The following is a 57409-nucleotide window of genomic DNA, read 5'->3' as shown; positions in this document are numbered from 1 at the left end:
GGCCTTGGAGTACATGTAACACACGTAACCGCTGCAAAAACCGCAGAAGTTGCACGGGCCCATCTGCGCGCCGTAGGGGTTGGTGTATGGCCCCGAGGTATTGGCCGACGGCAGGTTGTAGGGCTTGTAACCAACGTCGGCAGCCGCCTTCTGAAACAGCTGTGCGGAGACGGTGTTTTTCTGCGATTCCAACGGGAACGGGTTGGAGCGATCCGGCGCATACGGGTTGCCGCCACGGCCTTCGCCCACCAACTGACCTTTAACCGTCCAGGCCTGGCCGGAGGTGCCGAAGACTTTTTCCGCGTAGTCGAAAAACGGCTCCAGTTCTTCGTAACTCACGCCGAAGTCCTGGATGGTCATGTCTTTGGGAATGAAGTTCTTGCCGTAGCGCTCCTCGTAATGGCTGCGCATGCGCAGCTCAATAGGGTCTACGCGAAAATGCACGCCCGACCAGTGCAGGCCCGCGCCACCCACGCCATTGCCCGGCAGGAACGCACCCAACTGCCGGTTGGGCAAGGCGACGTCGTTCACGCTATGGCGAATGGTCACCGTCTCCTTGGAAATGTCCTGGAAGAGTTTTTTACGCACGCTGTAGGTCAGTTCGTCGATGACCTGCGGATAGTTGCCGTCCGGGTAAGTGTCCTGCATCGGGCCGCGCTCCAGCGCTACCACGTTGAGGCCAGCTTCCGTCAGCTCCTTGGCCATGATCGCGCCGGTCCAGCCGAAACCCACGATCACCGCATCGACTTTCTTCATGATGGTCGCCACGTTTATGCCCTCTCGCCGCGAATGGAAACAGCCGGAAAGGGGTATTGCTCGTTGCGTTCCACCCAATCCATAAAGTCGGCGCGGGCGCCGGGGAAGCCGATCATGGTCCAGCCAACCATGCCTTTGTTGCCGCCGTGGATCGGGTCACAGAAGAACCCTTCCTTGGTGTTTTGCAGCAGCAAGTTGAAAAACATCTTCGCCGGCACCGCCTCGAAATGTGCAGTCATTTCGCTGCCGCCCGCCTCCATGCGCCGCAACATGTCGTCCTGGGTAGCGCTGTCTTGCGCAGCAAAAGGCTTCCCGTTGAACGCCTTCGACCAAGCATCCGTCGCAGCAATGCCCAAGCGATAGATGTCCTTGGGCACCAATTTGCTCTGCCAGCCCATCTCCGACGGTGCATCGGCGTTGAACGGGCCTTGCATGAACCACAGCGCGCCGGCGGCATACGGCGTGTTCATCTGGCGGTCGATGTATTCCGGCGCGCCGGCTTCCAGAGCACCAGGGCCTTGGGCGTCAGCGGGAATCAAGCGTGCGACGGCGGCGTTGATAAACGCCCACTCTTCGGCGCTGAAGTAGCTCGGCTCGTAGGCCTTGTCGCTCGCGGGCGGTTTAGCCTCGGCGGCCTGGGCCGATTCCGGTGTGGCCATCAGCATCGAGCCACCAAAGCCGGTGCTGGCAACCGTGACCACCGGGATCAAGGTCAAGGATTTGCGCAAAAAGTCACGCCGGGGGTTGTCTTGATCTTGATCAGACATGGGTGCACCTCATCATGTGGTCACGGGTTCATCAGCCGCTTCTGGGAGCAGCGTGAAGGCTTGCCGAGGAAATGGGATCCAAAGGGATAGAACACACTGGCAAACAATAGTTACAAATGATAGCAGGCTAAGAATTAGAAGAACCGATTCAGCGATAAAAACACCGGATCAGGCCGAATATTCACGATCCTTTGACGAGCACCTCACGCGGCGTTGACTCCCGGCAAGCGAATCTGTGACCCATCAGCCAACTCCCTATTCGGTCACCCAACGCATGTTCGAGATTCGATTGCTGCCTGCCCTCGGCATGGCGTTCCTGGCCTTGTTCGCCACCGCTCACGCCCAAGCCGACGGCGCCTCTTCGCTGCGCTCACCGGAATGGGCCCAGCCGGTGGGCGACCAATTCAACCTGCACCAGATGACGCCCACGCTGTATCGCAGCGCACTGCCCGACAGCAGTGCGGTGCCTGTGCTGGAGAATCTCAAGATCGGTACGGTGATCAACTTCCTGCCGGAATCTGATGCGGCGTGGTTGAAAACATCTGATATCAAACAGGTACAGCTGACTTATCGCACCAACCATGTCGACGATTCCGACGTGCTGGCAGCACTAAGAGCTATTCAGGAAGCGCAAGCGAACGGTCCGGTGTTGATGCACTGCAAACACGGCTCTGACCGCACCGGCCTGATGGCGGCGATGTACCGCGTGGTGATCCAGGGTTGGAGTAAAGAAGACGCGCTGAACGAGATGACCTTAGGCGGTTTCGGCACCAGTAATGGCTTCAAGGACGGCGTTCGCTACATGATGAAGGCCGATGTCGACAAGTTGCGTAAAGCGCTGGCGAATGGCGATTGCAGCACCAGCGCGTTTGCGCTGTGCTCGATGAACAGTTGGCTCAACACGACCAGCAGTAGCCGTGTTGAACCAAAGAAAGAGACTGAGCTGGTACTGACGCCCTAACAGGGCCTCAGTCTTTTTTCAGCTTGGGATTGGGGAAAAACTGCACCGGCTGCACCTTCGGGTTCGGCGCTTTCAACGCCGATGTATTAACCCGGGTGCCCAATTCCTTGGGCACCGACAGACCTTGGTCATTCAACGTGTCGGTATAACCGCAGGCCACACACTCACGGTGTGGCACGCTGTCTTCGGTCCACATCTTTAACTTGTCCGGCTCGCTGCACGCCGGGCAAACCGCCCCGGCGATAAATTGCTTTTTGGTGATCACAGGCCCTTCGCTCATGCTGCCGCGTCCTCACTCAGGCCGCTGTGGCGCAAGAGTGCGTCAATCGACGGCGCACGTCCGCGGAAGTCGACGAACAGCACCATCGGCGCCTGGGAACCACCGCGGGCCAGGATCGCCTCGCGGAATGCGCGGCCAGTCTCGGCATTCAGCACGCCGTCTTCTTCAAACTTGGAAAAGGCATCCGCCGACAACACTTCAGCCCACTTGTAGCTGTAGTAACCCGCCGCGTAACCGCCAGCAAAGATGTGCGCAAAGCTGTTAGGGAAGCGGTTGTACGCCGGTGGGCGCATCACCGAGACTTCATCACGCACGCCTTCAAGCACCTGCGCCACGCTGCGGCCATCGCCGTGGGTGGCGTGCAGTTCGAAGTCAAACAGCGAGAATTCCAGCTGGCGCACCATCATCAGGCCGGACTGGAAGTTTTTCGCCGCGAGCATTTTTTCCAGCAGGTCCTGCGGCAGCGGCTCACCGGTCTCATAGTGGCCGGAGATCAGCGCCAGGCCTTCCGGCTCCCAGCACCAGTTCTCCATGAACTGGCTCGGCAACTCCACCGCATCCCAAGCCACGCCGTTGATGCCAGAAACGCCGGCATGCTCGACGCGGGTCAGCAGGTGATGCAGGCCGTGGCCGAATTCGTGGAACAGGGTGGTCACTTCATCGTGGGTCAGTAGGGCAGGTTTGCCGCTGTCGGCCGGGGTGAAGTTGCACACCAGGTTAGCCACTGGGCTTTGCAGCACGCCGTCGACCGTGCGACGACGGTCGCGAGCGCCGTCCATCCAGGCACCGCCACGCTTGTTGGCGCGGGCGTACAGGTCAAAGAAGAAGCGGCCGACGTGCTGGCCGTTTTCCTTGATTTCAAACAGGCGAACGTCCGGGTGCCAAGTGTCGAAGCCTTTTTGCTCGGCGATCTCAATGCCATACAGGCGTTGCACGATGGCAAACAGGCCGCCCAGCACTTTGTCGATTGGGAAGTAGGCGCGCAGCGCTTCCTGAGACACGCTGTAACGTTGCTCACGGAGCTTCTCGCCGTAGAAACCGCTGTCCCAGCTTTGCAGATCAGCACAGCCTTGCTCGGCAGCGTAAGCCTTGAGCTGTTGCAGGTCTTGGGCAGCAAACGGCTTGCTGCGCGTGGCCAGGTCGCGCAGGAAGCTCAGCACCTGGTCGCTGGACTCGGCCATCTTGGTGGCCAGGCTCAGTTCGGAGAACGAGGCGTAGCCCAGCAGTTTGGCCAGCTCCTGACGCAGGTCGAGGATTTGTTCCATTACCGGGCCGTTATCATTCTTACCGGCATTCGGGCCTTGGTCCGACGCACGGGTGCAGTAGGCCGCGTAGACTTCTTCACGCAGGGCACGGTCGTGGGCGTAGGTCATCACCGCGTAGTAGCTGGGGAATTCCAGGGTAATCAGCCAGCCGTCGAGGCTTTTGGCCTGGGCGGCGGCGGCCATTTGTGCCTTGGCCGAGTCGGTCAGGCCGGCGAGGGTGGCTTCGTCGGTGACGTGTTTGGTCCAGGCTTGGGTGGCATCCAACAGTTGGTTGGAAAATTTGCTGCCCAGCTCGGAGAGCTTGCTCTGCACTTCGGCGTAACGCTTTTGCTGCTCAGGCGGCAAATCGATACCCGACAGGCGGAAGTCGCGCAGGGAATGTTCCAGGATGGTTTTTTGCGCCACGTCGAAACCAGCCGCTTGCGGGCTGTTGGCCAGGGCTTCAAAGGCCTGGAACAGTGCGCGGTTCTGGCCCATCTCAGTGGAGTAGGCGCTCAATGCCGGCAGGCACGACTCGTAGGCTTCACGCAGTTCGGCGCTGTTGCACACGGCATTCAAGTGGCTGACCGGGCTCCAGGCGGCGCCCAGGCGGTCATTCAGTTCGTCCATGGCCAGCACCAGGCCGGCCCATGTCGGATTTTTGCCCTGGCTTTGCAGGATGCCTTCGATGGCAACACGGTTGTCGGCGAGGATCTGTTCGATGGCCGGCTGCACGTGCTCGGCACGGATCGCCGAGAACGGCGGCAGGTCGTAGGACTGCAGAAGAGGGTTGTTCGCGCTCACGGTTGGCACCTTGGCTGAAGAAACATGTAAGAACAAAGATGGGGCCATCTTAATTACAATCAACGCCCACCGCAGCTATCAGCACATAAGAGAGAGGCTATCGTGACCCTTCGCACTTATCAGAACCACACGCCAACCCTGGGCGCCGGGGCTTTTGTCGATATTTCGGCGGTGGTGATCGGCGATGTCGAAATCGGCGCCGACAGCTCGGTTTGGCCGCTGACGGTGATTCGCGGCGACATGCACCGCATCCGCATCGGGGCACGCACCAGCGTGCAGGACGGCTGCGTGCTGCACATTACCCACGCAGGTCCCTTTAATCCTGACGGTTTCCCGCTGCTGATCGGCGATGACGTGACCATCGCCCACAAAGTCATGCTGCATGGCTGCACGGTGGGGAACCGCATCCTGATCGGCATGGGCAGCATTGTGATGGACGGCGCCGTGGTCGAAGACGACGTGATCATCGGCGCCGGCAGCCTGGTGCCACCGGGCAAAAAACTCGACAGCGGCTTTTTGTACGTGGGCAGCCCGGTTAAACAAATCCGTGCGCTGACTGACAAGGAGCGTGCCTTTTTCACCTACAGCGCGGCGAACTACGTGAAGCTCAAAGACCTGCACCTGGCTGAAGGATTCGACCAATGACCCAGCGTTACCAAACCGTCCTGTTTGACCTGGATGGCACCCTGACCGACCCGCGTGAGGGCATCACCCGCTCGATCCAGTACGCGCTTGGCAAGCTCGGTATCGACGAACCGGACCTGACCAAACTGGAACACTTCATCGGCCCACCGTTGCTGCAAGCCTTCATGCAGTTCTACAGCTTCGACGAGGCCAAGGCGTGGGACGCGGTGAATTTCTATCGCGAGCGCTTCAAGGTCACCGGGCTGTACGAAAACCGCGTGTTCGACGGCGTGATGCCGCTGCTTGAAGCGCTGAATGGCCAGGGTCGCCAGCTGTATGTGGCCACGTCCAAGCCGTGGGTGTTTGCCCGCGAGATTGCGCGGCATTTCGATTTTGCCAAGCACTTCAAGGTGATTTACGGCAGCGAGCTCGATGGCACACGCACCAATAAGGTTGAGTTGATTGCGCACTTGATGAGCGAGGAAGGCCTAGACCCGGCGACCACCTTGATGATTGGCGATCGCAAGCATGACCTGATCGGCGCGCGCAGCAATGGGCTGGATTCGGCGGCGGTGGGGTATGGGTTTGGCAGTTTTGAAGAGCTGAGTGCTGAGGCGCCGACTTGGCATTTTGAGACGTTGGAGGAGATGCATCAGGCGTTTTTGCAGCGCGCTTGAGACCGCTATCGCAGCGATGCGGCGACCCGACAAACCAGCTCCCACATTGGATCGGCGTACACAGATCAAGTGTGGGGGCTGGCTTGCCTGCGATGAAGCCCTAACGGCCCCCACCCTCCAACTGCCTCAACGCCGCCTTACGCTGCTCCACCGGCAACCCACCCAACTTCTCAACCGCCGTATAGAACTTCACCCAATCCCCACTTTCCTGCGCAAACAACGCCGCAAACGCCGGCACCCATTGGTCATACAGCCCAAACGGCAACAACCGCGCATTGTTCATCGGCTGGTTGATCCACACGTCGTAACGTTTATCCCCAGCCCATTGGCTGTCACGCAGGTGCTGATATTCAGTGCGCAAGCGCTCGAACTCGGCGGCTTTGGCTAAGCGCATCACCTCAGCCGACAACGGTTGCGCGTAGAGTTTTTCCAAGCGCTTACGGGTATCGAGCACCAACCGGATAAATTGGTCACGTTGCTGCAACGCCGCATTGTTCAAAGGCGCCAAGCCACGCGCCGCGCGCCATTGGCGGGTGCCTTCCTGCTCAACAAAGTTGGCATACGATTCGTTGAACTCGGTGTCGTCCTGCACATAAAAACGCTGGTGCGCCAGCTCATGGAAGATCAGCGTGGCCAGGCGTTCATCGCCCCAGTTCATCATCGAATTCATGATCGGGTCGTTGAACCAACCTAAGGTCGAATAGGCCTCGACACCGCCAATCGACACATCCATGCCTTTTTGCTGCAACAACGCCGCCTCACCGCGGGCTGCGCCCTGATTGTAATAACCGCGATAAGCGACGCAACCGGCGATTGGGAAGCAATGGGTCTGGGGAGACAGGGAAAATTCCGTAGTAGCGAACACGTTCCAGACGACATAGGGCCGGCCAATGTCGGCGTACAGCCGGTAACTCTGGTTGTCGGGCAAATACAGGTGCTCGCTGGCAAAGGCACGCGCCTTCTGCGCTTGCACCAAGTGATCGCGCAATACCTGTGGGCGGGAAGGGTCGGCGATAACCTCGGCAACCGGCTCGCGCGCCCGCAACAATTGCCACTGGCCGCCGGCCAACTGGCTGTAATAACTGACACTGGAACAGCCGCTGAGCAGCACAACCATTAACCCTGGAAGAAAACCCCTCAACATGCTCCGACTGCTCCTGGGTGATTGGCTCGCCAGACTATCCTGCCTGCACGGAATGTTTCCATGCTCAGCATGTTTATACTCATCACGAGTCTGCTGCCATCGGCGCCGGGCTCAACTCCTTCTTACCGTTGAGTACCTGCCATGCGTCAGCTCTTGCTACTCGTCACCGCCCTGTTTCTAAGCGCTTGTGCTTTGACGCCGATACCGCCGGCCGACCCGCACCAGGCCTGGGTCGATTTCAGCACCCCGACACCGGGGGCCAAACTGGTGATGGCGCAACGTCTGGATGGGAAAAACCTCAACGATGGGCGCTTCTTCCAGGTCCCGCCGGGCAGTCACGAGCTGATGGTGCGCTTTGATTTCGAAGTACCGACCGGCGGCAGTTTGGGCGGGTTGTCGCAGACCCAGGACCGGACCTGCTTCATGACCTTGCAGTACGACAACTTCCAGGCGGGCCAGCGCTACGTACTGGAAGGTCGCTCGCTGGCCTTCACGCCCAACATCCGGCTCTACAACGCCGCGCGGCAGTTGTTGGCGGAGGAACGCAGCGTGAACTGCATCTGATCAGTCGTTGTTCTTCTGGTAGACGATGGCTTTAGTACCGTTCTCACAGCTGCCGACGACCATGGCGCTGTCGTGCTTGTCGGCTTCTTCCTTGCTGACCACTTCCAAGGTGTAGGACGGAACGGCGTTAGCCTGGATCTTGACCTCGATCTCTTTCCTGAGCTCTTCACAATCTTTTGGCGCGGCCACAGCCGACGTGGCCAAAACACCGCAGATGATTGCCAAGGCAAAACGTTTCATGTGTGTAGCTCCCTGAATGCACTGCGCACGGGTGTGCGCCTAGGCTGCATAGCCTATAGGACCACACTTGGGAAACACGAGTTCTGATTTAACGCAGAACTAAATATGGGAGCGGGCTTGTGTGGGAGCTGGCTTGCCTGCGATGGCAGCGCCTCGGTGCAACTGCAAAGCCGAGGTGTACCTATCGCGGGCAAGCCCGGCTCCCACACAAACCCGCTCCCACAGCGATCTACGGTGTTACGCAGTCCGCATTAGCTGACGAGCGTGGCATCCAGGCTGATTTTCGCATTCAGCACCTTGGACACCGGGCACCCTTCCTTGGCCTTTTTGCTCAGTTCATCGAACTGCGCCTGGCTCGCGCCTGGGATCTTGGCTTTCAGAACCAAGTGCACGGCCGTAATCGCAAAACCACCGTCGACTTGGTCCAGCGTCACTTCGGCCTGGGTGTCGATGCTGTCAGCCTTGAGGCCGGCGTCGCCCAAAATCATAGAAAACGCCATGGAGAAGCAGCCGGCGTGCGCCGCACCAATCAACTCCTCAGGGTTTGTGCCCTTGCCGCCCTCGAAACGGGCCTTGAAGCCGTAGGGCGCTTCGCGCAGAACGCCGGTTTCCGTGGAAATGGAACCCAGGCCAGTCTTCAGCTCACCTTCCCAATGCGCGGATGCCTTTTTAACGATACTCATAGCTTTCTCCTCGAACGGTGGTTTTGCTTCAGTAAGGGTTCTGAGGATAGACGGCCCGCCAAAGTTCATCTTGTCGGAGAAACCTAGCGATATAGTAGGAAATATTCCTAACCGCTATTGAATCTCGGGTATATGCCCTCATTGCATAGAACATGCACATGAAGCGGCAGGTTTTGGTTCGTCTATAAGCCTGCGCACCTATTGGAGAAGCAGGCTTATGAAATCGCTGTCCGACGTGAAGTTCTCGACCCTGGACCTGGTGCCCGTGCGCGCCAATGGCAGCCCGGCGCAGTCGCTGCGCAACTCGCTGGACCTGGCCCAGCACGTGGAAAAATTTGGCTACAACCGTTTCTGGGTGGCCGAACACCACAACATGGACGGTATCGCCAGCTCGGCCACCTCGGTGTTGCTGGGCTATCTGGCGGGCGGCACTTCGACCATTCGCGTCGGCTCCGGCGGCGTGATGCTGCCCAACCACGCACCGTTGGTGATCGCCGAACAGTTCGGCACCCTGGAAAGCCTGTACCCCGGCCGTATCGACCTGGGCCTGGGCCGCGCGCCCGGTTCCGACCAGATGACCGCCCGCGCCCTGCGCCGTGAGCGTTCGGGCAGCGCCGATGACTTCCCCGAAGATGTGGCCGAGCTGATGGCGTACCTAGGCCCGCGCACGCCCGACCAACGGGTGATCGCCGTACCGGGCACCGGCACCAACGTGCCGGTGTGGTTGCTGGGTTCCAGCCTGTTCAGCGCACAGCTTGCCGGGGAGCGCGGTTTGCCCTACGCCTTCGCCTCGCATTTCGCACCGCGCTTGATGCATGAGGCGGTTCGCGTGTACCGCAATCACTTCAAGCCTTCGGCTGTACTGGACAAACCCTACGTGATGCTCGGCATCCCGCTGGTAGCCGCCGACACCGACGAGCAGGCCGACTACCTGGCAACCTCCGTGTACCAGCGCATCCTCGCACTGATGCGCGGGCAAAGCCTGGTGCAGCGCCCACCAGTGAAAACCATGGACGGCCTATGGCTGCCCCATGAAAAAGACGCGGTCGGCAGCTTTCTCGGCCTGGCGATGGTCGGCAGCCCGGCGAAGATCCGCGCCAAACTGGAAGTACTGATCGAGCAGACCGGCGCCGATGAGCTGATCTTTACCTGCGACCTCTACGAGCATGCCGACCGGATTCATTCCTACGAGCTGTTGGCGCAGTTGATGAAGGGCTGATAACCCACAGGCGAAAAAAAACCGACGCACTCGCGTCGGTTTTTTATGTCTGGAACACAGGGTTAACCGCGCTTGTAGGCGATTTCCTTGGTGCCACCTTCGCAACTGCCGACAACTGTGTGGTCGGTGGGTGCCGCACCTTTGTCTACCACTTCCAGCGAATAACCCGAGGCACCTTTGGCGTCGATTTTCGCCGCGATTTCGCTTTTCAGCTCATCACAAGGCTTGCCCGCAGCTATTGCTGTCCCCGCAATGCTCAACAAACCTACCGCTAACAGAAGCTTCTTCATCCGATACTTTCCTTGCGCTGATCCAAAAGAGCGTGCCGACGCATCGCATCGGCACCCCAAGGTTGTAGCGCAGGTTATGGCAATCGGCCAGTCCTCAAAGTTCAACCAGCGTGATCAACTACTGGCAATTCGGAACCCCACCTTAAGCGTGACTTGGAAGTGTGCGGCCTTGCCGTCCTTGATGTGGCCACGGGTTTCAGTCACCTCGAACCACTCCAAGTGCTTGATGCTCTTGTGCGCTTCAGCGATGGCGTTGTTGATCGCGTCTTCGATGCTGGTCGTCGACGAACCCACCAGTTCGACTTTCTTGTACGTGTGATGATCAGACATAGCGTTTTCTCCTGAGGTCTCTAGTGAGCGTAGCAGTCAATGTTCGTACTGCTTCTGGCGGCCGTTCCTACACGAAAGTTCAGAATTACTGCACTTTCTGAAAACGCTGGAGTCGGTATCTACACATGCCACTCAATCACTTCAGGAGATGTCCACATGGCCAACACTTCGTTACGCAAAGCGTCGCTGGAAAGCATGGAAGCCGAGATTTCGAGCCTGCTCAAATCCCTTGAGAGCCTCAAGGACGATGCGTCCGACGAGTCGCGCAAAACGCTGAAGGCCCTGAAAAGCAATGCCGAGAATGCCCTCAAGCACTCCCGCCATCTGATCAGCGATGCCTACGAAGAAAGCAAAGTCAAAATCCGCGAAACCGGTGTTGCAACCCGGGACTACGCACAAGAGCACCCATGGACTACCGCCGGCGTCGCCGTTGGTGCACTGGGCCTGCTGGCGGCTTACCTGCTGTGCAAACGCGGTGACTGATTGACCGACCGGCTATAGCGGCTGGCGCAACAGCTCAGCTTTGAGCCACTGCGCCAGCTGCCCCGCGCGCCCGTCTGCGGCGCGCTTGGGTAGCCACAACGCCAGGTGCGCCGGGGTTTCGCTGAAACCCCACGGCGCCACCAGGCGGCCCGCGCGCAGGTCCTCTGCTACCAGCGGTTCTGGCGCAATCGCCACGCCTAAACCGGCTACGGCCGCCTCCAACAAATAATACAAATGCTCAAACCCCTGGCCGTGTTTCAACGCGCCGGGCGCGATGCCGTGTTGCTGCGCCCAACTGGGCCAGGCTTGCGGGCGGGATGTGGTGTGCAACAAGGCTTCGCTGCACAGAGCCTGTGCCGGGGCTTGGCGCAGGCGTTCATAACCGACGAAGCGCGGGCTCATCACCGGCCCGATGCGTTCGCTGGCAAGCGTGTACACCTGCATATCCGCCGGCCACGGCGGCTCGGCGAACACCAATAGGGCGTCAAGGCCGGGGCGCCGGGGGTCGAGATCGCCGTCACCCGCCGACAGGTGCAGGCGCAAGTCCGGCAGGTCGGCGTTCAAGCGACCCAGGCGCGGAATCAGCCAACGCGCCAACAAACTGCCCGAGCAGCCCAGCACGAACGGCGCGTCGGCGCTGGCCTGGGTCAGTTCGGCGCACACATCCCTTAAACGTTCGAAGGCTTCCGCACTGGCATCCCGCAGCCGAACCCCGGCATCTGTGAGTTTAAGGCCGCGACCGTCCTTGGCGAACAGGCTGACACCCAAATGCTCTTCGAGCACCTTCAACTGGCGGCTGACGGCGCCGTGGGTCACATGCAGTTGCTCGGCAGCCTGGCTGACGCTGTTGAGCCGGGCTGTGGCTTCAAACGCGCGCAAGGCATTGAGAGGGGGAAGGTCTCGGCTCATCTGTGAGTTTTCCTGACAGGTTACGGCGATCTTATCGGTTTTCAGCGTAGCGCGTCAGGGGTAGAGTGGCCGTCATTGCCTCTCCTCACATTCTTTATCGGAGCGCCCCATGACTCAGTCCCAGACCGATCTACGCAACGGCCCTGACGCCAACGGCCTGTTTGGCGCGTTCGGCGGCCGCTACGTCGCTGAAACCCTGATGCCGTTGATCCTCGAACTGGCCCGCGAATACGAAGCGGCCAAGATTGATCCGGCTTTCAACAAAGAACTGGCCTACTTCCAGCGCGACTACGTCGGACGCCCAAGCCCGCTGTATTTCGCTGAGCGCCTGACTGAGTTCTGCGGCGGCGCCAAGATCTACCTCAAGCGCGAAGAGCTAAACCACACCGGCGCGCACAAGATCAACAACTGCATCGGCCAGATCCTGCTGGCGCGGCGCATGGGCAAAAAACGCATCATCGCCGAGACCGGCGCCGGCATGCACGGCGTGGCCACTGCCACCGTGGCTGCGCGCTTCGGCCTCGACTGCGTGATCTACATGGGCACCACCGACATCGAGCGCCAACAGGCCAACGTGTTCCGCATGAAGCTGCTGGGCGCCAAAGTGATCCCGGTAGTGTCCGGCACCGGCACGCTCAAAGACGCGATGAACGAAGCCCTGCGCGACTGGGTGACCAACGTTGATGACACCTTCTACCTGATCGGCACCGTGGCTGGCCCGCACCCATACCCTGCAATGGTGCGCGACTTCCAGGCAGTGATCGGCAAGGAAACCCGTGACCAGATGCAAGCCCAGGAAGGTCGCCTGCCGGACAGCCTGGTGGCGTGTATCGGCGGTGGCTCGAACGCCATGGGCCTGTTCCACCCGTTCCTGAATGACACCAGCGTCGAAATCATCGGCGTTGAAGCGGCAGGCTATGGCATCGAAACCGGCAAGCATGCCGCCAGCCTCAACGGCGGCGTACCGGGCGTACTGCACGGTAACCGTACCTTCCTGCTGCAGGACGACGACGGCCAGATCATCGACGCCCACTCGATTTCCGCCGGCCTCGACTACCCCGGCATCGGCCCGGAACACGCCTGGTTGCATGACATCGGCCGCGCCCAGTACACGTCGGTGACTGACGACGAAGCCTTGGAAGCATTCCACAAATGCTGCCGCCTGGAAGGGATTATTCCTGCTCTGGAAACTGCCCACGCCCTTGCCGAAGTATTCAAACGCGCACCGAACCTGCCGAAAGATCACCTGATGGTGGTGAACTTGTCTGGCCGTGGCGACAAAGACATGCAGACCGTGATGCACCACATGGAAAACTCTCCACAAGAGCCAGCCAAGCAGGAGAAACACTGATGAGCCGCCTGCAAACCCGCTTTGCGCAGCTGAAAGAACAAAACCGCGCCGCCCTGGTGACCTTCGTCACCGCCGGCGACCCGGGTTATGACACCTCGCTGGCGATCCTCAAGGGCTTGCCCGCAGCCGGCGCCGATGTGATCGAGTTGGGCATGCCCTTCACCGACCCGATGGCCGACGGCCCAGCCATCCAACTGGCCAACATTCGCGCGCTGGAAGCCAAGCAGAACCTGGCCAAAACCCTGCAAATGGTTCGCGAGTTCCGCCAAGACAACAACGACACGCCACTGGTGTTGATGGGCTACTTCAACCCGATCCACAAATACGGCGTGCCGCAGTTCATCACTGACGCCAAAGAAGCCGGCGTGGACGGCCTGATCGTGGTCGACATGCCGCCTGAACATAACGGCGAGCTGTGCGACCCGGCCCAGGCGGCGGGCATCGACTTCATCCGCCTGACCACGCCGACCACCGATGACGTGCGCCTGCCGACCGTGCTGAACGGCAGCTCCGGCTTTGTGTACTACGTGTCGGTGGCCGGTGTGACCGGTGCTGGCGCCGCCACCTTGGAACACGTCGAAGAAGCCGTGACTCGCCTGCGTCGGCATACCGACCTGCCGATCAGCATTGGTTTTGGTATTCGCACGCCAGAACAGGCAGCCGCCATCGCGCGCTTGGCCGATGGTGTGGTGGTGGGTTCGGCACTGATCGACCACATCGCCAATGCCAAAAATGATCAGCAGGCAATTGATGGCGTGTTGAGCTTGTGCGCGGCGTTGTCGGAAGGTGTCCGTAACGCCCGTAAGTAAACGCTGTGTAGCGGTAGGTAAAGTTCCGGATACAGAGGAATCATACTGTCGAATCAGTACCTAAACTGGCAAGACCAAGGGATTTCGAACCTCGTTCGAAATCCCTTTTTTGTTCGTGAAGTACTGAGGAAACACCCCATGAAAATGCCTAAAAGCTTGATCGCTGGCCTCGGCGTGCTGATGCTCGGTGCGAGTGCCTTGGTGCAGGCCGCGCCCCCTGACCAACGCGGTGATGGCGATGGCCCTGGCCGTGGCGGCCCGCAAGGCCAACACGAGCAACGTGGCGACGACCATCGCGGCCCGCAGAACAATCGCCGCGGCCCGCCTCAGGACTTCGGCCCGGTGCGGCAGATCATCCACGACAACCACGGCCAGTTCTCCCGTGGTGCACCGCCACCACCGAATCTACGCCTGGTGCGCGGCCAGCCACTGCCACGTGGTTACTATGGCGAACGCCTGGACAACCGCGCCCTGGCGCGCCTGCCGGTTTACCAAGGTTACGAATGGCGCCGCTCCGGGCCAGACGTGGTGTTGATCGCGGTGGGCACGGGCATCGTCTACGAGATTTTGGACGGCGTGCTCAACTAACGCCCGTGCTTTTGTGGCAGCCGGGCTTGTTGTGGCGAGCGGGCTGGCCAGTTGGCCACAGGTTATTCATTCAGTTCGATGCGTTCGACTTTGCCTACGAGCAACACGTAGGACAGCGCCCCCAGCAACGCCAGCACCGCAATGTAGGTAATCGCCGGCGCGAACGAATCACCACTGGCCAAAAAGCCAATCACAATCGGCGTGGTTATTGCTGACAGGTTGCCGATAAAGTTGAACACCCCACCGGTCAGCCCCAGCAGGCGCGCCGGTGCCAGGGTGGCCACCAGTGACCAGGTGATCGACGCCAGGCCATTGCCGAAAAATGCCACTGCAAGGAACGCAATCACCCACGCCGTTGAGTCCACATAGTTGGCACCAATGATCGCCGTGGAAATCAGCAACCCGGCAATGATCGGCAGCTTGCGCGCAAAGCCTACCGATGCGCCCCGGCGAATCAGCCAGTCAGAAAAAATCCCCGAACACAGCACGCCCACAAACGCCGCCAGGAAGGGCAGCGACGCCAGCAGGCCGGACTTGATGAAGTCCATCCCGCGATATTTCACCAGGTAGGTCGGAAACCACGTCAGGAAAAACCACAGCGTGGAGTTCAGGCAGAACTGCCCCAGGTAGATGCCCCACAGCTTGCGCTTGCTCAGCACGATGCCCAGGTCGACCCAACTGAACGGCGCCTTGGTGGCTTGCGCCTGCATATCCACCAAACCACCGCCTTCACGGATCAGCTCGATTTCAGCGGCGTTGGCACCTTTGAAATCCTTCGGCTCGCGGTACACCGCGTACCACACCAGTGCCCACAGAATGCCGACGCCACCGGTGGCGACAAACACCATGTGCCAGCCAAACGCGTGCTGCAGCCACGCCAACACCGGCGTGAGAAACGCCAGCCCGACAAACTGCCCCGACGTATAAACGCCAATCGCCGTGGCGCGCTCGCGCTCAGGAAACCAAGTGGTGACCACACGGCTGTTGATCGGGTAGGCCGGTGCTTCCAAGGCGCCGACCGCCATGCGCAGCACAAACAGCGCGATGAAGCTGGCGGCAAACCCGAGCATCACGGTGGCAATCGACCACAACAGCAGGGCGACGGTGTAGAGAATGCGCGGTGGCACCCGATCCACCAACCAGCCGCCGGGGATCTGCATGGCGGCGTAGGTCCAGCCGAAGGCGGAGAAGATCAGCCCGACGTGCACCGGGTCGATGCCCAGCTCGCTGGTCAATGCCGGGGCGGCAATCGACAGGTTGCTGCGGTCGAGGTAGTTGATCACCACGGTGATAAACAGCAGCACCATGATGAAGAAACGCTTTCTGCTGGGCGTGACTAAAGAAGCCTGCCCGGTGAAGGACTCAGGTTGCATGGGGGTGCCTCTTCTTATGTTTATTGAGGACGGGGGCGGTCAGTGTGGGAGCTGGCTTGCCTGCGATGGCGGTGTGCCTGTGCCAGAGATACAAGCTGGCCCACCGCTATCGCAGGCAAGCCAGCTCCCACATTGACTGTGTTTCTTCAGGAGGGGCTTACCACTCGGCAAAGCTGCCATCGGCATGGCGCCAGATCGGGTTGCGCCAGCGGTGGCCGATGGCCGCACGCTCGATCACATATTCCTCGTTGATCTCAATACCCAAGCCTGGCCCGTTGGGGATCTTCACGAAGCCCTTGTCATAGTCGAACACGCCAGGGTCGCGCACGTAGTCGAGCAGGTCGTTGCTCTCGTTGTAGTGAATGCCCAGGCTTTGCTCCTGGATAAACGCGTTGTAACAAACCGCGTCCAGTTGCAGGCACGCCGCCAGGGCAATCGGGCCGAGCGGGCAGTGCAGGGCCAGGGCCACGTCGTAGGCTTCGGCCATGTTGGCGATCTTGCGGGTTTCGGTGATGCCTCCGGCGTGGGAGGCGTCCGGCTGGATGATGTCGACGTAACCTTCGCTGAGCACGCGCTTGAAGTCCCAGCGCGAGAACAGCCGCTCGCCCAAGGCAATCGGCGTGCTGGTCAGCGGCGCCAGTTCTTTGAGCGCTTCGTAGTTTTCGCTGAGCACCGGCTCTTCGATAAACATCAGTTTGTACGGGTCGAGCTCTTTCATCAGCACCTTGGCCATGGGCTTGTGCACGCGGCCATGGAAGTCGACGCCGATGCCGACGTTAGGGCCCACCGCATCGCGTACGGCGGCGACGTTGGCCAGGGCCAGGTCGACTTTTTCGAAGCTGTCGACGAACTGCAGTTCTTCGGTGCCGTTCATTTTCACCGCGGTAAAACCACGCGCCACCGCCTCTTTGGCAGCACGCGCAGTGTCGGCCGGCCGATCGCCGCCGATCCACGAATACACGCGGATCTTGTCGCGCACTTGGCCGCCGAGCAGGTCGCTGACCGAGACGCCCAGCGCCTTGCCCTTGATGTCCCACAGCGCCTGGTCGATACCGGCGAGGGCACTCATGTGCACCGCGCCGCCACGGTAGAAGCCGCCGCGGTAGAGCACTGTCCAGATGTCTTCGATATTGCGTGGGTCTTTGCCGATCAGGTAGTCGGAAAGTTCTTCGACGGCAGCGGCCACGGTGTGGGCGCGGCCCTCGACTACGGGCTCACCCCAGCCGGTCACGCCTTGGTCGGTTTCGACCTTAAGGAAGCACCAGCGCGGCGGGACGATGAAGGTCGTCAGTTTAGTGATTTTCATCTTCTTATCTCTCTTGTCGATGCAGCGCCGAAGGCGCAAAGCTTGAAATCAATTCAGGGCATCAGTTCAACGCGTTCCAGGCAGCGACATACGCCTGGGCACTGCTCGCCACTTGATCCACGGACATGCCCGGCTTGAACAACCCGGAACCCAAGCCGAAGCCCTTGGCGCCCGCGTCGAAATACACCTGCATGTTGTCCGGGGTCACACCGCCCACCGGCAGCAACAACGTGCCCGTCGGCAGTACCGCCAGCCACGCCTTGATTACACCCGGGCCCATTTGCTCAGCCGGGAACAGCTTCAACACGTCGGCGCCTTCGGCCAGTGCGGCGAAGGCTTCGGTGGGCGTGGCCACACCCGGCGACAGGTACAAGCCCGCCGCTTTCGCTGCGCGCAGCACCTTGGCATCGCTGTGGGGCATGACGATCACTTTGCCGCCGGCGGCTTTGACCTGCTCGACCTGCGCAGGCGTCAACACCGTGCCTGCGCCGATCAGGCAATCGGCGGGCAGGCTGTCGCGCAGGGTGCGGATGCTGGTGTAAGGGTCCGGCGAATTGAGCGGCACTTCGATCACGCGAAAGCCGGCCTGATAGAGCACCTGGCCAATCGCCTCGGCTTCGTCTGGCCGTACGCCGCGCAGGATTGCGATCAAACCGTTGTGTGCGAGTGCTTGCTTGAGCATGTCAGGCCTCCAAGACAGGTTGAGTAAGCCCGGCGGCCACTGCCAATTGCCACAGGCCGTGTTCGCTGGCCTCTTGCGCCAGGCTGACGTGGGCGAAGCCGCAGAGGGCGAGGGCACGTTGGTAGCGGGCGCAGAGCGGGGCGTTACCGACCAGAACGATGGGTTTATGTTTGGCGTGCTCGGGCAAACCGGCGAGTTCATGGCCAATCAGCAGGCCGGACAGGTAATCCGCTTGCTGGTCGGGGGCCAGTTCGGCGGTCAGCCCCAGGGTGCGGGCGCTGAACACGGTTGAGAGCACGCCGCGCTGCCCGTCTTTGGAGAGCGCCACGTTTACGCCGCGATCAAAAGCCTCGGCCTGGAAGTGTTCGGAGGGCTTTTGCGTACGCCCCAGAATGCTGTGCTTGCTCAGCACCGCGAACAGCTCGCCGGTCATGAAGGTGTCAAAGTGTGTGATGCAGCCATCCGCCACCTCGACCCATTTGGAATGGCTGCCGGGCAGGCCGATCAATACCTGCGCAGCGAGACCTTGCAGCACGCCCAGTACCTGGGTTTCTTCACCGCGCATCACGTTGGGCAAGCCGACCTGTTCGATCACGCCGGGCACGATATGCACCTCCACACCGCGCAGGCTGCGTACGGAGTGCAGGGCCTGGCTGAGGCTGGCGACATCAACCGGCGTATTGCGATAGGCCGCTTCGCTCCAGCCTTGGGCGCTGCCGACCATGCCACAGGCGATCACCGGTAGGCCGGGCTCGGCATCCAGCCAGTCGCCGCAAGCTGCATCGAACGCCAACTCGAAGCCATCGCTGCAACGCACGCCAGCAATCTCCCGGGGTTCGCTGGGCAGGTGCATGATGCCGAACCCCAGCGCGCGCTGTTCGAGCACCCTGCCGGCTGGGCCGAGTTTATAAGCACGAAGGGAGCTGGTCCCCCAGTCGAGCGCGATCAATTGCGCCTGCATCGCTTCACCTGAAATGAGTGGGTGCTGAAAAAAGCAGATGGGCGAATATAAACCTATGCCTGGCAATATCTCAATATATAAATATCAGTCCCACATATAGGGTTTAAACATAAAAAATCCCATCGCCTTTGCATAAGGGGATGGGATTTTTATCAGCAGTGGTTAAAAAACAGACAAATCCAGCTCGCGCATCGCCCCCATCCAGATCGCGTAATCGGTGTGATCCTTCAAGTCATCGCCGGTCTCGGGGTGCAGGAACACCACCAGCCCGTCGCGATGCAGGGCCAGCCACGGCAACACCACGCCGATGTATTCCGGCTCGAACGCCAGCTGGCAGCTCCAGTCCGGGTGCGGGCCCACCGGGCGCTCATGCACGCGGCCCATGCGCAGCGGAAACAGCTTGGCCGCGTCTTCGCAGAGCCTGCGCGCCTGGTCGATGGTGCTGGCGTCGAAGTAGATATGGGCGTGGTAGCCCTTGATACGTTGCATGGCGAAATCCGGATCCGATATGCGCCGATCCTAGACCGCAATCGACGGCAGGGCCAGCCCAGTCAGCGACTGCACGTTGCTGGCTTGCTCGGCCACCAGCCAGTCGACAAAGCGCTCGACCAATTGCCCCCTGCGTTTGCGCTGCGGCTGCACCACGTAGTAACCGAAGCGCGAGATCACCGTGTCGCTGATCGGCCGGCACAGCCACTCCTGTTCCAGCAAGTTATCCACCAGGTGGCGCCAGCCGATGGCCACGCCCTGGCCAGCAATGGCGGCCTGGATCAGCAGGGTGTAGTTGTCGAAGCGCAACTGGCCGGGTGTGGGTGCGGTGGTAATGCCCAGCTCGCGAAATATGCCGTTCCAATCGAACCACTGGCTGTTGTTTTCCTGGCGCAGGTGCAGCAAGGGGTAGTCCTGCAACGTCTGCACGGTCAGCGGCGTGGTGCGGTCCTTGAGCAGTTGCGGGCTGCACACCGGAAACGCTTCCTCGTTGAACAGCCACAGGCTGTCGCCTTGCTTGAAGCGGCCGTCGCCAAACAGCACCGCCACATCGATATCGCTGCGCAAGGTCGCGTGGTTGCGCTGGCTGGTGACCAGGCTGACGTCCACTTGCGGGTTGGCGGCGTGGAAGCGGTGCAGACGCGGCATCAGCCAGTAGGCGGCGAAGGCGAAGTCGGTGGCCACTTGCAGCACTTCATGCTGGTCCTGCTGGGTGATCACGCTCAGGCCGTGGTTGATGGCCTGCAAGCCGCCCTGGACGTGCTCGAATAACAGCGCGCCCGCGTCGGTCAGCTCGATGCCCCGGTAGATCCGATCAAACAAACGCAGCCCAAGCTGTTCTTCCAAGCGCTTGATCTGCTGGCTGATGGCCGGTTGGGTAGTGCCCATGTCCATCGCGGCAGCGGTAAAGCTGCGGTGGCGCGCCGCGGCCTCGAAAGCGCGCAGCAGGTCGAGGGATAAATCGCCGAGGGCTTCATACATAAGCTGTGCTTATCCTAGACATTGCTTTTCATGGGCTTTACCCCATTTTCCATGGGCCGCATGCTGATTCGCATAAACACCGCCTATGGAATGCCGAAGACTCATGAAGCGCAAGAACATTCTTTTCATCATGGCCGATCAAATGGCCGCGCCGATGCTTCCGTTCTACGGACCTTCTCCGATCAAGTTGCCCAACCTGAGCCGCCTCGCCGAGCAGGGCGTGGTGTTCGACGCCGCCTATTGCAACAGCCCGTTGTGCGCGCCGTCGCGCTTCACCCTGGTCAGCGGCCAGTTGCCGAGCAAGATCGGCGCCTACGACAACGCGGCGGATTTTCCCGCTGATGTACCGACTTATGCCCACTACCTGCGCCGCCTCGGCTACCGCACCGCGCTGTCGGGCAAGATGCATTTCTGCGGGCCAGACCAATTGCACGGCTTTGAGGAGCGCCTGACCAGCGACATCTACCCCGCCGACTATGGCTGGGCGGTGAACTGGGATGAGCCGGACGTGCGCCCCACCTGGTACCACAACATGGCCTCGGTGCTGCAAGCCGGGCCGTGCGTGCGCACCAACCAGCTGGATTTCGATGAAGAGGTGGTGTTCAAGGCCCAGCAATACCTGTTCGACCATATTCGTGAAGACGGCGACCAGCCGTTCTGCCTGACCGTGTCGATGACTCACCCACACGACCCGTACACCATTCCCAAGCCGTTCTGGGACCTGTACGACGACAGCGACATCCCAATGCCTACGACACCAGCCCAGGCCGACCTCGACCCGCATTCCCAGCGCCTGCTGAAGGTTTACGACCTGTGGGACAAACCGCTGCCACTGAACAAGATCCGCGATGCGCGCCGCGCGTATTTCGGCGCGTGCAGCTACATCGACAGCAATGTCGGCAAGCTCCTGCAAACCCTGGAAGACACCGGCCTTGCCGACGACACCATCATCATCTTCTCGGGCGACCACGGCGACATGCTCGGCGAGCGCGGCCTCTGGTACAAAATGCACTGGTTTGAAATGGCCGCCCGCGTGCCGCTGCTGGTCAGTGCGCCGGGGCAGTTTGCCACTGGCCGCGTGAGCAAAGCCGTGTCCACCGCCGACCTGTTGCCGACCCTGGTGGAACTGGCCGGCGGCGAGTTGGACCCGCGTTTGCCGCTGGACGGCCGCTCACTGGTCCCGCACTTGCAGGGGCTGGGCGGGCACGACGAAGTGTTCGGCGAATACATGGCCGAAGGCACCATCAGCCCACTGATGATGATTCGCCGTGGCGCGTACAAATTTATCTACAGCGAAGACGACCCTTGTCTACTGTTCGATCTACACAACGACCCGCACGAGCGGGAGAACCTCAGCCAGTCAGCGGAACACCGAGCACTGTTCGAGGCGTTTTTGAGTGAGGCGCGGGCCAAATGGGACATCCCGGCGATCCACCAGCAGGTGCTCGCCAGCCAACGCCGTCGTCGCCTGGTGTTTGAGGCGCTGACCCAAGGCAAGCTGAAGAGCTGGGATCACCAGCCACTGGTGGACGCCAGTCAGCAATACATGCGCAACCATATCGACCTCGACGACCTGGAGCGCAAGGCACGTTATCCACAACCCTGCCAACACTAATAAAACAGAGGGAAGGCCATGCAAAAGTTGACTGCAGTGTTGGGTATGTTGGTGCTGACTAGCGCCAATGTGTACGCGGACACCCGCTGTGACACGGTGAAGATGGCCGACCCCGGCTGGAGCGATATCGCCGCCACCAATGCCATCACCGGTTTTCTGTTGAACGGCATGGGCTACAAGGCCAAGGTCGACACCCTGGCGGTGCCGATCACGTTTGGCGGGCTCAAGGACGGCCAGGTGGATGTGTTCCTGGGCAACTGGATGCCGGCGCAGCAGGGCTTCTATGACAAGTTCGTGGCTAACGGTGACGTGGTGCAACTGGCGAAAAACCTCGACGGCACCGAGTTCACTCTCGCCGTGCCGGACTACGTGTGGGACGCCGGTGTGCATGACTTTGCCGACTTGAATAAATTCGCGGGCAAATTCGATAAGAAGATCTACGGCATCGGCTCCGGCGCACCGGCGAATATCTCGCTGCAGGAGATCATCAAGAAGAACGACTTCGACCTCGGCCAATGGAAGCTGATCGAGTCGAGTGAACAGGCGATGCTGGCCGAAGTGTCGCGGGCGGTTAAGAAACAGAAATTCGTGACCTTCCTAGGCTGGACGCCGCACCCGATGAACGTGCAGTTGAAAATGCATTACCTCAAGGGCGGCGAGAAGTACTTCGGCGACACCGGCAGCGTGTATACCTTGACCCGCAAGGGTTATGCACAGGCCTGCCCGAATGTCGGGAAACTGCTGACCAACCTGAGCTTCACCCAGGACATGGAGAACAGCATCATGGCCGAGGTGGTCAACAAAAAGGTCAGCAATGCCGATGCGGCGAAGGCGTGGATCAAGGCGAATCCGGCGGTGCTGGACAAGTGGCTCGATGGCGTAAAAACCGTGGATGGCCAGGATGCGTTGGCGGCGGTAAAAGCCAAGCTCTAACCCCCGAAATGATCATTCCCACGCTCCGCGTGGGAATGCATCCTGTGACGCTCCGCGTCACGACCTTAAGAGCGAACGCGGAGCGTCCCTGGACCGGCATTCCCACGCAGAGCGTGGGAACGATCATTAGCAGCCTGATACCCTGGCTCAAACCTTTCAACCCGAGTCTGCGATGCCCCGGCCCAACCGCCATACACTCTTCCCCTTCCTCGCCTGGCTGCCACGCCAAACCCGCGCCAGCGTCGGCCGGGACGCGATGGTCGGCCTCAGCGGCGCCGTGCTCGCGCTGCCGCAGTCGATTGCCTACGCGCTGATCGCCGGTCTCCCACCTGAATACGGCTTGTACGCCGCCATCATTCCGGTATTGATCGCCTGCCTCTGGGGTTCCTCCTGGCACCTGATCTGCGGCCCGACGGCGGCGATTTCCATCGTGCTCTACGCCAGCGTCAGCCCCTTGGCCGTGCCTGGGTCTCAGGACTACATCACGTTGATCCTGTTGCTGACCTTTCTCGCCGGGGTTTTCCAGTGGCTGCTGGGGATGCTGCGCTTCGGCGCACTGGTGAATTTCGTCTCCCATTCGGTGGTACTTGGGTTCACCTTGGGCGCCGCCGTGGTGATTGCCTTGGGGCAGCTACCCAACCTGCTTGGGCTGGATTTGCCGAGCCAGGCCACGGCAATCAAAAGTTTGCTGGCGCTTATCGATCACGGCGGCGAGTGGGACCATGCCTCCCTCGTCCTAGGCTTGAGCACCTTACTGGTGGGCGCGTTGCTCAAGTACTGGGTCCCACGCTGGCCGACGCTATTGATCGCCCTGGCGTTGAGCAGCTTGGTGGCGTGGCTGTGGCCGGCGATGTTCGGGCATGTGGCGCGGGTCAGTTCGTTTGTGGGCAAGCTGCCGCCGTTCAGCCCATTGCCGCTGGACCTGGACATGCTCCTGCGCCTGCTGCCCAGTGCCGTGGCGGTGGGCATGCTGGGGCTGGTGACCAGCCTGTCGATTGCGCGCTCGTTGTCGGCGCGTTCGCAGCAATTGCTCGACGCCAACCAGGAAGTCCGTGCGCAGGGTTTATCCAATATCGTCGGCGGATTTTTCTCCGGCTACCTGTCAGCCGGTTCCTTTACCCGCTCCGGCCTGAGCTACGAAGCGGGCGCATGCTCACCCTTAGCAGGCGTGTTTTCCGCCTTGTGGGTGGCGTTGTTCGCGCTGTTCGGCGCGGTGTTGATCGCGCACATTCCAATCCCCAGCATGGCGGCGAGCATCCTGCTGATTTGCTGGGGCTTGGTGGATCATCGTGGCATTCGCGCGTTGTTCCGCGTGAGCCGCGCCGAGTTTGTGGTGATGAGCCTGACGTGCGTCGCCACCTTGCTGCTGGAGCTGCAAACAGCGATTTACGCCGGGGTGCTGGCCTCGCTGTTTTTCTACCTCAAGCGCACCTCGCAGCCGCGCGTGCAGCAGTGGCGTGATGGCGACGAGGATGTGTTGCGGGTGGGGGGTTCGATCTTTTTTGGCGCCAGCCATTACCTGCAAGTGCGCCTGCAAAGCTTGCAGGGCGAGCGGGTGGTGATCGAGGCGCAGCAGATCAACTTTATCGACTATTCCGGGGTGGAGATGCTGCATCAGGAGGCGCGGCGGCTTAAGGGGTTGGGGCGTAGCCTGACGTTGCGCAGGGCCCGGCCGCAGGTGGTGGAAGAGTTAAAAAAACTTGAAGGGCCCGACAACTGCCCCCTCCATTTCGAAGACTGAACGCAGTTAAAACTGTGGGAGCTGGCTTGCCTGCGATGCAGACGACTCGGTCAGTCAGTTAGACCGAGGCGATCCAATCGCAGGCAAGCCAGCTCCCACATTTTGACCGTGCCCACATTGGCTTTGTGTCAGGCCAACTGGCGGCGCAACTCAGCCAACACCGGCGCCGAATCCGGGCGCACACCGCGCCACAGGAAGAACGCTTCCGCCGCCTGCTCCACGAGCATGCCCAAACCATCCATCGCCACGGCTGCGCCTTGCTCTGTAGCCCATCGGCAGAACGCGGTGGGCGCCTTGGCGTACATCATGTCGTAGCAGAACGTCTTACCCGGTTCGATCAGGCTGCCGGCAATCGGCGGTACATCGCCTGACAGGCTGGCGGACGTGGCATTGATGATCAGGTCCACCGGCTCACGCAGCCAGTCGAAACCGCTGGCCGACACCGGGCCCAGGTCGTCGAACAGCTCGGCGAGCAACTCGGCCTTTTCTACCGTGCGGTTGGCGATGATCAGCGACGCCGGCCGCTCGGCGAGCAACGGCTCCAGCGCCCCGCGTACCGCGCCACCGGCGCCCAGCAGCAGGATGCGTTTGCCTTGCAGGCTCAACCCGGCATTCACCATCAGGTCGCGCACGAGGCCGGCGCCGTCGGTGTTGTCACCCAGCAACGTGCCGTCGGCCAGCTTGCTCAGGGTATTCACCGCCCCGGCGCGCAGGGCGCGTTCGGTCAGGCTGTTGGCCAAACGGTAAGCGTCTTCCTTGAACGGCACGGTGACGTTGGCGCCACGGCCTTGCTGAAAAAACTCACGGGCACAGCCTGTGAAATCTTCCAGCGGCGCGAGCAAGGTGCTGTAGTCCAGTTGCTCACCCGTCTGCTCGGCAAACATGCGGTGAATCAGCGGCGACTTGCTGTGGCCGATGGGGTTGCCGAACACGACATAACGGTCCATCAGACAGCCGCCGTGGGCGTGGCGAGGCCAAGCCAGTCGCGGTCTTGCAGGAAGTAATCGGTGAGGCGCGCCTCTTCGCTGCCGGCCTCAGCCTTCCAGTCGTAACTCCAGCGTACTTGCGGCGGCAGCGACATCAGGATCGACTCAGTGCGCCCGCCCGATTGCAGGCCGAACAGGGTGCCACGGTCGTAGACGAGGTTGAACTCGACATAGCGCCCACGGCGGAACTCTTGGAATTGACGCTGCTGTTCGGTGTAAGCCATGGCCTTGCGGCGCTGCACGATCGGCAGGTAGGCGTCGATGTACGCATCGCCGATGGCGCGGATGAAGGCGAAGCAGGTGTCGAAGTCCCACTCGTTCAAGTCATCGAAGAACAGGCCGCCGATGCCGCGCGGTTCGTTACGGTGCTTGATATGGAAGTAGGTGTCGCACCACGCCTTGTAGCGCGAGTACACGTGCGGCCCGAACGGCGCGCAGGCCTGCTCGGCCACGCGGTGCCAGTGGATGCAGTCTTCTTCATTGGCGTAGTAGGGCGTGAGGTCGAAGCCGCCACCGAACCACCACACCGGTTCTTCGCCGTCTTTTTCGGCGATGAAAAAGCGCACATTGGCGTGAGACGTCGGCACATGCGGGTTGTGCGGGTGGATCACCAGCGACACGCCCAGGGCTTCGAAGCCGCGACCGGCCAGCTCAGGGCGATGGGCACTGGCGGACGGTGGGAGGCCGCTACCGAATACGTGGGAAAAGTTAACGCCGCCTTTTTCGATGACCGTGCCGTTTTCGATCACACGGGTGCGACCGCCGCCGCCGGCAGGCCGGGTCCAGGCGTCTTCGATAAAGCGAGTGTCCGTCTCGAAGGTTTCCAGGGCGCTGCAAATGCGGTCTTGCAGGTCTAGCAGGTAGGCTTTAACAGCCTCGGTGCGGGTAGTCATGGCATCACCTTGAATCGGGCAAAGCTACGCGAGGCCATTGGGCGTCGGCGGCAAATGGGCGCACAGGATACCACCGCACCCGGCTTCGCCGCAGTTGACGAAGGTCAAGCTTAGGAGTGGGATAGAGGGCTACGCGATTCGACCTCAGGAGAAGTGCAGATGGCCAAACGTATCCAGTTCCGTGCCCATGGCGGCCCCGAAGTACTTGAGTATGTGGACTACACGCCGGCAGAGCCTGGCCCGCAGCAGGTTCGTGTGCGCAACGAGGCCATTGGCCTGAACTTCATCGACACTTATTTCCGCAGTGGCCTTTATGCACCGCCCGCGCTGCCATCGGGCTTGGGCGCCGAAGGTGCCGGCGTGGTCGACGCGGTGGGCAGCGAGGTCACGCAATTCAAAGTCGGCGACCGTGTGGCCTACGGCAGCGGCCCGCTGGGTGCCTACAGCGAGCTGCATGTGTTGCCCGCCGCCAATCTGGTGCACTTGCCGGACGATATCAGTTTCGAGCAAGCCGCCGGCGCGATGCTCAAGGGCCTGACCGTGCAGTACCTGCTGCGCCAGACCTATGAATTGAAGGGCGGCGAAACCATCCTGTTCCACGCCGCGGCTGGTGGCGTCGGTTCGCTGGCCTGCCAATGGGCCAAGGACTTGGGCGTGAAGCTCATCGGCACGGTGAGTTCGCCGGAAAAAGCCGCGCTGGCCAAATCCCTCGGCGCCTGGGAAACCATCGACTACAGCAAGGAAAACGTCGTACAACGTGTACTGGAATTGACCGACGGCAAAAAGGTGCCGGTGGTGTACGACGGCGTCGGCAAGGACACTTGGCTGACCTCGCTGGACAGCGTAGCGCCACGTGGGCTGGTGGTGAGCTTCGGGAATGCATCGGGCGCGGTGGATGGGGTGAACCTGGGAATTCTGGCGGCCAAGGGCTCGCTGTATGTCACCCGGCCGACCTTGGCGACCTATGCCAGCAATCCGAAGGATCTGCAGGCGATGGCCGATGACCTGTTCTCGATGATCAAGAGCGGCAAGGTGCGCATTGATATCAACCAGCGGTTTTCGCTGGCGGATGCGGCAAAGGCGCAGACTGAGTTGTCGGGGCGGCGGACGACTGGGTCGACCATCCTCCTGCCATAAAGGCTTAAGACAGTTGTTGATCTGAAGGGCCCCATCGCGGGCAAGCCCGCTCCCACATTTTGACTGTGTTCCTTCAGTTGGAATGCAGTCGAATGTGGGAGCCGGGCTTGCCCGCGATGGCCGCGCCTCGGTCTCAAGAAGGCCGCACCACCTCACCCGTCGCCAAATCGCGAATCAGGCTCGGGTTCTTGCGCCCACCCAAGGCGCCACCCAACACCCGATCGACCTGGCCACGGAAATACTGCTCCACGCGAAGCCGTGTGCGCGCCGCCGGGCGGCCTTGCGGGTTGGCAGACGTGGAAATCAGCGGCCCCACCAGCGAGCACAGATCCCGCACCAGCGGATGATCACTCACCCGCAGCGCCACCGTGTCATGCACACCGGTGACCCATTCAGGCAACAAGTCCTGATGCGGCACCAGCCAGGTATTTGGCCCAGGCCAGGTGCTGGCCATGCGCTCGATCCAGGTGTCCGGGAAGTCTTCAAAGAGAAAATCGAACTGGCGGATATTGTCCGCCACCAGGATCAGCCCCTTGTCCACCGACCGATTCTTGATCGCCAGCAGCCGGTCCACCGCTGCTTCATTCCACGGGTCGCAGCCAAGGCCCCAGACCGCTTCGGTCGGGTAGGCGATCACCGCGCCTGCGCGAATTTCTCGTGCGGTTTCCAGCACACGCCACCTGTTGACCATTGCTCACTCTCCGGACTAAAGCTCTGCGCAGTTTACCGATCTTCGTTACAAAACCTAGCAGCGCGCAAGCCAGCGCCCGCTTTCGCAGATCACCTGGCCTTCGAGCTCAAGCTCGGTGAGGGCCGCCAGCACTTGGGACAAAGGTCGCCCACTGGCAATGGCTAAGGCTTCACTGGTGTGAGGCGCAGCGTGCAGCAGCGCCACCAGCGGATGAGTGACCGGCATCGGTGCCGGACGGGACAGCGCCTGCCAGCCGCGTAACCCGTCCAAAATATGCTCGATGGATTCCACCAGTGTCGCGCCATCGCGGATCAACTGGTGACAGCCCTTGGCGCCGGGATGATGGATGGAACCCGGGATCGCATACACCTCACGCCCTTGCTCAGCCGCCAACCGCGCGGTGATCAGCGAACCGCTGGCCATGCTGGCTTCCACCACCAGCACGCCCAGTGACAGGCCACTGATGATCCGGTTGCGCCGGGGGAAGTTCGCGGCCTGGGGCGCAGCATCCAGCGGAAACTCGGAAACCACCGCGCTGCCTTGGGCAATCATCGCGGCGGCGAGCTTTCGGTGGCGCTGTGGATAAAATTTTTCAAGCCCGGTGCCGAGCACACCGATTGTCTGGCCGCCAACGTCCAGGGCTGCCTGATGCGCCGCGCCATCTATGCCCAACGCGAGGCCACTGGTGATGACAAAACCGGCACTCGCCAGGCTGCGGGAAAAGGCGGCGGCAGTGTCCATGCCGGGGCGCGAAGCACGGCGGCTGCCGACCATGGCCAACTGCGGTTTTTCCAGGATTTTCGGGTCGCCGGCGACGAATAACAACGGTGGCGCGTCGTCTATCTGGGCGAGTAAGGCAGGGTACTCAGGCTGGTCCCACATCAGCAAATGCTGGGCCGGGTGCTCCAACCACGCCAAAGCGTGAGCGGCACCGTCACGAATTACAGGGCTACACCGGGCATCGGCGCTGATGGCCGGCAACCCGAGGGAACGCCAAGCACTGGCCGGGGCGCTGATGGCCTTTGAAGCAGACCCAAACGCCTCGATCAATACACCAAAACGCTTGGGGCCCAGTTCTGGCAGCCTGTGCAAGCGTAGTCGGGCTTCCAGTTCTGACGGGGAAATTTCACTGCTGTTTATCGGATACATTTGATCATCCTTGACCGGAACAAGCTGTGGATAACTCTGTTGGTAACTTATTTAGCAGCCTATTTATTGTGTTTGTTGGGCAGTCTCGAATCTGTCCCTCACGGCCAGGGCGCGTGAGGCACTTAGCACCAGGCCATAACTGAGCTTTTCATAGGTGCGGAACACCACCAGGGTGCCGGCGCGCTCGTCGGGGAGTTGGGTTGAAGCGCCGGTAAGGGTGTCGCGTACACTGGCGCCCGCTTTGATCACGGCCAGCAATTGGCCTTCAACCAACCCATCGCGGCGGCCCTTGTTCAAGGTCACGGCGTCCAGCACACCTATCTGGGTGACGCCTTTGGGAACGTCGATGATGTGCCCTTGGACAAACCGCGCAGGTTTCAGGGTGGCCGGCTCGGCGGGCGGTTCGGCGCGCAGGAGTCGATCGCCAGGACGTACTTCCTGGGTGACCCGTTGCACCGCCAGGGTGGTGAGGTCGCCCGCCATCACAAAGCGTGCGGTGCCGATGTCGTCGGCGTTGATGCCCAGCAGTTCCTGGGTGTCGGGGTCGGTGTAGGCCTTGCCACGGCGAAAGATCCCATACTGTGGCTGGGTCGGGTCCAGGACGCCTCGTGCATACACACGCTCGCCGTTGGCGCCCAGCACTCGACCCGCGTCGGCCGCGACAATGTAAGGCGCGTTGTCCAGGTCCTGGGCCGTATCGAGAATGCGGTTGTGCAGTAAGAAGTGCTGGATAGCCTGTTGCGTCGCCTGTTCCAGGCGCTGGCCGGGCTGTGGAATCATGGCCATGGTGAGCGGCGCCCACAACAGCAAGACGAGTAGCGATTTCCTCATGGGGTGAATCTCCTTTATTATGTACGTTCGCGTGAAATGCCATAGCCTTCGCGGCTTTCGAACCTTTCACACCGGCTGCCTGGGTCCATCCCACCGCCGATTTGCCTCTACCTCACATGTGCAGCAATTACGCTTATGGCTATTTTGAACATCCTCGAATTTCCCGACTCGCGCCTGCGCACGATCGCCAAACCGGTGGCCGTAGTGGACGACAAGGTTCGTCAGTTGGTCGATGACATGTTTGAAACAATGTATGAAGCCCCGGGCATCGGCCTCGCCGCGACCCAGGTCAACGTGCATCAGCGCGTCGTGGTCATGGACCTGTCGGAAGATCGCAGCGAACCGCGGGTGTTTATCAACCCTGAGTTCGAACCGCTGACCGATGAGATGGGCGAATACCAGGAAGGCTGCCTGTCGGTGCCGGAGTTCTACGAGAACGTTGAACGCCCGGTGCGCGTGAAGATCAAGGCGCTGGACCGTGACGGCAAGCCCTACGAGCTGATCGCTGAAGGCCTGCTGGCGGTGTGCATCCAGCACGAATGCGACCACCTCAACGGCAAGCTGTTTGTTGATTACCTGTCCACGCTTAAACGCGACCGGATCAAGAAGAAGCTGGAAAAAAAGCATCGCCAGCAAGCTTGATGCCCTTCTTCCAAAGGCTTGCTGCGGCAAGCCTTTTTCTTTTGTGACTGTTTTTAACCGAGACCTCCCATGACCGAGCCACTGCGCATTGTTTTTGCCGGCACTCCTGAATTTGCTGCCGAACACCTTAAGGCGCTGCTTGCCAGCCCTTATGACATCGTCGCGGTGTACACCCAGCCGGATCGCCCGGCCGGTCGCGGGCAAAAACTGATGCCGAGCCCGGTCAAGCAGTTGGCGCTGGAGCACAACATTCCCGTGCTGCAACCGCCGACCCTGCGTAACGCCGAGGCTCAGGCGGAGATGGCGGCGCTGACACCGGACCTGCTGGTGGTGGTGGCCTATGGCTTGATCCTGCCCCAGGCCGTGCTGGATATCCCACGCCTGGGCTGCATCAACAGCCACGCTTCGCTGCTGCCACGCTGGCGCGGTGCGGCGCCGATCCAGCGCGCCGTGCAAGCCGGTGACAGCGAAAGCGGTGTGACCGTGATGCGCATGGAGGCGGGCCTGGACACCGGCCCGATGCTGCTGAAAGTCACCACCCCGATCACCGCCCAAGACACCGGCGGCAGCTTGCACGACCGTCTCGCCGAGCTGGGCCCGCCGGCCGTAATCCAAGCCATCGCGGGCCTGGCTGCCGGTACCCTGGAAGGCGAAGTGCAGGACGACAGCCTCGCCACCTACGCCCACAAACTCAACAAAGACGAAGCGCGCATCGACTGGAGCCGCCCGGCCGTAGAGCTGGAGCGCCTGGTGCGCGCCTTCAACCCGTGGCCGATCTGCCACAGCACCCTCGACGGCGAAGCGTTGAAAGTGCTGGCCGCCACCTTGGCTGAAGGCAAGGGCGCCCCCGGTGAAATCATCGGCGCCAGCAAAGAAGGCCTGTTGGTCGCCTGCGGTGAACAGGCGCTGTACCTGACGCGTCTGCAATTGCCCGGCGGTAAAGCGCTTAATTTCAGCGATTTGTTCAACAGCCGTCGTGAGAAATTTGCCCTGGGCACGGTTCTCGGGGCGGTCGCTCAATGAACCCGCGTCTGGCCGCCGCCAAGGCTCTCGCCGCCGTGCTCAACGGCAAGGCTTCGTTGAACAGCTCATTGCCCACGCAGATGGATAAGGTTGAAGACCGCGATCGCGGTTTCACTCAGGACCTGGCCTTTGGCACTGCCCGCTGGCAGCCACGCTTGTCGGCGCTGGCGGCCAAGCTGCTGCAAAAGCCGTTCAAAGCGGCGGATGCCGATGTGGAAGCACTGCTGCTGGTCGGTCTTTATCAGTTGCTCTACACCCGCGTGCCGGCCCACGCCGCCATCGGTGAAACCGTCGGTTGCGCCGACAAGCTCAAAAAGCCTTGGGCCAAGGCCCTGCTCAACGCCGTGCTGCGCCGCGCCCAGCGCGAGAGCGAAGCGCTGCTGGCCGAGCTGGAACATGACCCGGTGGTGCGCACCGCTCACCCGCGCTGGCTGCAAAAATCCCTGAAAGCCTTCTGGCCTGAGCAATGGGAAGCCATTTGCGCGGCCAACAATGCGCATCCGCCGATGATCCTGCGGGTCAACCGTCGTCATCACAGCCGTGACGCTTATCTGCAATTGCTCACCGCCGCCGGCATCAACGCCACGCCGTGCGTGTACAGCCCCGACGGCATCGTGCTGGAAGCGGCCACCGACGTGCGCGCCTTGCCGGGCTTTGCCGAAGGCTGGATCAGCGTGCAGGACGAAGCCGCGCAATTGGCCGCCGACCTGCTCGACCTGGCGCCCGGCCAGCGCGTGCTTGATGCCTGCTGCGCACCGGGCGGTAAGACCTGTCACATTCTGGAAGTCGAAAAAGACCTCGCCGGTGTGGTTGCTGTCGACCTTGAAGCCAAGCGCCTGGTGCGCGTGCGCGAAAACCTCGCGCGCCTGGGGCTGAGCGCCGACCTGATCGCCGCCGATGGCCGCGACACCGCCACCTGGTGGGACGGCAAACCCTTCCAGCGCATCCTGCTCGATGCACCCTGTTCCGCCACCGGCGTCATCCGCCGCCACCCGGACATCAAGCTGACCCGCCAACCCGACGACATCGCCGCCCTGGCCGTGCTGCAAGGCGAACTGCTCGACGCCCTGTGGCCAACCCTGGAAGTGGGCGGCATCCTGCTCTACGCCACGTGCTCCACCTTGCCCACCGAGAACACCGAGGTGATCGAAGCCTTCCTCGCGCGCACCAGCGGCGCGCGCGAACTGGACCTCGCCACGGCAGCCGGCATCAAGCAGCCCCACGGCCGCCAGTTGCTCGCACAGGAAGGCGGACACGATGGCTTCTACTACGCCAAACTGATCAAGATTGCCGCCGCGCGCGGCTAATGGTTTTAAGGGAGTGACCGGATGAAAATCATCATCCTTGGAGCAGGGCAGGTTGGCGGCACGCTGGCCGAACATTTGGCCAGCGAAGCCAACGACATCACCGTGGTCGACACTGATGCCGAGCGCCTGCGTAACCTCGGCGACCGCCTGGACATCCGCACCGTGCAAGGCCGCGCGTCATTCCCGACGGTGCTGCGCCAGGCCGGTGCCGACGATGCCGACATGCTGGTGGCGGTGACCAACAGCGACGAGACCAACATGGTCGCCTGCCAGGTCGCTCACACCCTGTTTCACACGCCGACCAAGATCGCCCGCGTCCGTGAGGCGGCCTACCTGACCCGTGCAGGGCTTTTCGACAACGACGCGATTCCCGTGGACGTGCTGATCAGCCCTGAGCAAGTAGTGACCCACTACATCAAGCGCCTGATCGAAATTCCGGGTGCCTTGCAGGTGATCGACTTCGCCGAAGGCAAGGCGCAATTGGTCGCTGTAAAAGCCTATTACGGCGGCCCGCTGGTGGGCCAGCAATTGCGCCAGCTGCGCGAACACATGCCGAATGTGGAAACCCGCGTAGCGGCGATTTTCCGTCGCGACCGGCCGATCCTGCCTCAGGGCGATACGGTGATCGAAGCAGACGACGAAGTGTTTTTCATCGCCGCCAAAGCGAATATTCGCGCGGTGATGAGCGAAATGCGCCGTTTGGATGAGACTTACAAACGCATCGTCATCGCCGGCGGTGGGCAAATCGGCGAGCGTTTGGCCGAGGCCATCGAGAGCCGCTACCAAGTGAAGATCATCGAGATGAGCCCGGCACGTTGCCGGCATTTGTCCGACACCCTGGACAGCACCGTCGTACTGCAAGGCAGCGCCTCGGACCGCGACCTGTTGATGGAAGAGAACATCGCCGACGCCGATATCTTCCTGGCCCTGACCAACGATGACGAGGCCAACATCATGTCCTCGCTGTTAGCCAAGCGGCTGGGGGCGAAGAAGGTGATGACCATCATCAACAACCCGGCCTATGTCGACCTGATCCAGGGCGGTGATATCGACATCGCCATCAGCCCGCAGTTGGCGACCATCGGCACCTTACTCACCCACGTGCGCCGTGGCGATATCGTCAGCGTGCACTCCCTGCGCCGGGGCGCGGCGGAAGCCATCGAGGCGATTGCCCATGGCGATTCGAAATCGAGCAAGGTGATTGGCAAGGCCATCCGCGACATCGGCCTGCCGCCGGGCACCACCATTGGTGCGATTATTCGTGACGAAGAGGTGATCATCGCCCATGACGACACCGTGATCGCCACGGGTGACCATGTGATCCTGTTTCTGGTGGATAAGAAACATATCCGCGATGTGGAGAAGCTGTTCCACGTGGGGTTGAGCTTCTTCTGATCAAAACATTCAGGTGAGCCTGCCGCCGTCATCGCGGGCAAGCCCGCTCCCACAGGCGATCGCGTTCCTACTGTGGGAGTGGGCTTGCCCGCGATAACGATATTGAAAGCCCTACCTAGCTAAAGGACACACAGCCATGCTCGAATCCCTGGAAAAAATGCTCGCCAAGGGTGTGGATAATTCGTTGCTACGCTTTGGCTTGGGCAAGGGTTATCTGGACGTGAAGGACAACGCCAAGGCGGCAGAGCATTTGCAAAAGTGTGTCGAGTTTGACCCGAAGTATTCGGCGGCGTGGAAGTTGTTGGGCAAGGCGCAGCAAGGGTTGGGCGATAGCGCCGCAGCACGTAACGCTTGGGAGAAGGGCATCGAAGCGGCCCAGGCCCATGGCGACAAGCAGGCCGAAAAAGAGATGACGGTGTTCCTGAAGAAACTCGACCGCCAGGCTTAATCGGAACCAAATGTGGGAGCGGGCTTGCTCGCGAAGGCATAGTGTCAGCCACCTAATGTGTGTCTGATACACCGCATTCGCGAGCAAGCCCGCTCCCACATTGGTTTTGCATCGACCGTAAGTCAGTCGTATATCAGTACCACCGCGCCTCACCCGGTGGGCGTTTCTTGAAGCGCTTCATGCTCCACATGTACTGGCTCGGATAAGCCCCGACATACCGCTCCACCACTTTGCTCATCGCCGCGCAGGACGTGGCTGTGTCGGTGCTGTACATGTCTTCCGGCGCCGCTTCGAGGATCACTTTGTAGCCCGAACCGTCCGGCAGCCGCAGCGCATGCAGGAACACGCCCACGGCCTTATGGCCCGCGAGCATGTTCGGCACAAACTTGCTGGTCAGTGCCTGGGTGGCGAAAAACGGCACGAAGATACCGGCCGATTCCGCCGGCTCCGGGTCGGCAGGAATACCCACCTGGCCACCTTTGCGCACTTCCTTGATCACACTCAGAATGCCTTCCTTGGTCGACGCGGCTACACGGTTGCCCAGTTGCACACGCTGTTTGCGCAGCAAGTCGTCCACGGCCTTGAGCTTGGGCGGGCGGTAGAAAATGATCGGTTTGCACTGGTTGCAATAGAAGTGGTTCAACACTTCCCAGTTGCCCAGGTGGCTGGTGATGCCGACCACGCCTTTGCCCGAGGCCAGGGCCTCATGCAGCACTTCCAGGCCTTCGACTTCACGCACCAGGTCGATGGAGCGCTGGGCCGGCCAGATCCAGGCGCAGGCGCTTTCGGTCAGGGACTTGCCGATGTCCATCAGGCTCTGGCCAACCAGGCGCTCACGCGCGGCCGGGTCCATGTCCGGGAAGCACTTGGAGAGGTTGATCCGCACCGTCTCGCGGGAGCGGTTGGGGGTTTTCCACATGATCCAGCCAATCGCCGTGCCGACGGCTTGAACAGCGCGCCAAGGCAACAGGGCAAACAACCGAAGAGCGCCTACCAGCAAGGCGCCTTTAAACTTTTCCACAGGTCACTCCTGATCGTGTGTGGTGCGCAAAGCCGCCATTCTAACCGGCGTTGGCCAAGTCCGCGTAACGGTCGCAGTCCTGGGTGTGATCCATGACCATCCCCGAGGCCTGCATGAACGCGTAGCAAATGGTCGGCCCGACGAACGTGAAACCGGCTTTTTTCAAGGCACGGCTCATGGCTTCGGCCTCTGGCGTGATAGCCGGGACCTGGCTGCGATCCGTAAAGTGATTGACCTTGGGCACGCCGCCGACAAACGACCAGAGCAAGCCCACCGGGTCTTCCAGCGCCAGCCAGGCCGCGGCATTGCGGCGGGTAGCATTGAGCTTCAGACGATTGCGTACGATACCCGGGTCGAGCATCAGTGCTTCAATTTCAGCATCGGTCAGCTTGGCTAAACGCGGTGCATCAAAGCCGAACAAGACCTTTCGATAATGTTCGCGTTTGCGTAAAACAGTGATCCAGGACAGGCCCGCCTGGAACCCTTCGAGCAAAAGCAACTCGAACAGACCCTGCGCATCGCGCAGCGGCGTTCCCCACTCCTGATCGTGATAAGCCATGTACAGCGGATCTTCAGAACACCAAAAGCAGCGTGGCATAAGGCTCCAGGGAGTGGTGGCAGGGCCGAATCGGGTATACTCCCGCTCTTTAAATCGCAGCCCAAGTAACAGGTGAATTTCGTGAGCCAGCCTACGCCAGCCGTGCGTACCTTCCAAGACTTGATCCTCGCCCTCCAGCAATACTGGGCCGAGCAAGGTTGTGTGGTACTTCAGCCCTACGATATGGAAGTAGGCGCCGGCACTTTCCACACCGCAACATTCCTGCGGGCCATCGGCCCGGAAACCTGGAACGCCGCTTATGTGCAGCCCAGTCGTCGCCCGACTGACGGCCGCTACGGCGAAAACCCGAACCGTCTGCAGCACTACTACCAGTTCCAGGTGGTACTGAAGCCGAACCCGGACAACTTCCAGGAGCTGTACCTGGGCTCGCTGAAACATGTCGGCCTTGACCCTCTGGTGCACGACATCCGTTTCGTCGAAGACAACTGGGAGTCGCCAACGCTGGGCGCCTGGGGCCTGGGCTGGGAAGTCTGGCTCAACGGCATGGAAGTGACGCAGTTCACTTACTTCCAGCAAGCGGGCGGCATCGAGTGCTACCCGGTGACCGGCGAGATCACTTACGGCCTCGAGCGCCTGGCCATGTACCTGCAAGGCGTGGATTCGGTCTACGACCTGGTATGGGCTGACGGCCCGTTCGGCAAAGTGACGTATGGCGATGTGTTCCACCAGAACGAAGTGGAGCAATCGACTTACAACTTCGAACACGCCAACGTCGAGAAGCTGTTCGAACTGTTCGACTTCTATGAAAGCGAAGCCAAGCGCCTGATCGAACTCGACCAGCCGCTGCCGTTGCCAAGCTATGAAATGGTGTTGAAGGCGTCCCATACCTTCAACCTGCTGGATGCTCGCCGTGCCATCTCGGTTACCGCGCGCCAGCAATACATCCTGCGTGTACGCACCCTGGCACGTTCCGTCGCCCAAGCCTACCTGCTGGCTCGCGCCAAGCTGGGCTTCCCGATGGCAACCCCGGATTTGCGTGATGAAGTGTTGGCTAAGCTGGAGGCTGCACAATGAGTGCTCAAGATTTCCTGGTTGAACTGGGCACTGAAGAGCTGCCACCCAAGGCACTCAACACCCTGGCCGACGCGTTCCTGGCCGGTATCGAAAAAGGCCTGCACAGCGCCGGCTTGAAATTCGCGGCGAAGAAAGTCTATGCCGCGCCACGTCGCCTGGCGGTGTTGCTGACCGCGCTGGAAACCCAGCAGCCGGACCGCAGCATCAACCTCGACGGCCCGCCGCGCCAAGCCGCTTTCGATGCGCAAGGCAACCCGACTCAAGCAGCCTTGGGTTTTGCCAAGAAGTGCGGCGTCGAGCTGAGCGAGATCGACCAGAGCGGCCCGAAACTGCGTTTCAGCCAGGTCATCACCGGTAAGCCGACGGCGAGCCTGTTGCCGACCATCGTTGAAGATTCCCTGAACGACCTGCCGATCCCTAAGCGCATGCGCTGGGGTGCGCGTAAGGAAGAGTTCGTACGCCCAACCCAATGGCTGGTGATGCTGCTGGGTGACCAAGTGATCGACTGCACGATCCTTGCCCAGACGGCTGGCCGTGATTCCCGTGGCCACCGTTTCCATCACCCAGAAGCGGTGCGTATCACCTCGCCCGCCAACTATGCCGCCGACCTGCGCGCCGCTTACGTGCTGGCCGATGCCAACGAGCGTCGTGAGCTGATCAGCAAGCGCACCGAAGAGCTGGCTCGCCAGCAGGAAGGCACTGCCATCGTGCCGCCAAGCCTGCTTGACGAAGTGACCGCACTGGTTGAATGGCCGGTGCCGCTGGTGTGCTCGTTCGAAGAGCGTTTCCTCGATGTGCCGCAAGAAGCCCTGATCACCACCATGCAGGACAACCAGAAGTATTTCTGCCTGCTGGACGTGGACGGCAAGTTGCTGCCGCGCTTTATCACCGTGGCCAACATCGAAAGCAAGGACCCGCAGCAGATCATCGCCGGTAACGAGAAAGTCGTGCGCCCGCGCCTGACCGACGCCGAGTTCTTCTTCAAGCAAGACAAGAAGCAGAAGCTGGAAGACTTCAACCTGCGCCTGCAAAACGTGGTGTTCCAGGAAAAACTCGGCAGCGTCTACGACAAAGCCGTACGTGTTTCCAAGCTGGCCGCCTACATCGCGCCGCGCATTGGTGGTGATGCCGCCTGGTCTGCGCGTGCAGGCCTGCTGTCCAAGTGCGACCTGGCCACCGAGATGGTTGGCGAGTTCCCGGAGATGCAAGGTGTTGCCGGTTACTACTACGCCCTCAACGACGGCGAGCCGGACGATGTGGCCCTGGCGCTGAACGAGCAGTACATGCCGCGCGGTGCCGGTGCTGAACTGCCGACCACCCTGACCGGTGCGGCCGTGGCCATCGCCGACAAGCTGGACACCCTCGTGGGTATCTTCGGCATCGGCATGCTGCCTACCGGCAGTAAAGACCCGTATGCCCTGCGCCGTGCCGCCCTGGGCGTGCTGCGCATCCTGATCGACAAGAAACTCGACCTCGACCTGACCCAGGCCGTGGTGTTTGCGGTCGGCCAGTTTGGTGGCAAGGTCAAGCAAGCCGGTTTGGCCGAGCAAGTGCTGGAATTCGTGTTCGACCGCCTGCGTGCGCGTTACGAAGACGAAGGCGTGGACGTTTCGGTGTACCTGTCGGTACGCGCCCTACAGCCGGGTTCGGCGCTGGACTTCGATCAGCGTGTGCAGGCCGTACAGGCCTTCCGCAAGCTGCCGGAAGCCGATGCACTGGCCGCCGTGAACAAGCGCGTGTCGAACCTGCTGAGCAAGGCCGACAACCTCGGCAATGCTGAGGTTGACCCGGGCCTGTTCGCCGATGCCAAGGAGTTCTCGCTGAACTCGGCCATCGCCAAGGCAGAAAACGCGGTGAAGCCGCTGCTCGCCGAGCGCAACTACGCCGAAGCACTGGCGCGCCTGGCCACCTTGCGTGAGCCGGTGGATGCGTTCTTCGAAGCGGTGATGATCAATGCCGAAGATGCCGACGTGCGGAAAAACCGCTACGCCATGTTGGCGCGTCTGCGTGGCTTGTTCATCAACATCGCTGACATTTCCGTACTGGGCTGATCATGTTGAAACTGCTGATTCTCGATCGGGACGGAGTAATCAATTACGACTCCGACGCTTACATCAAGTCGGTGGCGGAGTGGATTCCACTGCCCGGCTCAATCGAGGCCATCGCGCAGTTAAGCAAAGCCGGCTGGACGGTGGCCATCGCCACCAACCAGTCCGGCATCGCCCGTGGCTATTACGACATCGCCACCCTGGACGCCATGCACGCGCGCTTGCGCACGTTGGTGGCCGAGCAGGGCGGTGAGGTGGGGTTGGTGGTGTACTGCCCCCACGGGCCGGACGAGGGCTGCGATTGCCGCAAACCCAAGCCTGGCATGTTGAAAACCATTGCAGAACATTACAAGGTGCCCTTGGCTGGGATATGGTTCGTCGGCGACAGCCTCGGTGACCTGGAGGCGGCCAAGTCCGTCGACTCTCAGCCAGTTTTGGTTAAGACCGGGAAAGGCGAAAAGACCCAGGCGAAAAACCTGCCGGTAGGCACTTTGATTTTTGACGATCTGGCGGCGGTTGCCGCAGAACTTATCAACAACTAGCCGCCCTCGACTTCCTGACCAAGGATTGTTCGGGAGTGCGCTTTTAACAGGCGGGCCGTGTCCCGCAACGGTAAATGCCGCCATGTCGATCTTGCAGGCCATCAGAACCTTTTTCTTTTACCTGCTGCTGGGCACCAGTTCGCTTCTCTGGTGCACCCTGAGCTTTTTTATTGCGCCGTTCCTGCCGTTCAAGGCGCGCTATCGCTTTATCAACGTCTATTGGTGCCGCTGTGCGTTGTGGTTGTCCAAGGTGTTTTTGGGCATTCGCTACGAGATTAAAGGCGCTGAAAACGTCCCGGACCAGCCCTGCGTGATTCTGTCGAACCACCAGAGCACCTGGGAAACCTTTTTCCTCTCGGCGTACTTCTCGCCGCTGAGCCAAGTGCTCAAGCGTGAACTGCTGTACGTGCCGTTCTTCGGCTGGGCCATGGCGATGTTGCGACCGATCGCCATCGACCGTGACAACCCCAAGGCGGCGCTTAAGCACGTAGCCAAGAAAGGCGATGAGCTGCTCAAGGATGGCGTTTGGGTGCTGATCTTCCCGGAAGGCACGCGAGTGCCTTACGGCACCGTGGGTAAATTTTCGCGGGGCGGCACCGCCTTGGCGGTCAACGCCAACCTGCCGGTGTTGCCAATTGCGCATAACGCCGGCAAGTTCTGGCCGAAGACTGGCTGGGCTAAACGCGAAGGCACTATCACCGTAGTGATTGGCGAGCCGATGTACGTAGAAGGCGAAGGGCCGCGCGCCATTGCGGCCTTGAATGACCGCGCCGCAGCGTGGAACGAAGCACAGCAACGGGCCATGGGTTCATTGCCTCCGGAGCCTGTTGTTGTCGAGACGCCGGCGATTTGAGCTTCTGTGGATAACCTGTGTACGGTTTGTTGGAAAATCGGCCTTTTTTATTCATAACAAGCTGATTTACTTACATATTTCTTAAGCTCATAAAATCGCTAAAAACGTGCATAAGTTTTTTCAGCATTAAAAAACCGGTCCTTGTGACCGGTTTTTTATGCACAGCCAAAAAGTACGTTTTTTCAGTCATCGAGCAGGGGCAGTTGCAGGGTGAAGGTCGAGCCTTTACCCAACTCGCTTTCACACAGGATGCGGCCGCCATGACGCTCAATCACCGCTTTGACCATGGTCAGGCCCAACCCTAAACCTTCACTGCCTTGGGCCGAGTCAAAACGTCGGTACTGGCTGAACAGCTCCGGCAAATCCTCAGGCGCGATGCCTGGCCCTTGATCGCTGATACGGCATTCCAACCACCCTTGCGCGCTGCCATGGCTCAACGTGACGGTGGTGCCTGACGGCGAGTATTTGATGGCGTTTTCAAGCACGTTGAACAGCGCTCGGGTCAGCAGTGATTGATCGGCTGAGACCATGCCCTCATCCGCTTCATCCAGGTCGTGGAGCAAGTGAATGCCCTTGAGCTGGGCGATCACCGCCACCTGGTCAAAAGCATCCATGACCAACATGGCAAACAACGTAGTCTGGAAGTGGTAGCCATCGGCTTCGGCTTTGGCCAATTGCACGAAGGATTCAGTGAGGCTCAAGGCGCGCTTCACCTGTTGTTCGATCTGGGCAAATATCGGTGACTCACTGTTGTGCACATCCAGCAACGCCAGGATGGCCGAGTGTGGCGCACGCAGGTCATGGGAAAGGAAGCGCAGCATCGTCTCGCGGTGTTGCTGGGCTTCGCGCTCTTTGCTTAAGTCCGTGAGGCTCAGCAGCCAGCCGAGGGCGACGTCACCCTCGGCCGGCAGCAAGGGCGCCAGCTCCATGCGCAGGCTGCGCTGATGGATGTCACGAAACTCGATGAGCTCCAACGCTGAAAGGGCAGGGCGTACACCGTTGTGCAGAGGCGGATAGCCCAGGTCAGCGAGTTGTTCCAGCAAGTTTCTACTCACCAGATCATTACCGAACACATCACGCGCAATACGGTTGGCCAGCAGAATGCTGCCCTGTGGATCGGTAATCAATGTCGCCACCGGCAGGCATTCCAAGCCATCTGCCATAAAGCGTCGCGTGTCGCGCGTACGGCTTACCGCCTGTTCAAGCGCAAAGATGCGCCCCTGCAACACGTCGCCTTTGCTGGCCGGCGCACGGCGGCGCTCTGGCAGCACTTTGGGTTCGTTATCCAGCCGTGCCAGTTCCCAGCCGAAGTACGCAAGGATCACGCTCAGGCGGCGCCAATTCCAGATCAAATAACTCAGCAGCAGGCCGATCAGACAGGCTGCGGGCGACCACCAATACCCCAGGATCAATAGGGCCCATGAGCCGAGCAACGCGGTACCCATGCACGCGAAGGTCATCCACAGCGCATAACGCGGCCGGTACAGCAGCAGGCCTAGTAGCAGCGCCACCAAGGCAGTTGCCAGCAGCGCCGCGAGCCAACCGGGGAGATCGACAATGCTACGCCCCTGCAGCAAACCATTGAGGATATTGGCCTGCAGCTCCACCCCGGCAGTGAACCCGACGGTGGAGGAGAGCGGCGTGACAAACCTATCACCCATGCCATAGGCGGTCGCGCCGACCAGTATCAGCCGACCACGTAATACTTCGGGCGGCACCTCGCCGCGTAATACGCTGACGTAGGACACACTGGGAAAATGACTCTGCGCGGTGAACGGCACACGAATCGCGTGCTCACGATGCCAATGCTCACTGCTCGGTTCCTCGGGCAGCCCCGGCATGGGAGCTGTTTGCCCACTCAACGTATAAGCCAGCCACGCTAATTGCGGAAGCGTCTTACCTGGCGGCCCCTCACGCATGTATAGGCTGCGGACGACGCCATCGTTATCCGCTTCGACATTGATATGCCCCACGCCTTTGGCGCACTTGAGCAGCGGCAATAAGTGCTCACCTAGTGAGTCAGCGCTCGCAGCGCCATCGTTCACCAGCGGCAATAACACATTGCCGGCGTTGCACACGGCGTCGGCCAGTCGTTGGTCATCCGCTGCATCGCCGGGTTCACTGAAGATGACATCGAACAATATACCCTCTGGCCGAGCGGCACTCAGCCGCTCGATCAGGTCTGCATGCAGGCTACGCGGCCATGGCCAATGGCCGAGTTGTTTCAGGCTCTGGTCATCAATGGTCACCAGCAAGATGCGTGGGTCGACCGGCAACGGGGTCAGGCGCCGAAGGCTGTCATACAGCGGGTTGTTCAGGTTTGCATCTACGCTGATAATGAATAATTGAACGTGCCATATGCCCTGGCGTCTCCCTGTTCGATGTGTACGGCGTACTGAACCCAGTGAAGCTCATTTCGGTCTCATTGTTAGACTTTCCTGAGTGCTTGGTGCAGAACCTTTTCCTTACGGGCAGGAGCCGGTATCTTTCCTCCAAGGTATCGAGGTCTTTCAATGGATTAAAGGCTCTTTGATATCAGCGTATCGAGAGATTCAAGGGTCGATGAATCTGACCACATAGATTCAAGGGTCGATGAATCTGACCACAATTATTCAGATTCAATGACTGGCATTTGCGCCGTATTTTTTAAGTAGAAAGGACCCACCCATGCGTGTCGCAATATTGGATGACGAGCCCGCGGAATTGCGTCGGGTTGAGCAGACACTGCGACAAATCCCCAGCACCGCAGAACAACCCTGGTCATTGCATTGCTTCGAACGCGGTGAAGACCTGCTGCGGCAACTGCGCCGGGAAACCTTCGACCTGCTGATACTCGACTGGCAACTGCCGGACATCAGCGGTATTGCATTGCTGCGCTGGACCCGTGAACACATGGAGTCACCGCCCGCCGTCATCATGCTCACCAGCCGGGATGCCGAGAGCGATATCGTCACGGCGCTGAACAGCGGGGCGGATGATTACGTCAGCAAGCCCTTTCGACCGAATGAACTCAAGGCCCGGGTCAGTGCCGTTCTGCGTCGCCATGGCCTGCAGAAGTCCACTACCCATGAAGTACAGAGCTTCAACGACCTGACCTTCGACGATGCTGAATTGACCGTCACCCGCGCGGGCAAACCTATCAACCTCACCGAGCGTGAATACCGCTTGGCCAGTTGCTTGTTCGCCAACCTGGCCCGCCCGCTGTCCCGGGAATATCTGTACGAGCGGTTCTGGTCGCATGAAGAAATGGTGTCGTCGCGGCCGCTGGATACGCACATCTACCGTCTGCGTAACAAGCTGGGTTTAACCGCCGACCGGGGCTGGCAGCTGTTGACGATCTACGGATATGGCTACCGGTTGGAGAGTGTCGCGGCGGCAACGTCGGGTTGAAAACCTCGATGTTCCACGTGGAGCATTTAAAAATTGCTGGTTTAACACCCAATAAAAAAGGCCGACGCTAAGCGTTGCCTTTTGAGCAGATAATCCCAGCTAAAATAGCTAGGTATTTGATCTATATTTTGGCAATTGGGATGTTTTTTGAGGACAAACAAAACCCCTACCTGTATGCGCAGATAGGGGTTTCGGAATTTAATCTTGACGATGACCTACTCTCACATGGGGAAACCCCACACTACCATCGGCGATGCATCGTTTCACTGCTGAGTTCGGGATGGGATCAGGTGGTTCCAATGCTCTATGGTCGTCAAGAAATTCGGGTACTGAGTCGTGACCTTATGGCCTCGCTTCAGCAAATTGGGTATGTGATAGCTTCGGTGTTTTGTGAGATTCGAACTTTCGGTTCTATCGTCTTCACACACCGCAATCTGATGCTTCTACTTGTTTCCAAGTCCGAAGTAGTCAAATTGCTTGGGTGTTATATGGTCAAGCCTCACGGGCAATTAGTATTGGTTAGCTCAACGCCTCACAGCGCTTACACACCCAACCTATCAACGTCGTAGTCTTCGACGGCCCTTCAGGGGACTCAAGGTCCCAGTGAGATCTCATCTTGAGGCTAGTTTCCCGCTTAGATGCTTTCAGCGGTTATCTATTCCGAACATAGCTACCCGGCAATGCCACTGGCGTGACAACCGGAACACCAGAGGTTCGTCCACTCCGGTCCTCTCGTACTAGGAGCAGCCCCTCTCAAATCTCAAACGTCCACGGCAGATAGGGACCGAACTGTCTCACGACGTTCTAAACCCAGCTCGCGTACCACTTTAAATGGCGAACAGCCATACCCTTGGGACCGGCTTCAGCCCCAGGATGTGATGAGCCGACATCGAGGTGCCAAACACCGCCGTCGATATGAACTCTTGGGCGGTATCAGCCTGTTATCCCCGGAGTACCTTTTATCCGTTGAGCGATGGCCCTTCCATACAGAACCACCGGATCACTAAGACCTACTTTCGTACCTGCTCGACGTGTCTGTCTCGCAGTCAAGCGCGCTTTTGCCTTTATACTCTACGACCGATTTCCGACCGGTCTGAGCGCACCTTCGTACTCCTCCGTTACTCTTTAGGAGGAGACCGCCCCAGTCAAACTACCCACCATACACTGTCCTCGATCCGGATAACGGACCTGAGTTAGAACCTCAAAGTTGCCAGGGTGGTATTTCAAGGTTGGCTCCACGCGAACTGGCGTCCACGCTTCAAAGCCTCCCACCTATCCTACACAAGCAAATTCAAAGTCCAGTGCAAAGCTATAGTAAAGGTTCACGGGGTCTTTCCGTCTAGCCGCGGATACACTGCATCTTCACAGCGATTTCAATTTCACTGAGTCTCGGGTGGAGACAGCGCCGCCATCGTTACGCCATTCGTGCAGGTCGGAACTTACCCGACAAGGAATTTCGCTACCTTAGGACCGTTATAGTTACGGCCGCCGTTTACCGGGGCTTCGATCAAGAGCTTCGCGTTAGCTAACCCCATCAATTAACCTTCCGGCACCGGGCAGGCGTCACACCCTATACGTCCACTTTCGTGTTTGCAGAGTGCTGTGTTTTTAATAAACAGTCGCAGCGGCCTGGTATCTTCGACCGGCATGAGCTTACGGAGCAAGTCCTTCACCCTCACCGGCGCACCTTCTCCCGAAGTTACGGTGCCATTTTGCCTAGTTCCTTCACCCGAGTTCTCTCAAGCGCCTTGGTATTCTCTACCCAACCACCTGTGTCGGTTTGGGGTACGGTTCCTGGTTACCTGAAGCTTAGAAGCTTTTCTTGGAAGCATGGCATCAACCACTTCGTTAACTAAAAGTTAACTCGTCATCAGCTCTCGGCCTTAGAATCCCGGATTTACCTAAGATTCCAGCCTACCACCTTAAACTTGGACAACCAACGCCAAGCTGGCCTAGCCTTCTCCGTCCCTCCATCGCAATAACCAGAAGTACAGGAATATTAACCTGTTTTCCATCGACTACGCTTTTCAGCCTCGCCTTAGGGACCGACTAACCCTGCGTCGATTAACGTTGCGCAGGAAACCTTGGTCTTTCGGCGTGGGTGTTTTTCACACCCATTGTCGTTACTCATGTCAGCATTCGCACTTCTGATACCTCCAGCAAGCTTCTCAACTCACCTTCACAGGCTTACAGAACGCTCCTCTACCGCATCACCTAAGTGATACCCGTAGCTTCGGTGTATGGTTTGAGCCCCGTTACATCTTCCGCGCAGGCCGACTCGACTAGTGAGCTATTACGCTTTCTTTAAAGGGTGGCTGCTTCTAAGCCAACCTCCTAGCTGTCTAAGCCTTCCCACATCGTTTCCCACTTAACCATAACTTTGGGACCTTAGCTGACGGTCTGGGTTGTTTCCCTTTTCACGACGGACGTTAGCACCCGCCGTGTGTCTCCCATGCTCGGCACTTGTAGGTATTCGGAGTTTGCATCGGTTTGGTAAGTCGGGATGACCCCCTAGCCGAAACAGTGCTCTACCCCCTACAGTGATACATGAGGCGCTACCTAAATAGCTTTCGAGGAGAACCAGCTATCTCCGAGCTTGATTAGCCTTTCACTCCGATCCACAGGTCATCCGCTAACTTTTCAACGGTAGTCGGTTCGGTCCTCCAGTTAGTGTTACCCAACCTTCAACCTGCCCATGGATAGATCGCCCGGTTTCGGGTCTATTCCCAGCGACTAGACGCCCTATTAAGACTCGCTTTCGCTACGCCTCCCCTATTCGGTTAAGCTCGCCACTGAAAATAAGTCGCTGACCCATTATACAAAAGGTACGCAGTCACCCAACAAAGTGGGCTCCCACTGCTTGTACGCATACGGTTTCAGGATCTATTTCACTCCCCTCTCCGGGGTTCTTTTCGCCTTTCCCTCACGGTACTAGTTCACTATCGGTCAGTCAGTAGTATTTAGCCTTGGAGGATGGTCCCCCCATATTCAGACAAAGTTTCTCGTGCTCCGTCCTACTCGATTTCATGACTAAGAGATTTTCGCGTACAGGGCTATCACCCACTATGGCCGCACTTTCCAGAGCGTTCCGCTAATCTCAAAGCCACTTAAGGGCTAGTCCCCGTTCGCTCGCCACTACTAAGGGAATCTCGGTTGATTTCTTTTCCTCAGGGTACTTAGATGTTTCAGTTCCCCTGGTTCGCCTCTTACGCCTATGTATTCAGCGTAAGATAACCATCTTATGATGGCTGGGTTCCCCCATTCAGACATCTCCGGATCAAAGTCTGTTTGCCGACTCCCCGAAGCTTTTCGCAGGCTACCACGTCTTTCATCGCCTCTGACTGCCAAGGCATCCACCGTATGCGCTTCTTCACTTGACCATATAACCCCAAGCAATCTGGTTATACTGTGAAGACAACATTCGCCGAAAATTCGATAATACTCAATTACGAGTAACTCACAAATTTTACCTTAGCCTGATCCGTTACCAGTGAAAGTAACGTTCAGTCTATCTTTCTATCACATACCCAAATTTTTAAAGAACGTACCCTTATCAGGGGTGCGCTCTAACCAACTGAGCTACAGACCCAATTTCGAGCGTAACTGATTAGCTAAGAGCTATCAGCTTGGAGCTTAAAGCTGCTTCTATCGTCTTCTTCAATGAATCAAGCAATTCGTGTGGGAACTTATGGAGCAGCTGATGTCGTCGATTAAGGAGGTGATCCAGCCGCAGGTTCCCCTACGGCTACCTTGTTACGACTTCACCCCAGTCATGAATCACACCGTGGTAACCGTCCTCCCGAAGGTTAGACTAGCTACTTCTGGTGCAACCCACTCCCATGGTGTGACGGGCGGTGTGTACAAGGCCCGGGAACGTATTCACCGCGACATTCTGATTCGCGATTACTAGCGATTCCGACTTCACGCAGTCGAGTTGCAGACTGCGATCCGGACTACGATCGGTTTTTGGGATTAGCTCCACCTCGCGGCTTGGCAACCCTCTGTACCGACCATTGTAGCACGTGTGTAGCCCAGGCCGTAAGGGCCATGATGACTTGACGTCATCCCCACCTTCCTCCGGTTTGTCACCGGCAGTCTCCTTAGAGTGCCCACCATTACGTGCTGGTAACTAAGGACAAGGGTTGCGCTCGTTACGGGACTTAACCCAACATCTCACGACACGAGCTGACGACAGCCATGCAGCACCTGTCTCAATGTTCCCGAAGGCACCAATCTATCTCTAGAAAGTTCATTGGATGTCAAGGCCTGGTAAGGTTCTTCGCGTTGCTTCGAATTAAACCACATGCTCCACCGCTTGTGCGGGCCCCCGTCAATTCATTTGAGTTTTAACCTTGCGGCCGTACTCCCCAGGCGGTCAACTTAATGCGTTAGCTGCGCCACTAAGAGCTCAAGGCTCCCAACGGCTAGTTGACATCGTTTACGGCGTGGACTACCAGGGTATCTAATCCTGTTTGCTCCCCACGCTTTCGCACCTCAGTGTCAGTATTGTCCAGGTGGTCGCCTTCGCCACTGGTGTTCCTTCCTATATCTACGCATTTCACCGCTACACAGGAAATTCCACCACCCTCTACCATACTCTAGTCAGTCAGTTTTGAATGCAGTTCCCAGGTTGAGCCCGGGGATTTCACATCCAACTTAACAAACCACCTACGCGCGCTTTACGCCCAGTAATTCCGATTAACGCTTGCACCCTCTGTATTACCGCGGCTGCTGGCACAGAGTTAGCCGGTGCTTATTCTGTCGGTAACGTCAAAACACACGTATTAGGTAACTGCTCTTCCTCCCAACTTAAAGTGCTTTACAATCCGAAGACCTTCTTCACACACGCGGCATGGCTGGATCAGGCTTTCGCCCATTGTCCAATATTCCCCACTGCTGCCTCCCGTAGGAGTCTGGACCGTGTCTCAGTTCCAGTGTGACTGATCATCCTCTCAGACCAGTTACGGATCGTAGCCTTGGTGAGCCATTACCTCACCAACTAGCTAATCCGACCTAGGCTCATCTGATAGCGCAAGGCCCGAAGGTCCCCTGCTTTCTCCCGTAGGACGTATGCGGTATTAGCGTCCGTTTCCGAACGTTATCCCCCACTACCAGGCAGATTCCTAGGCATTACTCACCCGTCCGCCGCTCTCAAGAGAAGCAAGCTTCTCTCTACCGCTCGACTTGCATGTGTTAGGCCTGCCGCCAGCGTTCAATCTGAGCCATGATCAAACTCTTCAGTTCAAACATCTTTGGGTTTTTAAGAAACCCTAAACTTGGCTCAGCAATCGTTGGTTACATCTTTGATTTCTCGCGGAGTAACTTGTGATGCTGATAATCTTGTTGACTATCAGTCTGACTCCACAAGCACCCACACGAATTGCTTGATTCAGTTGTTAAAGAGCGGTTGGTTAAGATCTTTCGTCTCAACCCAGGCGTGCTTTCCAAAGCAGCACCTCAGCTAACACACTTAAATCATAAGATTTTTTCAATAAAATCAGAGATTTATGTAGCAACTTTCTTCAAGTTGCTTGTCAGCGGGAGGCGAATAATACAGTATTAAAATACTTGGTCAACCCCCATCTAAAATTATTTTCCACATACTAAAAAAGCTTGGTTTGTCATTATGAAATTTCCAAAGGTCTGTACAAAGGAGGCCGAATGGTCAGCTAATCATTGGGGCTTAGCCGAACCATCTATTTGTTAATGTCACCATTTAATCTGTGAACCTACACCTGATCAGAAGTCCAGGTTGGACACCGCCAAGGCATTGCTCTCGATGAAGTCACGACGAGGCTCGACCGCATCACCCATCAGGGTGTTGAAGATCTGGTCTGCGCCAATGGCGTCTTCGATGGTCACACGCAGCATGCGACGCTGGGCTGGGTCCATAGTGGTTTCCCACAGCTGATCCGGGTTCATCTCGCCCAGACCTTTGTATCGCTGGATGGTGTGGCGCTTGGTGCTTTCTGCCATCAGCCAATCAAGGGCTTCTTTGAATTCCTTGACCTGCTTCTTGCGCTCGCCACGCTGAATGTAAGCACCGTCGTCCAGCAGGGTGCTCAATTGCGCGCCGAGGGTAACGACGGTTTTGTAGTCGTTACTGCCGAAGAAGTCGCGGTTGAACGTGACGTAGTTCGACAGGCCATGGGAGATCAATTCAACCTCCGGCAGCCACACGTTACGCTCACGGTCTTCACGCAGGCTGGCTTTGTACACTAGGCCGGACTTCTCAGAAGTGCGCAGGCGAACTTCATATTGAGCCAGCCAATTCTGCATGTGAGCGTGATCGCCCAACTGCTCCAGGCTTACCGATGGCAGGTAGATGAAGTGCTCGGTCAGCTCCTGAGGGTACAGGCGCGACAAACGCTTGAGAGTCTTCATCACCATGCGGAAGTCGTTAACCAGACGCTCCAGCGCCTCACCGGAGATACCCGGTGCTTCGTCGTTCAAGTGCAGGCTGGCATCTTCCAGGGCCGACTGCGTCATGTACTCTTCCATGGCGTCGTCGTCTTTGATGTATTGCTCTTGCTTGCCCTTTTTCACTTTGTACAACGGCGGCTGAGCGATGTAGATGTAGCCACGCTCGATCAGTTCCGGCAACTGACGGAAGAAGAAGGTCAGCAGCAGCGTACGGATGTGCGAACCGTCGACGTCAGCATCGGTCATGATGATGATGTTGTGATAGCGCAGCTTGTCGATGTTGTACTCGTCACGGCCGATACCGCAGCCCAACGCCGTGATCAAGGTGCCGACTTCCTGAGAGGAAATCATCTTGTCGAAGCGAGCCTTCTCGACGTTGAGGATCTTACCCTTCAACGGCAGGATGGCCTGGGTGCGACGGTTACGACCCTGCTTGGCGGAACCGCCAGCAGAGTCACCTTCCACTAGGTACAGTTCGGAGAGGGCAGGGTCCTTCTCCTGGCAGTCAGCCAGTTTGCCCGGTAGGCCGGCAATATCCAGCGCGCCTTTACGGCGGGTCATCTCACGGGCTTTACGCGCCGCTTCACGGGCACGTGCAGCGTCGATCATCTTGCCGACAACCAGCTTGGCTTCGTTCGGGTTCTCCAGCAGGAAGTCGGAGAAGTATTTACCCATCTCCTGTTCCACTGCGGTCTTCACTTCGGAAGACACCAGCTTGTCTTTGGTCTGGGAGCTGAACTTAGGATCAGGTACTTTTACCGAGATAATCGCGGTCAGGCCTTCACGTGCGTCGTCACCGGTGGTGGCGACTTTGTGCTTCTTGGCCAAGCCTTCGGCTTCGATGTAGGTGTTCAGGTTACGCGTCAGTGCGGAACGGAAACCCACCAAGTGAGTACCGCCATCGCGCTGTGGAATGTTGTTGGTGAAGCACAACAGGTTCTCGTTGAAGCTGTCGTTCCACTGCAGGGCGATTTCCACGCCGATGCCGTCTTCACGCTGAATGTTGAAGTGGAACACCTGGTTGACCGCAGTCTTGTTGGTGTTCAGGTATTCAACGAACGCACGCAGACCGCCTTCGTACTTGAACAACTCTTCCTTGCCGCTGCGCTCGTCCTTGAGGACGATGCCAACACCGGAGTTCAGGAAGGACAGTTCACGAATCCGCTTGGCCAGGATGTCCCAGCTGAAGTGGATATTCTTGAAGGTTTCGTCGGAGGGACGGAAGTGAATCTGGGTACCGGTCGTTTCGCTTTCGCCGACGATTTTCATCGGTTCTTGCGGAACGCCGTGAACGTAAGTTTGCTCCCAGATCTTGCCACTGCGACGCACGGTCAGCACCAACAGTTCGGAGAGGGCGTTCACCACCGACACACCTACACCGTGCAAACCGCCGGAGACTTTATAGGAGTTGTCGTCGAACTTACCGCCGGCGTGGAGCACGGTCATGATGACCTCTGCCGCCGAAACGCCTTCTTCTTTGTGCACATCTACCGGAATACCGCGACCGTTGTCGCGCACGGTGATGGACTCATCCGGGTGGATGATAATACTGATGTCGTCGCAGTGACCGGCCAGAGCTTCGTCGATGGAGTTGTCGACCACCTCGAACACCATGTGGTGCAGACCGCTACCATCATCGGTGTCGCCAATGTACATACCGGGACGTTTGCGTACGGCATCCAAACCTTTCAGCACTTTAATGCTGGTCGAGTCGTACGTGTTTTCTTCGCTCATGCCTTCACTCCCGATGGTCGTGGGTCTGGGTGATACGGCCTTGTTCCACGTGGAACAAGGCGACTGGCGTTTCCGTCTGCCAGCCTTCCCTCAATAATTCGTGGTCTACACAGGTGATAAACACCTGGCAGCGTAAGTCTTCCAACAAGCGGCACAACGCCCGTCGATGTTGCTCGTCGAGTTCAGACGGCAAGTCATCCACCAGATAAATACACTGACCGCGTCGGGCTTGGCTAACCAAATGCCCTTGGGCAATACGCAGTGCGCACACCACCAACTTCTGCTGGCCACGGGACAAGATATCCGCGGCATTGTGTGCGCCTAATCTAAGGCGCAAATCAGCCCGTTGGGGGCCTGCCTGTGTATGGCCAATTTGCTGATCCCGTTGCAAGGACGTGGCGAGCACTGCGCTCAGGTCACGCTCTTTATCCCAACCACGGTAGTAGCTCAGCGTCAGCCCCTCGAGATCCAACAACTCACTCAAGGTCTGCTCAAAGACTGGTTTCAAGGCTTTGATATAGGCGCGGCGGTATTCATCTATTTCATCGCTGGCCAGGCACAGTTCCCGGTCCCAGGCTGCTTGTGAAGCGGCGTCAAGTGTACCATGCCGCAGCCATGAGTTCCGCTGCCGCAGGGCCTTCTGCAGGCGCTGCCAAGTGGCCATGAACCGCGGTTCCACGTGGAACACTCCCCAATCGAGGAATTGCCTGCGGATTTTTGGTGCACCTTCCAACAGGCGGAAGCTGTCGGGGTTGATCAGTTGCAATGGCAGAATTTCCGCCAGTTGCGCTGCACTGCGGGCATTTTGCCCGTCAATGCGAATTTGAAACTCCCCACCGCGATCGCGAGATATCCCCAGGCTGCTATGGCCGCCTTCAGCCAATTCGACTTGGCCAAACACTGTGCACGCCAATTGCTCGTACTGAATCACCGGCAACAGACGGGCGCTGCGAAAGGAACGGGCGAGCCCAAGCAAATGAATGGCTTCTAGCACGCTGGTTTTGCCACTACCGTTGGCGCCGTGGAGGATATTGATGCGGGGGGAAGGGGAGAAGGTCACCGGGTGCAAATTGCGCACCGCGGTGACCGAGACGCGACTGAGGGACATCTAGCTTCTGCTGAACATGATTACAGACGCATCGGCATAACAACGTAAGCCGAGTCGTCGTTATCGGATTCTTGCACCAGGGCGCTGCTGTTGGAGTCCGACAGAATCAGACGAACCTGTTCGGTGGTCATTACACCCAGTACGTCCAACAGGTAGCTCACGTTGAAGCCGATCTCCAGCGAGCCGCCGTTGTAGTCAACGCCCACTTCTTCTTCCGCTTCTTCCTGCTCCGGGTTATTCGCCTGGATTTTCAGCTGACCGTTGGCCAGTTGCAGACGGATACCACGGTACTTTTCGTTCGACAGAATCGCGGTACGGCTGAACGCTTCACGCAGGGCCTGACGATCACCGATCACCAGTTTGTCGCCGCCTTTAGGCAGTACGCGCTCGTAATCCGGGAACTTGCCGTCGACCAATTTGGAAGTGAACGTGAATTCACTGGTGGTGGCGCGAATGTGGTGCTGGCCCAAAACGATACTGACGTTACCATCCGGCTCGGTAAGCAGACGCGCCAATTCGAGGATACCTTTGCGCGGGACGATCACTTGGTGCCGATCCGGCTGACCAATATCGGCACGCATTGAGCACATCGCCAAACGGTGTCCGTCGGTGGCCACGGCGCGGATAATGCCTTCCGAGACTTCCAGCAACATACCGTTGAGGTAGTAGCGAACGTCCTGTTGAGCCATGGCGAAGCTGGTGCGCTCGATCAAACGGCGCAGTTTGCTTTGCTCCAGGCTGCAGGTCAGCGAGCCAGGGCCTTCCTCGACAGTCGGGAAGTCATTGGCTGGCAACGTGGACAGCGTAAAACGGCTGCGACCGGCCTTGACCACCAACTTCTGCTCATCGACCTTGATGTCGATAAGCGCTTCATTAGGCAAGCTTTTGCAGATGTCCATCAGCTTGCGCGCCGGCACAGTGATTTCGCCCGGTTCAGCAGGCTCTTCCAACTGCACACGACCGACCAGCTCGACTTCCAAGTCGGTACCGGTCAAGGACAGTTGCTGGCCTTCGACAACCAGCAATACGTTGGAGAGCACCGGCAAGGTCTGTCGGCGCTCGACGACGCCTGCGACCAGTTGCAGGGGTTTCAACAGGGCTTCGCGTTGAATGGTGAAATGCATGGTCTAGTCCCTTGCCTTAATAAGCTGCGCTGGTGTCATCAAGTAGTCAGTGTACGCAGCAGGTTCTTGTAGTCCTCGCGAATATCCGCGTCGGATTCCTTAAGTTCGTTGATCTTGCGGCACGCGTGCAAGACCGTGGTGTGGTCGCGACCGCCAAACACATCACCGATTTCCGGCAGGCTGTGGTTGGTCAGCTCTTTGGAGAGCGCCATCGCTACCTGACGTGGACGTGCCACCGAACGCGAGCGGCGCTTGGACAGCAGGTCGGAAATCTTGATCTTGTAGTACTCAGCCACGGTGCGCTGGATGTTATCCACACTCACCAGCTTATCTTGCAGCGCCAGCAGGTCTTTCAGGGATTCACGAATCAACTCGATGGTGATGTCGCGGCCCATGAAGTGCGAGTGAGCGATGACGCGCTTGAGCGCGCCTTCCAACTCACGCACGTTGGAGCGAATGCGTTGGGCAATGAAGAAAGCAGCGTCATGCGGCAAATCGACTTTCGCCTGGTCGGCCTTCTTCATCAGGATCGCGACGCGGGTTTCCAGTTCCGGCGGCTCTACCGCAACGGTCAGGCCCCAGCCAAAACGCGACTTCAAGCGTTCTTCCAGGCCTTCGATTTCCTTCGGGTAACGGTCGCTGGTCAAGATGACCTGCTGGCCGCCTTCGAGCAGGGCGTTGAAGGTGTGGAAAAACTCTTCCTGAGAACGTTCCTTGCGAGCGAAAAATTGAATGTCATCGATCAGCAAGGCATCAACGGAGCGGTAGAACCGCTTGAACTCGTTGATTGCGTTGAGCTGCAAGGCCTTGACCATGTCAGCAACGAAGCGCTCCGAGTGCAGGTACACGACCTTGGCATTCGGGTTCTTCTTTAATAGGTGGTTACCCACAGCGTGCATCAAGTGAGTTTTACCCAAACCGACACCGCCATAAAGGAAGAGCGGGTTGTAACCGTGCTTGGGGTTGTCGGCGACCTGCCAGGCAGCCGCGCGGGCCAACTGGTTGGATTTACCTTCGACAAAGTTTTCAAAGGTGAACGTGCGGTTCAAGTAGCTGGTGTGCTTGAGCGCGCCTTCTACCTGGACGGTGCGCTGTTCGGCACGAACTGGTGCCTGTTGAGAGCTGGCGCCGGCCATGGGGTCAAAGCTGTCGCGGGACGGCTCTTCATTTATAGGCGCGTTTTTCTGTGCCGAGGATTTCGAAGGCGTCTGGGCAATTTGCGCAGGCGAGTTATTAACAGGTGCCGCTGCGGCCTGAGCCTGCGAGGCGCTCGCCGCCAACGGTGCATTCGGCGCTGCACGAGGTGCAGAGCTACGTTTGCTGCCTATTAATAAAGAAAGCACAGGCGCAAGGCCGTTGCCGTGTTCATCGAGCAATTCGAGAACGCGGCTCAGGTACTTCTCATTAACCCAATCGAGAACAAAACGATTCGGCGCGTAGACACGCAACTCGTCGCCTTCGGCTTCGACCTGTAGCGGACGGATCCAGGTGTTGAATTGCTGGGCAGGCAGCTCTTCGCGCAAAAGCTCCACGCACTGCTGCCAAAGTTCCACTGACACGGATATCCCCTAAGTTGAAAGCCGGTGAGGCAAAAACAGCCGCCATTGTAGCGGCCAGCCGTCCACTTATCCACATGTAGGTTGCGCACAGGGCACCCAAAATCAATGCGTTAACCGTAAAAAAGGCGACCAATGGTCTGTGCATAAGCTCTGTGGATAAGCGCCCCTAAGCTCGTTGTACAAGTGGGGTCGAAAGTCTGTGGGTAACTGGCCTGTGGATAACAAGCCATTCCACCCACAGCTTATCCGATAGCGCAGCACAGGCTAAGCACCGTTTCCCCGCCTAGTTGTCATCCTCTGTACATCACGCAGAATATGGGCTCAAGGCAGTTATCCACAGATAATCGCCTCCCTAGCTTTTATAAGCTTTACAGAAAAGCTTTAAATAACTTCCTTCTTTATTTTTATATCTATGGCATTGCTCATGAACGGCCAGCGAACAGAAAAGGCCGGAATGCCTGCGAAGAACTAATTAAAGGAAAAGCTGGTTGGAAATTGACCTAGAGGCTTGCTTTCTCTAGAATCGCCGGTCTCTTAAAACGGGGGCCATTCCGGCCCGTTGTGGACGAACCAGGTAACAACGCCATGAAACGTACTTTCCAACCAAGCACCATCAAACGCGCCCGTACTCACGGCTTCCGTGCTCGCATGGCTACCAAGAACGGCCG

The 57409-nt window shown here is 59.1% G+C and carries 52 protein-coding genes and 3 rRNA genes (1 of these 55 cut by a window edge); 24 read left to right on the top strand and 31 right to left on the bottom strand.

The annotated features are described in order from the left end of the window. Nucleotides 1–768: the start of a GMC family oxidoreductase gene (locus tag GJU48_RS00275; protein ID WP_094949695.1), read on the bottom strand. Its footprint begins 1017 nt before the window's first position; only the first 768 of its 1785 coding nucleotides appear in the window; its start codon is at nucleotides 766–768; its stop codon lies beyond the left edge, outside the window. Nucleotides 769–770: 2 nt separating this feature from the next. After that, complete coding sequence (locus tag GJU48_RS00270; protein WP_094949696.1) at nucleotides 771–1523, bottom strand: gluconate 2-dehydrogenase subunit 3 family protein; 753 nt, start codon at nucleotides 1521–1523, stop codon at nucleotides 771–773. A 274-nt stretch (nucleotides 1524–1797) separates the two neighbouring features. On the opposite strand from GJU48_RS00270, the gene GJU48_RS00265 reads away from it, so the two are divergent. Further along, nucleotides 1798–2484 (top strand): dual specificity protein phosphatase family protein, encoded by a 687-nt coding sequence (locus GJU48_RS00265; protein ID WP_094949697.1) that lies wholly within the window; start codon nucleotides 1798–1800, stop codon nucleotides 2482–2484. A 7-nt stretch (nucleotides 2485–2491) separates the two neighbouring features. Here GJU48_RS00265 and GJU48_RS00260 read toward each other — a convergent pair whose 3' ends face one another. Beyond that, nucleotides 2492–2764, bottom strand: coding sequence for a YheV family putative zinc ribbon protein (locus GJU48_RS00260; protein WP_094949698.1), 273 nt, complete (start codon nucleotides 2762–2764; stop codon nucleotides 2492–2494). Further along, nucleotides 2761–4860: an oligopeptidase A gene (prlC, locus tag GJU48_RS00255; protein WP_176462904.1), complete on the bottom strand. Its 2100-nt coding sequence runs from the start codon at nucleotides 4858–4860 to the stop codon at nucleotides 2761–2763. Before prlC ends, GJU48_RS00260 begins: the two co-directional genes overlap by 4 nt. 54 nt (nucleotides 4861–4914) lie before the next feature. Between prlC and GJU48_RS00250 the strand changes: the two genes are divergently transcribed. Then, nucleotides 4915–5457 carry a gamma carbonic anhydrase family protein gene (locus GJU48_RS00250; RefSeq protein WP_094949700.1) on the top strand — a complete coding sequence of 181 codons (543 nt, stop codon included), beginning with the start codon at nucleotides 4915–4917 and terminating at the stop codon, nucleotides 5455–5457. After that, a complete protein-coding gene (locus GJU48_RS00245; protein ID WP_094949701.1) occupies nucleotides 5454–6113 on the top strand; it encodes an HAD family hydrolase in 660 nt (219 codons plus the stop codon). The genes GJU48_RS00250 and GJU48_RS00245 overlap by 4 nt, the downstream gene beginning before the upstream one ends. Before the next feature lie 100 nt (nucleotides 6114–6213). Here GJU48_RS00245 and GJU48_RS00240 read toward each other — a convergent pair whose 3' ends face one another. Continuing rightward, a complete protein-coding gene (locus GJU48_RS00240; RefSeq protein ID WP_094949702.1) occupies nucleotides 6214–7257 on the bottom strand; it encodes an aminopeptidase in 1044 nt (347 codons plus the stop codon). A 141-nt stretch (nucleotides 7258–7398) separates the two neighbouring features. Between GJU48_RS00240 and GJU48_RS00235 the strand changes: the two genes are divergently transcribed. Next, nucleotides 7399–7821, top strand: coding sequence for a PA0061/PA0062 family lipoprotein (locus GJU48_RS00235; protein WP_094949703.1), 423 nt, complete (start codon nucleotides 7399–7401; stop codon nucleotides 7819–7821). Here GJU48_RS00235 and GJU48_RS00230 read toward each other — a convergent pair whose 3' ends face one another. Then, nucleotides 7822–8061: a DUF1161 domain-containing protein gene (locus tag GJU48_RS00230; RefSeq protein WP_064450020.1), complete on the bottom strand. Its 240-nt coding sequence runs from the start codon at nucleotides 8059–8061 to the stop codon at nucleotides 7822–7824. It abuts the gene before it with no gap. Nucleotides 8062–8312: 251 nt separating this feature from the next. After that, entirely contained in the window at nucleotides 8313–8744 is a 432-nt protein-coding gene (locus GJU48_RS00225) for an OsmC family protein (RefSeq protein ID WP_094949704.1), read from the bottom strand. 217 nt (nucleotides 8745–8961) lie between these two features. Between GJU48_RS00225 and GJU48_RS00220 the strand changes: the two genes are divergently transcribed. Further along, nucleotides 8962–9963: an LLM class flavin-dependent oxidoreductase gene (locus tag GJU48_RS00220; protein WP_094949705.1), complete on the top strand. Its 1002-nt coding sequence runs from the start codon at nucleotides 8962–8964 to the stop codon at nucleotides 9961–9963. A 62-nt stretch (nucleotides 9964–10025) separates the two neighbouring features. Here the strand turns inward: GJU48_RS00220 and GJU48_RS00215 are convergent, their stop codons facing one another. Then, nucleotides 10026–10253, bottom strand: coding sequence for a DUF1161 domain-containing protein (locus GJU48_RS00215; protein WP_094949706.1), 228 nt, complete (start codon nucleotides 10251–10253; stop codon nucleotides 10026–10028). A 114-nt stretch (nucleotides 10254–10367) separates the two neighbouring features. Further along, entirely contained in the window at nucleotides 10368–10583 is a 216-nt protein-coding gene (locus GJU48_RS00210) for a dodecin (RefSeq protein WP_016969657.1), read from the bottom strand. Nucleotides 10584–10739: 156 nt separating this feature from the next. Here GJU48_RS00210 and GJU48_RS00205 point away from each other — a divergent pair, with 156 nt between their 5' ends. Continuing rightward, the gene (locus GJU48_RS00205; protein WP_003170746.1) at nucleotides 10740–11066 is read left to right on the top strand and encodes a DUF883 family protein; all 327 of its coding nucleotides are present in this window, start codon (nucleotides 10740–10742) and stop codon (nucleotides 11064–11066) included. Nucleotides 11067–11078: 12 nt separating this feature from the next. On the opposite strand, the gene GJU48_RS00200 is transcribed toward GJU48_RS00205, so the two are convergent. Next, nucleotides 11079–11975, bottom strand: coding sequence for a LysR family transcriptional regulator (locus tag GJU48_RS00200; protein ID WP_094949707.1), 897 nt, complete (start codon nucleotides 11973–11975; stop codon nucleotides 11079–11081). Between the two features lie 109 nt (nucleotides 11976–12084). Here GJU48_RS00200 and trpB point away from each other — a divergent pair, with 109 nt between their 5' ends. The 3 genes from trpB (at nucleotide 12085) to GJU48_RS00185 (ending at nucleotide 14723) form a co-directional block, all read left to right on the top strand. Next, nucleotides 12085–13326, top strand: coding sequence for a tryptophan synthase subunit beta (gene trpB, locus GJU48_RS00195; RefSeq protein ID WP_094949708.1), 1242 nt, complete (start codon nucleotides 12085–12087; stop codon nucleotides 13324–13326). Then, nucleotides 13326–14135, top strand: coding sequence for a tryptophan synthase subunit alpha (gene trpA, locus GJU48_RS00190; protein ID WP_094949709.1), 810 nt, complete (start codon nucleotides 13326–13328; stop codon nucleotides 14133–14135). The genes trpB and trpA overlap by 1 nt, the downstream gene beginning before the upstream one ends. Nucleotides 14136–14273: 138 nt before the next feature. Next, entirely contained in the window at nucleotides 14274–14723 is a 450-nt protein-coding gene (locus GJU48_RS00185; protein ID WP_094949710.1) for an anti-virulence regulator CigR family protein, read from the top strand. 62 nt (nucleotides 14724–14785) lie between these two features. Here GJU48_RS00185 and GJU48_RS00180 read toward each other — a convergent pair whose 3' ends face one another. From GJU48_RS00180 to GJU48_RS00155, 6 genes are all read right to left on the bottom strand, one after another. Continuing rightward, entirely contained in the window at nucleotides 14786–16096 is a 1311-nt protein-coding gene (locus tag GJU48_RS00180) for an MFS transporter (protein WP_094949711.1), read from the bottom strand. A gap of 157 nt (nucleotides 16097–16253) precedes the next feature. Beyond that, nucleotides 16254–17402 (bottom strand): galactonate dehydratase, encoded by a 1149-nt coding sequence (dgoD, locus tag GJU48_RS00175; protein ID WP_017137927.1) that lies wholly within the window; start codon nucleotides 17400–17402, stop codon nucleotides 16254–16256. A 61-nt stretch (nucleotides 17403–17463) separates the two neighbouring features. Next, complete coding sequence (locus tag GJU48_RS00170) at nucleotides 17464–18084, bottom strand: 2-dehydro-3-deoxy-6-phosphogalactonate aldolase (protein ID WP_094949712.1); 621 nt, start codon at nucleotides 18082–18084, stop codon at nucleotides 17464–17466. Between the two features lies 1 nt (nucleotide 18085). Then, nucleotides 18086–19045 (bottom strand): 2-dehydro-3-deoxygalactonokinase, encoded by a 960-nt coding sequence (locus tag GJU48_RS00165; protein ID WP_094949713.1) that lies wholly within the window; start codon nucleotides 19043–19045, stop codon nucleotides 18086–18088. A gap of 162 nt (nucleotides 19046–19207) precedes the next feature. Next, a complete protein-coding gene (locus GJU48_RS00160; RefSeq protein WP_094949714.1) occupies nucleotides 19208–19534 on the bottom strand; it encodes a DOPA 4,5-dioxygenase family protein in 327 nt (108 codons plus the stop codon). A 30-nt stretch (nucleotides 19535–19564) separates the two neighbouring features. Next, nucleotides 19565–20515 carry a choline sulfate utilization transcriptional regulator gene (locus GJU48_RS00155; RefSeq protein WP_094949715.1) on the bottom strand — a complete coding sequence of 317 codons (951 nt, stop codon included), beginning with the start codon at nucleotides 20513–20515 and terminating at the stop codon, nucleotides 19565–19567. Between the two features lie 103 nt (nucleotides 20516–20618). On the opposite strand from GJU48_RS00155, the gene betC reads away from it, so the two are divergent. The 3 genes from betC to GJU48_RS00140 all read left to right on the top strand — a co-directional run bounded on the left by betC (nucleotide 20619) and on the right by GJU48_RS00140 (nucleotide 24804). Then, nucleotides 20619–22130, top strand: coding sequence for a choline-sulfatase (gene betC / locus GJU48_RS00150; protein WP_094949716.1), 1512 nt, complete (start codon nucleotides 20619–20621; stop codon nucleotides 22128–22130). Between the two features lie 18 nt (nucleotides 22131–22148). Further along, a complete protein-coding gene (choX, locus tag GJU48_RS00145; protein WP_094949717.1) occupies nucleotides 22149–23063 on the top strand; it encodes a choline ABC transporter substrate-binding protein in 915 nt (304 codons plus the stop codon). 172 nt (nucleotides 23064–23235) lie between these two features. Continuing rightward, nucleotides 23236–24804: a SulP family inorganic anion transporter gene (locus GJU48_RS00140; protein WP_094949718.1), complete on the top strand. Its 1569-nt coding sequence runs from the start codon at nucleotides 23236–23238 to the stop codon at nucleotides 24802–24804. A 128-nt stretch (nucleotides 24805–24932) separates the two neighbouring features. On the opposite strand, the gene aroE is transcribed toward GJU48_RS00140, so the two are convergent. Next, nucleotides 24933–25751 (bottom strand): shikimate dehydrogenase, encoded by an 819-nt coding sequence (gene aroE, locus GJU48_RS00135; RefSeq protein WP_094949719.1) that lies wholly within the window; start codon nucleotides 25749–25751, stop codon nucleotides 24933–24935. Then, a complete protein-coding gene (gene hemF, locus GJU48_RS00130; protein WP_094949720.1) occupies nucleotides 25751–26683 on the bottom strand; it encodes an oxygen-dependent coproporphyrinogen oxidase in 933 nt (310 codons plus the stop codon). The genes aroE and hemF overlap by 1 nt, the downstream gene beginning before the upstream one ends. 159 nt (nucleotides 26684–26842) lie before the next feature. Between hemF and GJU48_RS00125 the strand changes: the two genes are divergently transcribed. Further along, a complete protein-coding gene (locus GJU48_RS00125; RefSeq protein WP_094949721.1) occupies nucleotides 26843–27820 on the top strand; it encodes a quinone oxidoreductase family protein in 978 nt (325 codons plus the stop codon). A 133-nt stretch (nucleotides 27821–27953) separates the two neighbouring features. Here the strand turns inward: GJU48_RS00125 and GJU48_RS00120 are convergent, their stop codons facing one another. From GJU48_RS00120 to GJU48_RS00110, 3 genes are all read right to left on the bottom strand, one after another. Further along, nucleotides 27954–28511, bottom strand: a complete 558-nt coding sequence (locus tag GJU48_RS00120; protein WP_094949722.1) for an L-threonylcarbamoyladenylate synthase — start codon at nucleotides 28509–28511, stop codon at nucleotides 27954–27956. A 54-nt stretch (nucleotides 28512–28565) separates the two neighbouring features. After that, nucleotides 28566–29660, bottom strand: a complete 1095-nt coding sequence (dprA, locus tag GJU48_RS00115) for a DNA-processing protein DprA (RefSeq protein WP_094949723.1) — start codon at nucleotides 29658–29660, stop codon at nucleotides 28566–28568. 63 nt (nucleotides 29661–29723) lie between these two features. Further along, nucleotides 29724–30491 carry a peptidoglycan-binding protein gene (locus GJU48_RS00110; protein WP_094949724.1) on the bottom strand — a complete coding sequence of 256 codons (768 nt, stop codon included), beginning with the start codon at nucleotides 30489–30491 and terminating at the stop codon, nucleotides 29724–29726. Nucleotides 30492–30626: 135 nt separating this feature from the next. Here GJU48_RS00110 and def point away from each other — a divergent pair, with 135 nt between their 5' ends. From def to GJU48_RS00085, 5 genes are all read left to right on the top strand, one after another. Next, nucleotides 30627–31133: a peptide deformylase gene (gene def, locus GJU48_RS00105; RefSeq protein ID WP_094949725.1), complete on the top strand. Its 507-nt coding sequence runs from the start codon at nucleotides 30627–30629 to the stop codon at nucleotides 31131–31133. Between the two features lie 69 nt (nucleotides 31134–31202). After that, entirely contained in the window at nucleotides 31203–32156 is a 954-nt protein-coding gene (gene fmt / locus GJU48_RS00100; protein ID WP_094949726.1) for a methionyl-tRNA formyltransferase, read from the top strand. Next, entirely contained in the window at nucleotides 32153–33463 is a 1311-nt protein-coding gene (gene rsmB / locus GJU48_RS00095; RefSeq protein ID WP_094949727.1) for a 16S rRNA (cytosine(967)-C(5))-methyltransferase RsmB, read from the top strand. The genes fmt and rsmB overlap by 4 nt, the downstream gene beginning before the upstream one ends. Nucleotides 33464–33484: 21 nt before the next feature. After that, nucleotides 33485–34858 (top strand): Trk system potassium transporter TrkA, encoded by a 1374-nt coding sequence (gene trkA, locus GJU48_RS00090; RefSeq protein WP_094949728.1) that lies wholly within the window; start codon nucleotides 33485–33487, stop codon nucleotides 34856–34858. A 136-nt stretch (nucleotides 34859–34994) separates the two neighbouring features. Then, nucleotides 34995–35306, top strand: coding sequence for a hypothetical protein (locus GJU48_RS00085; RefSeq protein WP_094949729.1), 312 nt, complete (start codon nucleotides 34995–34997; stop codon nucleotides 35304–35306). Between the two features lie 133 nt (nucleotides 35307–35439). Here the strand turns inward: GJU48_RS00085 and GJU48_RS00080 are convergent, their stop codons facing one another. Beyond that, nucleotides 35440–36327: a lysophospholipid acyltransferase gene (locus GJU48_RS00080; RefSeq protein ID WP_094949730.1), complete on the bottom strand. Its 888-nt coding sequence runs from the start codon at nucleotides 36325–36327 to the stop codon at nucleotides 35440–35442. Between the two features lie 40 nt (nucleotides 36328–36367). Beyond that, nucleotides 36368–36925 carry a DNA-3-methyladenine glycosylase I gene (locus GJU48_RS00075; RefSeq protein WP_094949731.1) on the bottom strand — a complete coding sequence of 186 codons (558 nt, stop codon included), beginning with the start codon at nucleotides 36923–36925 and terminating at the stop codon, nucleotides 36368–36370. 81 nt (nucleotides 36926–37006) lie between these two features. On the opposite strand from GJU48_RS00075, the gene glyQ reads away from it, so the two are divergent. The 4 genes from glyQ (at nucleotide 37007) to GJU48_RS00055 (ending at nucleotide 41403) form a co-directional block, all read left to right on the top strand. Continuing rightward, nucleotides 37007–37960, top strand: coding sequence for a glycine--tRNA ligase subunit alpha (glyQ, locus tag GJU48_RS00070; protein WP_003213601.1), 954 nt, complete (start codon nucleotides 37007–37009; stop codon nucleotides 37958–37960). Further along, nucleotides 37957–40011, top strand: coding sequence for a glycine--tRNA ligase subunit beta (gene glyS, locus GJU48_RS00065; RefSeq protein ID WP_094949732.1), 2055 nt, complete (start codon nucleotides 37957–37959; stop codon nucleotides 40009–40011). Before glyQ ends, glyS begins: the two co-directional genes overlap by 4 nt. Next, nucleotides 40011–40550, top strand: coding sequence for a D-glycero-beta-D-manno-heptose 1,7-bisphosphate 7-phosphatase (gene gmhB, locus GJU48_RS00060; protein WP_176462906.1), 540 nt, complete (start codon nucleotides 40011–40013; stop codon nucleotides 40548–40550). The genes glyS and gmhB overlap by 1 nt, the downstream gene beginning before the upstream one ends. An 82-nt stretch (nucleotides 40551–40632) precedes the next feature. Beyond that, nucleotides 40633–41403: a lysophospholipid acyltransferase family protein gene (locus GJU48_RS00055; RefSeq protein ID WP_094949733.1), complete on the top strand. Its 771-nt coding sequence runs from the start codon at nucleotides 40633–40635 to the stop codon at nucleotides 41401–41403. Nucleotides 41404–41585: 182 nt separating this feature from the next. Here GJU48_RS00055 and GJU48_RS00050 read toward each other — a convergent pair whose 3' ends face one another. Continuing rightward, complete coding sequence (locus GJU48_RS00050; RefSeq protein WP_155295892.1) at nucleotides 41586–43808, bottom strand: CHASE2 domain-containing protein; 2223 nt, start codon at nucleotides 43806–43808, stop codon at nucleotides 41586–41588. 262 nt (nucleotides 43809–44070) lie between these two features. On the opposite strand from GJU48_RS00050, the gene GJU48_RS00045 reads away from it, so the two are divergent. Then, entirely contained in the window at nucleotides 44071–44793 is a 723-nt protein-coding gene (locus GJU48_RS00045) for a response regulator transcription factor (protein WP_094949734.1), read from the top strand. Between the two features lie 202 nt (nucleotides 44794–44995). Here the strand turns inward: GJU48_RS00045 and rrf are convergent. From rrf to dnaA, 7 genes are all read right to left on the bottom strand, one after another. Next, nucleotides 44996–45111, bottom strand: a 5S ribosomal RNA gene (gene rrf, locus GJU48_RS00040). 170 nt (nucleotides 45112–45281) lie between these two features. Continuing rightward, nucleotides 45282–48173: ribosomal RNA gene (locus GJU48_RS00035) — 23S ribosomal RNA — on the bottom strand. Nucleotides 48174–48504: 331 nt separating this feature from the next. After that, nucleotides 48505–50037: ribosomal RNA gene (locus GJU48_RS00030) — 16S ribosomal RNA — on the bottom strand. Together the 16S, 23S and 5S rRNA genes form the textbook arrangement of a ribosomal RNA operon. Nucleotides 50038–50532: 495 nt before the next feature. Next, nucleotides 50533–52950 (bottom strand): DNA topoisomerase (ATP-hydrolyzing) subunit B, encoded by a 2418-nt coding sequence (gyrB, locus tag GJU48_RS00025; protein ID WP_094949094.1) that lies wholly within the window; start codon nucleotides 52948–52950, stop codon nucleotides 50533–50535. Between the two features lie 4 nt (nucleotides 52951–52954). Beyond that, the gene (gene recF / locus GJU48_RS00020) at nucleotides 52955–54058 is read right to left on the bottom strand and encodes a DNA replication/repair protein RecF (RefSeq protein ID WP_094949093.1); all 1104 of its coding nucleotides are present in this window, start codon (nucleotides 54056–54058) and stop codon (nucleotides 52955–52957) included. Nucleotides 54059–54078: 20 nt separating this feature from the next. After that, nucleotides 54079–55182 carry a DNA polymerase III subunit beta gene (dnaN, locus tag GJU48_RS00015; RefSeq protein WP_083355987.1) on the bottom strand — a complete coding sequence of 368 codons (1104 nt, stop codon included), beginning with the start codon at nucleotides 55180–55182 and terminating at the stop codon, nucleotides 54079–54081. 38 nt (nucleotides 55183–55220) lie between these two features. After that, nucleotides 55221–56741 carry a chromosomal replication initiator protein DnaA gene (gene dnaA, locus GJU48_RS00010; protein WP_083355988.1) on the bottom strand — a complete coding sequence of 507 codons (1521 nt, stop codon included), beginning with the start codon at nucleotides 56739–56741 and terminating at the stop codon, nucleotides 55221–55223. 585 nt (nucleotides 56742–57326) lie between these two features. Here dnaA and rpmH point away from each other — a divergent pair. Further along, nucleotides 57327–57409, top strand: an 83-nt coding sequence (gene rpmH, locus GJU48_RS00005; protein WP_122688375.1) for a 50S ribosomal protein L34, incomplete at its 3' end; no start/stop codon positions are given.

Origin of the sequence: Pseudomonas sp. IB20 (assembly GCF_009707325.1) — a bacterium.
Classification (GTDB): domain Bacteria; phylum Pseudomonadota; class Gammaproteobacteria; order Pseudomonadales; family Pseudomonadaceae; genus Aquipseudomonas.
The sequence above is the reverse complement of the archived record's forward strand: the minus strand, read 5'-3'. Positions and strand labels throughout refer to the sequence as shown.

Coding starts and splice junctions, on each gene's coding strand:
- GJU48_RS00270 (WP_094949696.1), bottom strand. CDS start 1,523: ATGTCTGATCAAGATCAAGACAACCCCCGGCGTGACTTTTTGCGCAAA.
- GJU48_RS00265 (WP_094949697.1), top strand. CDS start 1,798: ATGTTCGAGATTCGATTGCTGCCTGCCCTCGGCATGGCGTTCCTGGCC.
- GJU48_RS00260 (WP_094949698.1), bottom strand. CDS start 2,764: ATGAGCGAAGGGCCTGTGATCACCAAAAAGCAATTTATCGCCGGGGCG.
- prlC (WP_176462904.1), bottom strand. CDS start 4,860: ATGGCCCCATCTTTGTTCTTACATGTTTCTTCAGCCAAGGTGCCAACC.
- GJU48_RS00245 (WP_094949701.1), top strand. CDS start 5,454: ATGACCCAGCGTTACCAAACCGTCCTGTTTGACCTGGATGGCACCCTG.
- GJU48_RS00240 (WP_094949702.1), bottom strand. CDS start 7,257: ATGTTGAGGGGTTTTCTTCCAGGGTTAATGGTTGTGCTGCTCAGCGGC.
- GJU48_RS00235 (WP_094949703.1), top strand. CDS start 7,399: ATGCGTCAGCTCTTGCTACTCGTCACCGCCCTGTTTCTAAGCGCTTGT.
- GJU48_RS00230 (WP_064450020.1), bottom strand. CDS start 8,061: ATGAAACGTTTTGCCTTGGCAATCATCTGCGGTGTTTTGGCCACGTCG.
- GJU48_RS00225 (WP_094949704.1), bottom strand. CDS start 8,744: ATGAGTATCGTTAAAAAGGCATCCGCGCATTGGGAAGGTGAGCTGAAG.
- GJU48_RS00220 (WP_094949705.1), top strand. CDS start 8,962: ATGAAATCGCTGTCCGACGTGAAGTTCTCGACCCTGGACCTGGTGCCC.
- GJU48_RS00215 (WP_094949706.1), bottom strand. CDS start 10,253: ATGAAGAAGCTTCTGTTAGCGGTAGGTTTGTTGAGCATTGCGGGGACA.
- GJU48_RS00210 (WP_016969657.1), bottom strand. CDS start 10,583: ATGTCTGATCATCACACGTACAAGAAAGTCGAACTGGTGGGTTCGTCG.
- GJU48_RS00205 (WP_003170746.1), top strand. CDS start 10,740: ATGGCCAACACTTCGTTACGCAAAGCGTCGCTGGAAAGCATGGAAGCC.
- GJU48_RS00200 (WP_094949707.1), bottom strand. CDS start 11,975: ATGAGCCGAGACCTTCCCCCTCTCAATGCCTTGCGCGCGTTTGAAGCC.
- trpB (WP_094949708.1), top strand. CDS start 12,085: ATGACTCAGTCCCAGACCGATCTACGCAACGGCCCTGACGCCAACGGC.
- trpA (WP_094949709.1), top strand. CDS start 13,326: ATGAGCCGCCTGCAAACCCGCTTTGCGCAGCTGAAAGAACAAAACCGC.
- GJU48_RS00185 (WP_094949710.1), top strand. CDS start 14,274: ATGAAAATGCCTAAAAGCTTGATCGCTGGCCTCGGCGTGCTGATGCTC.
- GJU48_RS00180 (WP_094949711.1), bottom strand. CDS start 16,096: ATGCAACCTGAGTCCTTCACCGGGCAGGCTTCTTTAGTCACGCCCAGC.
- dgoD (WP_017137927.1), bottom strand. CDS start 17,402: ATGAAAATCACTAAACTGACGACCTTCATCGTCCCGCCGCGCTGGTGC.
- GJU48_RS00170 (WP_094949712.1), bottom strand. CDS start 18,084: ATGCTCAAGCAAGCACTCGCACACAACGGTTTGATCGCAATCCTGCGC.
- GJU48_RS00165 (WP_094949713.1), bottom strand. CDS start 19,045: ATGCAGGCGCAATTGATCGCGCTCGACTGGGGGACCAGCTCCCTTCGT.
- GJU48_RS00160 (WP_094949714.1), bottom strand. CDS start 19,534: ATGCAACGTATCAAGGGCTACCACGCCCATATCTACTTCGACGCCAGC.
- GJU48_RS00155 (WP_094949715.1), bottom strand. CDS start 20,515: ATGTATGAAGCCCTCGGCGATTTATCCCTCGACCTGCTGCGCGCTTTC.
- betC (WP_094949716.1), top strand. CDS start 20,619: ATGAAGCGCAAGAACATTCTTTTCATCATGGCCGATCAAATGGCCGCG.
- choX (WP_094949717.1), top strand. CDS start 22,149: ATGCAAAAGTTGACTGCAGTGTTGGGTATGTTGGTGCTGACTAGCGCC.
- GJU48_RS00140 (WP_094949718.1), top strand. CDS start 23,236: ATGCCCCGGCCCAACCGCCATACACTCTTCCCCTTCCTCGCCTGGCTG.
- aroE (WP_094949719.1), bottom strand. CDS start 25,751: ATGGACCGTTATGTCGTGTTCGGCAACCCCATCGGCCACAGCAAGTCG.
- hemF (WP_094949720.1), bottom strand. CDS start 26,683: ATGACTACCCGCACCGAGGCTGTTAAAGCCTACCTGCTAGACCTGCAA.
- GJU48_RS00125 (WP_094949721.1), top strand. CDS start 26,843: ATGGCCAAACGTATCCAGTTCCGTGCCCATGGCGGCCCCGAAGTACTT.
- GJU48_RS00120 (WP_094949722.1), bottom strand. CDS start 28,511: ATGGTCAACAGGTGGCGTGTGCTGGAAACCGCACGAGAAATTCGCGCA.
- dprA (WP_094949723.1), bottom strand. CDS start 29,660: ATGTATCCGATAAACAGCAGTGAAATTTCCCCGTCAGAACTGGAAGCC.
- GJU48_RS00110 (WP_094949724.1), bottom strand. CDS start 30,491: ATGAGGAAATCGCTACTCGTCTTGCTGTTGTGGGCGCCGCTCACCATG.
- def (WP_094949725.1), top strand. CDS start 30,627: ATGGCTATTTTGAACATCCTCGAATTTCCCGACTCGCGCCTGCGCACG.
- fmt (WP_094949726.1), top strand. CDS start 31,203: ATGACCGAGCCACTGCGCATTGTTTTTGCCGGCACTCCTGAATTTGCT.
- rsmB (WP_094949727.1), top strand. CDS start 32,153: ATGAACCCGCGTCTGGCCGCCGCCAAGGCTCTCGCCGCCGTGCTCAAC.
- trkA (WP_094949728.1), top strand. CDS start 33,485: ATGAAAATCATCATCCTTGGAGCAGGGCAGGTTGGCGGCACGCTGGCC.
- GJU48_RS00085 (WP_094949729.1), top strand. CDS start 34,995: ATGCTCGAATCCCTGGAAAAAATGCTCGCCAAGGGTGTGGATAATTCG.
- GJU48_RS00075 (WP_094949731.1), bottom strand. CDS start 36,925: ATGCCACGCTGCTTTTGGTGTTCTGAAGATCCGCTGTACATGGCTTAT.
- glyS (WP_094949732.1), top strand. CDS start 37,957: ATGAGTGCTCAAGATTTCCTGGTTGAACTGGGCACTGAAGAGCTGCCA.
- GJU48_RS00055 (WP_094949733.1), top strand. CDS start 40,633: ATGTCGATCTTGCAGGCCATCAGAACCTTTTTCTTTTACCTGCTGCTG.
- GJU48_RS00045 (WP_094949734.1), top strand. CDS start 44,071: ATGCGTGTCGCAATATTGGATGACGAGCCCGCGGAATTGCGTCGGGTT.
- gyrB (WP_094949094.1), bottom strand. CDS start 52,950: ATGAGCGAAGAAAACACGTACGACTCGACCAGCATTAAAGTGCTGAAA.
- recF (WP_094949093.1), bottom strand. CDS start 54,058: ATGTCCCTCAGTCGCGTCTCGGTCACCGCGGTGCGCAATTTGCACCCG.
- dnaN (WP_083355987.1), bottom strand. CDS start 55,182: ATGCATTTCACCATTCAACGCGAAGCCCTGTTGAAACCCCTGCAACTG.